This is a genomic window from Actinomadura alba (genome assembly GCF_014323705.1).
Taxonomy (GTDB): Bacteria; Actinomycetota; Actinomycetes; order Streptosporangiales; family Streptosporangiaceae; genus Actinomadura_C; species Actinomadura_C alba.
Genome location: NZ_JABVEC010000002.1, coordinates 1 through 55,060 on the forward strand (window position 1 = coordinate 1; position 55,060 = coordinate 55,060).

At 68.9% G+C, this 55,060-nt stretch carries 62 protein-coding genes and 4 tRNA genes (1 of these 66 cut by a window edge); 55 read left to right on the top strand and 11 right to left on the bottom strand.

Annotated elements, in window-relative coordinates; translation table 11 throughout:
• Positions 1-357 precede the first annotated feature (357 nt).
• Both HKK74_RS02975 and HKK74_RS02980 read left to right on the top strand, forming a co-directional pair.
• The gene (locus HKK74_RS02975) at positions 358-726 is read left to right on the top strand and encodes a nuclear transport factor 2 family protein (RefSeq protein ID WP_187241450.1); all 369 of its coding nucleotides are present in this window, start codon (positions 358-360) and stop codon (positions 724-726) included.
• A 74-nt stretch (positions 727-800) separates the two neighbouring features.
• Positions 801-1,130 carry a DUF1330 domain-containing protein gene (locus HKK74_RS02980; RefSeq protein ID WP_312881206.1) on the top strand — a complete coding sequence of 110 codons (330 nt, stop codon included), beginning with the start codon at positions 801-803 and terminating at the stop codon, positions 1,128-1,130.
• 418 nt (positions 1,131-1,548) lie between these two features.
• On the opposite strand, the gene HKK74_RS02985 is transcribed toward HKK74_RS02980, so the two are convergent.
• Entirely contained in the window at positions 1,549-2,592 is a 1,044-nt protein-coding gene (locus HKK74_RS02985) for a saccharopine dehydrogenase family protein (RefSeq protein WP_187241452.1), read from the bottom strand.
• Between the two features lie 101 nt (positions 2,593-2,693).
• On the opposite strand from HKK74_RS02985, the gene HKK74_RS02990 reads away from it, so the two are divergent.
• From HKK74_RS02990 to HKK74_RS03015, 6 genes are all read left to right on the top strand, one after another.
• On the top strand, positions 2,694-3,641 hold the full coding sequence (locus HKK74_RS02990) for a helix-turn-helix domain-containing protein (RefSeq protein WP_187241454.1): 948 nt from the start codon (positions 2,694-2,696) through the stop codon (positions 3,639-3,641).
• On the top strand, positions 3,638-3,796 hold the full coding sequence (locus tag HKK74_RS02995; protein ID WP_187241456.1) for a hypothetical protein: 159 nt from the start codon (positions 3,638-3,640) through the stop codon (positions 3,794-3,796). The genes HKK74_RS02990 and HKK74_RS02995 overlap by 4 nt, the downstream gene beginning before the upstream one ends.
• 555 nt (positions 3,797-4,351) lie before the next feature.
• Positions 4,352-4,978 carry a VOC family protein gene (locus tag HKK74_RS03000; RefSeq protein ID WP_187241457.1) on the top strand — a complete coding sequence of 209 codons (627 nt, stop codon included), beginning with the start codon at positions 4,352-4,354 and terminating at the stop codon, positions 4,976-4,978.
• A 168-nt stretch (positions 4,979-5,146) separates the two neighbouring features.
• Positions 5,147-5,611, top strand: a complete 465-nt coding sequence (locus HKK74_RS03005; RefSeq protein ID WP_187241460.1) for a helix-turn-helix transcriptional regulator — start codon at positions 5,147-5,149, stop codon at positions 5,609-5,611.
• 5 nt (positions 5,612-5,616) lie between these two features.
• Complete coding sequence (locus HKK74_RS03010; protein WP_187241462.1) at positions 5,617-6,027, top strand: VOC family protein; 411 nt, start codon at positions 5,617-5,619, stop codon at positions 6,025-6,027.
• A gap of 135 nt (positions 6,028-6,162) precedes the next feature.
• Positions 6,163-6,513: a DUF6247 family protein gene (locus HKK74_RS03015; protein ID WP_187241463.1), complete on the top strand. Its 351-nt coding sequence runs from the start codon at positions 6,163-6,165 to the stop codon at positions 6,511-6,513.
• Between the two features lie 336 nt (positions 6,514-6,849).
• Here the strand turns inward: HKK74_RS03015 and HKK74_RS03020 are convergent, their stop codons facing one another.
• Positions 6,850-7,746 (bottom strand): alpha/beta fold hydrolase, encoded by an 897-nt coding sequence (locus HKK74_RS03020; RefSeq protein WP_187241465.1) that lies wholly within the window; start codon positions 7,744-7,746, stop codon positions 6,850-6,852.
• Positions 7,747-7,897: 151 nt separating this feature from the next.
• On the opposite strand from HKK74_RS03020, the gene HKK74_RS03025 reads away from it, so the two are divergent.
• Positions 7,898-8,233 carry a winged helix-turn-helix transcriptional regulator gene (locus HKK74_RS03025; RefSeq protein ID WP_187241467.1) on the top strand — a complete coding sequence of 112 codons (336 nt, stop codon included), beginning with the start codon at positions 7,898-7,900 and terminating at the stop codon, positions 8,231-8,233.
• Positions 8,234-8,406: 173 nt separating this feature from the next.
• Here the strand turns inward: HKK74_RS03025 and HKK74_RS41250 are convergent, their stop codons facing one another.
• Positions 8,407-8,883, bottom strand: coding sequence for an ankyrin repeat domain-containing protein (locus tag HKK74_RS41250; RefSeq protein ID WP_187241468.1), 477 nt, complete (start codon positions 8,881-8,883; stop codon positions 8,407-8,409).
• 146 nt (positions 8,884-9,029) lie between these two features.
• Here HKK74_RS41250 and HKK74_RS03035 point away from each other — a divergent pair, with 146 nt between their 5' ends.
• Positions 9,030-9,281: an NUDIX hydrolase gene (locus tag HKK74_RS03035; RefSeq protein WP_187241470.1), complete on the top strand. Its 252-nt coding sequence runs from the start codon at positions 9,030-9,032 to the stop codon at positions 9,279-9,281.
• Between the two features lie 67 nt (positions 9,282-9,348).
• On the opposite strand, the gene HKK74_RS03040 is transcribed toward HKK74_RS03035, so the two are convergent.
• Both HKK74_RS03040 and HKK74_RS03045 read right to left on the bottom strand, forming a co-directional pair.
• On the bottom strand, positions 9,349-9,903 hold the full coding sequence (locus tag HKK74_RS03040) for a DUF4189 domain-containing protein (protein WP_187241471.1): 555 nt from the start codon (positions 9,901-9,903) through the stop codon (positions 9,349-9,351).
• Between the two features lie 202 nt (positions 9,904-10,105).
• On the bottom strand, positions 10,106-10,255 hold the full coding sequence (locus HKK74_RS03045; RefSeq protein ID WP_187241473.1) for a hypothetical protein: 150 nt from the start codon (positions 10,253-10,255) through the stop codon (positions 10,106-10,108).
• Between the two features lie 219 nt (positions 10,256-10,474).
• On the opposite strand from HKK74_RS03045, the gene HKK74_RS03050 reads away from it, so the two are divergent.
• The 4 genes from HKK74_RS03050 to HKK74_RS03065 all read left to right on the top strand — a co-directional run bounded on the left by HKK74_RS03050 (position 10,475) and on the right by HKK74_RS03065 (position 16,564).
• Positions 10,475-11,434: an ABC transporter ATP-binding protein gene (locus tag HKK74_RS03050; protein ID WP_187241475.1), complete on the top strand. Its 960-nt coding sequence runs from the start codon at positions 10,475-10,477 to the stop codon at positions 11,432-11,434.
• Positions 11,434-12,786: an ABC-2 transporter permease family protein gene (locus HKK74_RS03055; protein WP_187241476.1), complete on the top strand. Its 1,353-nt coding sequence runs from the start codon at positions 11,434-11,436 to the stop codon at positions 12,784-12,786. Before HKK74_RS03050 ends, HKK74_RS03055 begins: the two co-directional genes overlap by 1 nt.
• Positions 12,787-12,789: 3 nt before the next feature.
• A complete protein-coding gene (locus HKK74_RS03060) occupies positions 12,790-15,564 on the top strand; it encodes an alkaline phosphatase family protein (RefSeq protein ID WP_187241928.1) in 2,775 nt (924 codons plus the stop codon).
• A 397-nt stretch (positions 15,565-15,961) separates the two neighbouring features.
• Positions 15,962-16,564, top strand: a complete 603-nt coding sequence (locus HKK74_RS03065) for a hypothetical protein (RefSeq protein ID WP_187241478.1) — start codon at positions 15,962-15,964, stop codon at positions 16,562-16,564.
• 31 nt (positions 16,565-16,595) lie between these two features.
• Here HKK74_RS03065 and HKK74_RS03070 read toward each other — a convergent pair whose 3' ends face one another.
• Entirely contained in the window at positions 16,596-17,567 is a 972-nt protein-coding gene (locus HKK74_RS03070) for a hypothetical protein (RefSeq protein WP_187241480.1), read from the bottom strand.
• Positions 17,568-17,620: 53 nt separating this feature from the next.
• Between HKK74_RS03070 and HKK74_RS03075 the strand changes: the two genes are divergently transcribed.
• The 10 genes from HKK74_RS03075 to HKK74_RS03120 all read left to right on the top strand — a co-directional run bounded on the left by HKK74_RS03075 (position 17,621) and on the right by HKK74_RS03120 (position 25,637).
• Entirely contained in the window at positions 17,621-18,403 is a 783-nt protein-coding gene (locus HKK74_RS03075; protein ID WP_187241482.1) for an endonuclease/exonuclease/phosphatase family protein, read from the top strand.
• A gap of 222 nt (positions 18,404-18,625) precedes the next feature.
• Positions 18,626-19,465: an NAD(P)H-binding protein gene (locus HKK74_RS03080; RefSeq protein WP_187241484.1), complete on the top strand. Its 840-nt coding sequence runs from the start codon at positions 18,626-18,628 to the stop codon at positions 19,463-19,465.
• Positions 19,466-19,639: 174 nt separating this feature from the next.
• Positions 19,640-20,197, top strand: coding sequence for an RNA polymerase sigma factor (locus HKK74_RS03085; RefSeq protein WP_187241486.1), 558 nt, complete (start codon positions 19,640-19,642; stop codon positions 20,195-20,197).
• The gene (locus tag HKK74_RS03090) at positions 20,190-21,368 is read left to right on the top strand and encodes a CU044_5270 family protein (RefSeq protein WP_187241487.1); all 1,179 of its coding nucleotides are present in this window, start codon (positions 20,190-20,192) and stop codon (positions 21,366-21,368) included. The genes HKK74_RS03085 and HKK74_RS03090 overlap by 8 nt, the downstream gene beginning before the upstream one ends.
• Positions 21,369-21,676: 308 nt before the next feature.
• Positions 21,677-22,135, top strand: coding sequence for an SgcJ/EcaC family oxidoreductase (locus HKK74_RS03095; RefSeq protein WP_187241488.1), 459 nt, complete (start codon positions 21,677-21,679; stop codon positions 22,133-22,135).
• A 101-nt stretch (positions 22,136-22,236) separates the two neighbouring features.
• Positions 22,237-22,881 (top strand): CatB-related O-acetyltransferase, encoded by a 645-nt coding sequence (locus tag HKK74_RS03100; protein WP_187241490.1) that lies wholly within the window; start codon positions 22,237-22,239, stop codon positions 22,879-22,881.
• A gap of 136 nt (positions 22,882-23,017) precedes the next feature.
• A tRNA-Met gene (locus tag HKK74_RS03105) sits at positions 23,018-23,092 on the top strand.
• Between the two features lie 587 nt (positions 23,093-23,679).
• Positions 23,680-24,096: a hypothetical protein gene (locus tag HKK74_RS03110; protein ID WP_187241492.1), complete on the top strand. Its 417-nt coding sequence runs from the start codon at positions 23,680-23,682 to the stop codon at positions 24,094-24,096.
• 715 nt (positions 24,097-24,811) lie between these two features.
• On the top strand, positions 24,812-25,198 hold the full coding sequence (locus HKK74_RS03115) for a VOC family protein (protein WP_187241493.1): 387 nt from the start codon (positions 24,812-24,814) through the stop codon (positions 25,196-25,198).
• 43 nt (positions 25,199-25,241) lie between these two features.
• Positions 25,242-25,637 carry a YciI family protein gene (locus tag HKK74_RS03120; protein ID WP_187241495.1) on the top strand — a complete coding sequence of 132 codons (396 nt, stop codon included), beginning with the start codon at positions 25,242-25,244 and terminating at the stop codon, positions 25,635-25,637.
• Between the two features lie 81 nt (positions 25,638-25,718).
• Here the strand turns inward: HKK74_RS03120 and HKK74_RS03125 are convergent, their stop codons facing one another.
• The 3 genes from HKK74_RS03125 to HKK74_RS41255 form a co-directional block, all read right to left on the bottom strand.
• Positions 25,719-26,375, bottom strand: a complete 657-nt coding sequence (locus HKK74_RS03125; protein WP_187241497.1) for a LysE family transporter — start codon at positions 26,373-26,375, stop codon at positions 25,719-25,721.
• A gap of 151 nt (positions 26,376-26,526) precedes the next feature.
• Positions 26,527-27,135, bottom strand: coding sequence for a hypothetical protein (locus tag HKK74_RS03130; protein ID WP_187241499.1), 609 nt, complete (start codon positions 27,133-27,135; stop codon positions 26,527-26,529).
• A 240-nt stretch (positions 27,136-27,375) separates the two neighbouring features.
• Positions 27,376-28,068, bottom strand: coding sequence for a DedA family protein (locus HKK74_RS41255; RefSeq protein WP_187241501.1), 693 nt, complete (start codon positions 28,066-28,068; stop codon positions 27,376-27,378).
• A 226-nt stretch (positions 28,069-28,294) separates the two neighbouring features.
• Between HKK74_RS41255 and HKK74_RS41260 the strand changes: the two genes are divergently transcribed.
• The 10 genes from HKK74_RS41260 (at position 28,295) to HKK74_RS03185 (ending at position 33,637) form a co-directional block, all read left to right on the top strand.
• Positions 28,295-28,597, top strand: a complete 303-nt coding sequence (locus HKK74_RS41260; protein ID WP_187241502.1) for a hypothetical protein — start codon at positions 28,295-28,297, stop codon at positions 28,595-28,597.
• Positions 28,594-28,956, top strand: a complete 363-nt coding sequence (locus tag HKK74_RS03145) for a GntR family transcriptional regulator (RefSeq protein WP_187241504.1) — start codon at positions 28,594-28,596, stop codon at positions 28,954-28,956. Before HKK74_RS41260 ends, HKK74_RS03145 begins: the two co-directional genes overlap by 4 nt.
• 47 nt (positions 28,957-29,003) lie before the next feature.
• On the top strand, positions 29,004-29,792 hold the full coding sequence (locus HKK74_RS03150; RefSeq protein WP_187241506.1) for a protein phosphatase 2C domain-containing protein: 789 nt from the start codon (positions 29,004-29,006) through the stop codon (positions 29,790-29,792).
• A gap of 80 nt (positions 29,793-29,872) precedes the next feature.
• A tRNA-Thr gene (locus HKK74_RS03155) sits at positions 29,873-29,945 on the top strand.
• Positions 29,946-30,491: 546 nt separating this feature from the next.
• Positions 30,492-30,568, top strand: a tRNA-Met gene (locus HKK74_RS03160).
• 68 nt (positions 30,569-30,636) lie between these two features.
• Entirely contained in the window at positions 30,637-30,801 is a 165-nt protein-coding gene (gene rpmG / locus HKK74_RS03165; protein WP_101786011.1) for a 50S ribosomal protein L33, read from the top strand.
• Between the two features lie 108 nt (positions 30,802-30,909).
• Positions 30,910-31,347 (top strand): MaoC family dehydratase N-terminal domain-containing protein, encoded by a 438-nt coding sequence (locus tag HKK74_RS03170; RefSeq protein ID WP_187241507.1) that lies wholly within the window; start codon positions 30,910-30,912, stop codon positions 31,345-31,347.
• 12 nt (positions 31,348-31,359) lie between these two features.
• Positions 31,360-31,785: a MaoC family dehydratase gene (locus tag HKK74_RS03175; RefSeq protein WP_187241508.1), complete on the top strand. Its 426-nt coding sequence runs from the start codon at positions 31,360-31,362 to the stop codon at positions 31,783-31,785.
• A 24-nt stretch (positions 31,786-31,809) separates the two neighbouring features.
• Positions 31,810-32,859 (top strand): UDP-N-acetylmuramate dehydrogenase, encoded by a 1,050-nt coding sequence (locus HKK74_RS03180; protein WP_187241509.1) that lies wholly within the window; start codon positions 31,810-31,812, stop codon positions 32,857-32,859.
• Positions 32,860-33,046: 187 nt separating this feature from the next.
• Positions 33,047-33,637, top strand: coding sequence for a TMEM165/GDT1 family protein (locus HKK74_RS03185; RefSeq protein ID WP_187241510.1), 591 nt, complete (start codon positions 33,047-33,049; stop codon positions 33,635-33,637).
• Here HKK74_RS03185 and HKK74_RS03190 read toward each other — a convergent pair.
• A complete protein-coding gene (locus HKK74_RS03190; protein WP_187241511.1) occupies positions 33,618-34,697 on the bottom strand; it encodes an adenosine deaminase in 1,080 nt (359 codons plus the stop codon). The two genes, HKK74_RS03185 and HKK74_RS03190, sit on opposite strands and share 20 nt — an antisense overlap.
• A 141-nt stretch (positions 34,698-34,838) precedes the next feature.
• Between HKK74_RS03190 and HKK74_RS03195 the strand changes: the two genes are divergently transcribed.
• The 3 genes from HKK74_RS03195 (at position 34,839) to HKK74_RS03205 (ending at position 37,166) form a co-directional block, all read left to right on the top strand.
• Positions 34,839-35,807, top strand: a complete 969-nt coding sequence (locus HKK74_RS03195; protein WP_187241512.1) for a hypothetical protein — start codon at positions 34,839-34,841, stop codon at positions 35,805-35,807.
• Positions 35,808-35,894: 87 nt separating this feature from the next.
• A complete protein-coding gene (locus HKK74_RS03200) occupies positions 35,895-36,404 on the top strand; it encodes a SigE family RNA polymerase sigma factor (protein WP_187241513.1) in 510 nt (169 codons plus the stop codon).
• A gap of 3 nt (positions 36,405-36,407) precedes the next feature.
• Positions 36,408-37,166, top strand: coding sequence for a hypothetical protein (locus HKK74_RS03205; protein ID WP_187241514.1), 759 nt, complete (start codon positions 36,408-36,410; stop codon positions 37,164-37,166).
• Between the two features lie 115 nt (positions 37,167-37,281).
• Here the strand turns inward: HKK74_RS03205 and HKK74_RS03210 are convergent, their stop codons facing one another.
• Positions 37,282-38,481 (bottom strand): pyridoxal phosphate-dependent aminotransferase, encoded by a 1,200-nt coding sequence (locus HKK74_RS03210; RefSeq protein WP_187241515.1) that lies wholly within the window; start codon positions 38,479-38,481, stop codon positions 37,282-37,284.
• Between the two features lie 202 nt (positions 38,482-38,683).
• Here HKK74_RS03210 and HKK74_RS03215 point away from each other — a divergent pair.
• From HKK74_RS03215 to HKK74_RS03300, 18 genes are all read left to right on the top strand, one after another.
• A tRNA-Trp gene (locus tag HKK74_RS03215) sits at positions 38,684-38,757 on the top strand.
• Between the two features lie 95 nt (positions 38,758-38,852).
• On the top strand, positions 38,853-39,098 hold the full coding sequence (gene secE / locus HKK74_RS03220) for a preprotein translocase subunit SecE (protein WP_187241516.1): 246 nt from the start codon (positions 38,853-38,855) through the stop codon (positions 39,096-39,098).
• A gap of 53 nt (positions 39,099-39,151) precedes the next feature.
• Positions 39,152-39,919 (top strand): transcription termination/antitermination protein NusG, encoded by a 768-nt coding sequence (nusG, locus tag HKK74_RS03225; protein WP_187241517.1) that lies wholly within the window; start codon positions 39,152-39,154, stop codon positions 39,917-39,919.
• A 134-nt stretch (positions 39,920-40,053) separates the two neighbouring features.
• Entirely contained in the window at positions 40,054-40,485 is a 432-nt protein-coding gene (gene rplK / locus HKK74_RS03230) for a 50S ribosomal protein L11 (RefSeq protein ID WP_187241518.1), read from the top strand.
• Positions 40,486-40,671: 186 nt separating this feature from the next.
• Positions 40,672-41,397: a 50S ribosomal protein L1 gene (gene rplA / locus HKK74_RS03235; protein WP_187241519.1), complete on the top strand. Its 726-nt coding sequence runs from the start codon at positions 40,672-40,674 to the stop codon at positions 41,395-41,397.
• Between the two features lie 208 nt (positions 41,398-41,605).
• Positions 41,606-42,469 (top strand): SCO4651 family lipoprotein, encoded by an 864-nt coding sequence (locus tag HKK74_RS03240; RefSeq protein ID WP_187241520.1) that lies wholly within the window; start codon positions 41,606-41,608, stop codon positions 42,467-42,469.
• A 160-nt stretch (positions 42,470-42,629) separates the two neighbouring features.
• Positions 42,630-43,496, top strand: a complete 867-nt coding sequence (locus HKK74_RS03245; protein ID WP_187241521.1) for an SCO4651 family lipoprotein — start codon at positions 42,630-42,632, stop codon at positions 43,494-43,496.
• 356 nt (positions 43,497-43,852) lie between these two features.
• Complete coding sequence (gene rplJ, locus HKK74_RS03250) at positions 43,853-44,455, top strand: 50S ribosomal protein L10 (protein ID WP_187241522.1); 603 nt, start codon at positions 43,853-43,855, stop codon at positions 44,453-44,455.
• 52 nt (positions 44,456-44,507) lie between these two features.
• Positions 44,508-44,894 (top strand): 50S ribosomal protein L7/L12, encoded by a 387-nt coding sequence (rplL, locus tag HKK74_RS03255; protein ID WP_187241523.1) that lies wholly within the window; start codon positions 44,508-44,510, stop codon positions 44,892-44,894.
• A gap of 370 nt (positions 44,895-45,264) precedes the next feature.
• A complete protein-coding gene (locus HKK74_RS03260) occupies positions 45,265-46,296 on the top strand; it encodes an ABC transporter ATP-binding protein (protein ID WP_187241524.1) in 1,032 nt (343 codons plus the stop codon).
• A complete protein-coding gene (locus HKK74_RS03265) occupies positions 46,293-47,141 on the top strand; it encodes an MlaE family ABC transporter permease (protein ID WP_187241525.1) in 849 nt (282 codons plus the stop codon). The genes HKK74_RS03260 and HKK74_RS03265 overlap by 4 nt, the downstream gene beginning before the upstream one ends.
• Positions 47,142-47,990: an MlaE family ABC transporter permease gene (locus HKK74_RS03270; RefSeq protein ID WP_187241526.1), complete on the top strand. Its 849-nt coding sequence runs from the start codon at positions 47,142-47,144 to the stop codon at positions 47,988-47,990.
• Between the two features lie 7 nt (positions 47,991-47,997).
• Positions 47,998-49,332, top strand: a complete 1,335-nt coding sequence (locus HKK74_RS03275) for an MCE family protein (protein WP_187241527.1) — start codon at positions 47,998-48,000, stop codon at positions 49,330-49,332.
• Entirely contained in the window at positions 49,329-50,360 is a 1,032-nt protein-coding gene (locus tag HKK74_RS03280) for an MCE family protein (protein ID WP_187241528.1), read from the top strand. The genes HKK74_RS03275 and HKK74_RS03280 overlap by 4 nt, the downstream gene beginning before the upstream one ends.
• 1 nt (position 50,361) lies before the next feature.
• Positions 50,362-51,414: an MCE family protein gene (locus HKK74_RS03285; protein ID WP_187241529.1), complete on the top strand. Its 1,053-nt coding sequence runs from the start codon at positions 50,362-50,364 to the stop codon at positions 51,412-51,414.
• Positions 51,415-51,437: 23 nt separating this feature from the next.
• The gene (locus HKK74_RS03290; RefSeq protein ID WP_312881208.1) at positions 51,438-52,697 is read left to right on the top strand and encodes an MCE family protein; all 1,260 of its coding nucleotides are present in this window, start codon (positions 51,438-51,440) and stop codon (positions 52,695-52,697) included.
• A complete protein-coding gene (locus tag HKK74_RS03295; protein WP_312881209.1) occupies positions 52,694-53,932 on the top strand; it encodes an MCE family protein in 1,239 nt (412 codons plus the stop codon). Before HKK74_RS03290 ends, HKK74_RS03295 begins: the two co-directional genes overlap by 4 nt.
• Positions 53,929-55,060, top strand: the 5' portion of a protein-coding gene (locus tag HKK74_RS03300; RefSeq protein WP_187241530.1) for an MCE family protein. 293 nt of this gene lie beyond the right edge of the window; only the first 1,132 of its 1,425 coding nucleotides appear in the window; the start codon lies at positions 53,929-53,931; the stop codon falls past the right edge of the window. The genes HKK74_RS03295 and HKK74_RS03300 overlap by 4 nt, the downstream gene beginning before the upstream one ends.

The following is a 55,060-nucleotide window of genomic DNA, read 5'->3' on the forward strand; positions in this document are numbered from 1 at the left end:
GACGCCACCCGGAGCCGCCGTTTGTCGGTGGTCGCGGGATATTCGCGGGATGGAATCGCGGACGTTTCCGCAGGTCGCCCCCTGAAACGGCGACGGGCCCGGGACGGAACCCGGAGCCCTCGTACCGTACCCGTGCGTGCCAACTCGTCGAGCGCCTCGTCGATGCGCCGGTTCACCGTGGTGTCCTGGCCGTTGACGCACTTGGCGTAGACCCGCAGGAGGACAGCGATGCTGTGGCCGGCGAGCCGACCGCGTACTGAAGGCGTGGGCGGAAGTACTTAAGCACGACAGATTCCCCGTCGTTCCCGCCTCCGTAATTTGGTGGTCACAAGAGAGCACGACCACTGAGGAAGAGACATGAGTGACATGAACGAGTTGGTCCAGCGCTACCTCGGCGCGTGGAGCGAGACCGACGCCACCGTGCGGCAGGCCGTTCTGGCGGAGGTCTTCGCCGAGGACGCGGTGTACATCGACCCACTGGTCTCCGTTCAGGGCAGGGACGGGCTCGACGCCACCATCGCGGCGGTTCAGGGGCAGTTCGGCGGGCTGGTCTTCAGCCTCGGCGGCGGCGTGGACGCCCACCATGACATCGCGCGGTTCACCTGGCACCTGGGGCCTGAGGGCGGCGAGCCGGTCGTCATCGGCTTCGACGTCGCGGTGATCGGTGACGACGGCCGGATCAGCCAGGTGCTCGGCTTTCTCGACAAGGTGCCGGCCGGAGTCTGAACACCTCGGGCCGGACCGCTGGGCCGGTCCGCCCCGGTCGTCCATGAAACCAAGGAGGAACCATAACCGCCTATGTGATCGCGCATCTTCGTGACCCGGAGGAGCTCCACCCGGAGGTGCTGGAGTACATGGAGAGGATCCAGGCGACGCTGGACCCGTTCTCCGGCCGCTTCATCGTCCACGGGGGAGCGGTGGATGTCCGCGAGGGCCGGTGGCCCGGGAGCGTCGTCATGCTCGAGTTCCCGTCGGGGGAGAACGCGCGGGGCTGGTACGAGTCGGCCGCCTACCAGGCGATCCTGCCGCTGCGAGCGGACCATCTGGAGGGCGAGGTGATCCTCGTCGAAGGTGTCGGATCCGACCATGATTCGGCCGCGATGGCCGCCGAGCTCAGGAAGGGGCTCTGATGTTCTTCACCGCCCAGGACGGAATGCGTCTCGACTCCGAGGATTACCGTAAGGGCGCGCCCATCAGAAAGTAGGACTCACCCAGCAGCCGACCAGGTCGACCGCGAAACGGCGAAGGGCCCCAGGTCGGAAGCCGGGGCCCTCGTACCGTACCCGTGTCTACTCGTCGAGCGCCTCATGCCGGCTCGACGCTGACGGCTACCGACCCCTGCGCATGGCCCCGGCGGCGGACACCGGCCCGGGCGGGCCGGTCGCCCTACCCAGAACCGAGGCATTGCCCCGCCGCAGCACCGCAGCACGCCCGCCACGTCCGGAAGGTCGACCACCGTGCTCGGCCCGGACGGCCGCCCCGCACGGGGTGACCGGCCTGCTCATCGGCCGCACTGACCACGGTCTGGATCCCGGTACGGGTCGCCGGTCAGCCGCGTGTGTCGAGCGGGACGTGCAGCGAGAGGTGCGAGGACAGGGCGCGGAGGAAGTCCGGGGCGTCGAAGACCGCGCCCGCGGAGGCGACGCCGGTGGTCCTGGTCCGGCCGGTGAGGATGCGGTCGACGGCCTCCACCGCGAGTGGCGCGCTGATGGCGTAGATGTCCTGACCGGCGGCGACCACGCGGCGTTCCGTGCCGCCGGAGCGGACGAGGACGTCGACGACGAAGGTCTGCGCGGAGCGGCCGCGCTCGTCGACGGCGGTCGGTGCCGAGGCGTCAGGAGCGGACAGGTCCGCGGCCGCCTTGGCGGTCATGTAGGTGCGCACCTCCGGGACGGCCAGGTGGCTGGGAACAGTGACGACGTCGGCCATGCTGAACTCTCCGATGACGCTCTGGGGGCCGAGCGGAGGCGGGAAAGGCCACTCCAGGGTCGGCAGAGCGTCGTCGTGGTACTCCAGCCGTCCGCCGGTGTAGCGGACACGGCGGCCACCCCGTCGCTGCCCCGAGACCGCGCCCGCAGCGAGCGTTCCGGCGGTGGGGTGCCAACTGCTCAGGCCGTAGGCGATGTGCGCCTCGTCCGCCGCCGTCCAGTCGCCCATCGCGGTGGTGACCAACAGGTCGCCGAGGCCGCCGTAGAAGGCCATCGCCGGGACCACCACGGTGCCCGCGGCGCGGGCGCGCTCCGCGAAGTGCGCGAACGTGTCAAGGTTCGCCTCGATCTCGGCCGCCACGTCGACGTACGGGATGCCGGCGCGCAGCGCCGCCTCGACCAGCGGAGCGGCGGTCGTGGCGAAGGGCCCGGCGCAGTTGATCACGGCGGCCGCGCCGTTCAGCGCGCGGTCGAGCGAGGCTGGATCGTCGACCGACGCCTGCCGCGCCTCGAGCCCCGGTTGGGCCTGCGCCAGCGCCAGCAGCTTGTCCTGATCGCGGCCGAGGAGCAGCGGGACGTATCCGCGCTCGCGCAACTCCGCGACCACGAACCGCCCGGTGTGCCCGTAGGCGCCGAATACCGCCACGTTCCGACCCGATCCCATGCCTGCTCCCCCGTGCTCGAAGTGATCCACTGCGGAAATCCTGTCCTCGTTGGCCCGTCGGTGCCAGTGTCCGGAACGACACGACCCGTACAATTCCCGACATGAGCTCCTTCCCGCGCTCCGTCGCGGTCGCCGCTACCGACGGGATGCTGCACTTCGAGTTGGCTCTGGCCTACGAGGTCTTCGGCTCCGCCCCGGCCGTCCTGCCAGTCCCCTGGTACGACGTCAGGGTGTGCGGCACGCACGCGGTCCGGGTCGGCCGGTTCCTGCTGGAGCCCGACTGCGGGCTCGACCGGCTGGCGCACGCCGAAACCGTGATCGTCCCCGCCTTGGCGGACGTCGACGAGGCCCCGCCGGCCGACCTGGTCGAGGCGGTGCGCGCGGCCCACGAGTCAGGCGCGCGGGTGGTCTCCCTGTGCACGGGCGTGTTCGTGCTCGCCGCCGCCGGCCTGCTGGACGGGCTGCGCGCGACCACGCACTGGGCCCACACCGAGCAACTGGCCGCGCGCCATCCCCGGGTGAAGGTCGACCCGGACGTGCTCTACGTCGACAACGGCAGCGTGCTCACGTCTGCGGGCAAGGCCGCAGCGATGGACCTGTGCCTGCATCTGGTCCGCCGCGACCACGGCTCGGCGATCGCCAACGTGGTCGCCCGCCGCCTGGTCGTGCCGCCCCACCGGGCCGGTGGCCAGGCCCAGTTCGTCACCACACCGGTGCCCGCCCAGGACGGCCATCCCCTGGCTGAGCTGCTCCCCTGGGTGATGCGGCGGCTGGACCAGCCGCTCACCGTGGAGGACCTGGCCCGCCAGGCGGACATGAGCTCGCGCCACCTGTCCCGCCACTTCCGCTCGGTAACCGGCACCACCCCGCTGCAGTGGCTGCTGACGCAGCGGATCCGCCGCGCGCAGGAGCTGCTGGAGACCACGAACGACAGCGTCGACACCATCGCCTCGGCCGCGGGCATGGGCACGGCGACGACACTGCGCCGCCACTTCCACCGCACGATCGGCGTACCGCCGGACGCCTACCGCCGGACGTTCCGGGCGTGAGCAAGGGCGACCCGGAACTGGCCCGCGTTGAGGTCGCGCCGTTCCTCAAGGCCGCCGAGAACGCCTTCCCTCGCTGGGTGCGAGCCCAGACCTACATCCGCAACACGGTGGTCTTCGCCGGCTCCGCCATCGCCCTGGTCGCAGTCTCCTTCTGACAACCCCTCCTGATGACCAGGGCCTTCGCAGCGATGCCGTCGCCGCGAAGGCCCTGGTCACGTGGCGGTCTCGATCCGATCGTTCCTGGCATCATCGCCGCGCTGCGCCCGTGATATGCGCGGTCCTCGTCGTAGCCGGATCCCCGGTGAACGAGCCGGGCGACGACGTGGCGTTGCACGGCATTGAACGGAGCCCTGCGCAGGTCAGCGGAGGAGCAAGCCGGGAGTCCGTGGCGCACTGTAAATCCGCCGGCTCAGCGCCAGCCTGCCCGGCTCGGGCTTGGCGCACCCACAACCGCAGCGTCTCCCGGTTGACGCCCAGTCACATCGTCGTCCAGGGGAGTGTCAGTACTGCGAGAACCCCGACTGCCCCAAGACGACGTTCGTCAAGCAAGGTCGCGGGGCTGACGGTCCGCTACCAGCGGCGCACTTCCGCGCCTACGGACGCCAGGCGACGGGCGCTGCAGCGGAATGCCGTCGTGTGGCGAAACAGGTGACCAGACCGGTCAGGAATCGAGAAGCGCACGTCACGGAGCCGCGCATAGCCTCATCGCCATGATTTCCATCAAATCCGTCACCCTTGAGGCGGCCGACCCCACGGCCGCCAACCGCTTTTACACGACCGCTTTCGGGTTGGGCACTCAGGTGCGCCTGCGGGCCTCGGAGGCACCGACGACCGGCTTCCGCGGGTTCACGATGTCGCTCACGGTGTCCCAGCCCGCCACCGTCAAGGGCCTCATCGACGCCGCCCTCGACGCCGGCGCCTCGCTCCTGAAGCCGGTCGCGAAGTCGTTCTGGGGCTACGGCGGGGTCGTACGAGCCCCGGACGGGACGATCTGGAAGGTCGCGACCTCGGCGAAGAAGGACACCGGCCCGGCCACCCGGCAGATCGACGAGATCGTGCTCCTGCTGGGAGTCGCGGACGTGGCCGCGAGCAAGCGGTTCTACGTTGACCGCGGCCTCGCCGTGGCGAAGAGCTTCGGCCGTAAGTATGTCGAGTTCGCCACTCCGTCGAGTCCCGTCAAGCTGGCGCTCTACGGGCGCCGGGCCCTTGCCAAGGACGCCGGCGTCTCTCCCGACGGCACCGGATCGCACCGGCTCATGATTGGCAGCGATGTCGGGCCCTTCACCGACCCGGACGGGTTCGCGTGGGAGACCGCATCGGAGACCGCATCGCTTTGAGCCGGGTGGCGCGGCACAACCACACCACAGCCTGACGCGCTCGCACCGGCTTCAGCCGACTGCGGGCCCGGCCACGACACCGGGCTCGGCACCGCAGCGGCTACCTCGGCAGGTAACCCGGCTGCTCGCGGACATCGATAAGCGGACATCGATAAAAGGAGTTCTCTCATGTGTCACCCCTCGTGGGGCCGTGCACTCACCGCGGCGCAGCGCCAGAGCGACCTCGCACGGCTGCGCCGCGTCCGCGACCGGATCGACCGGGAGTACGCGCGGCCGCTGGATGTCGAGGCGCTCGCTCGCGGAGTGCACATGTCGGCCGGGCACCTCAGCCGCCAGTTCCGGCTTGCCTACGGCGAGTCGCCGTACGCCTATCTGATGACACGGCGCATTGAACGTGCGATGGCGCTGCTGCGTCGTGGCGACCTCAGTGTCACCGAGGTGTGTTTCGCGGTCGGCTGCTCGTCGCTGGGTACCTTCAGCACGCGCTTCACCGAGCTGGTCGGTGTGCCGCCCAGCGCCTACCGGCGCCAGACCACGGGCGCTGCGGCGGGGATTCCATCGTGTGTGGCGAAACAGGTGACCAGGCCGATCAGGGGTCGAGAAGCGCGAGTCGCGGAGCCGCAACTAGCCTGATTGTCATGGGCATCACCATCCACACGAGCGTCCTCCCGCACGACGACCCGGACGCCTCCCTGGCCTTCTACCGCGACATTCTCGGCTTCGAGGTCCGGGGCGACGTCGGAAGCGGCAAGATGCGCTGGATCACGGTCGGCCCCGCCGACCAGCCCGGCACGTCCATCCTCTTGGCGCCGCCGGCCGCCGACCCTGGGATCACCGACGACGAGCGCCGCACCATCGCCGAGATGATGGCCAAGGGCACCTACGGCTGGATTCTGCTGGCCACCGCCGACCTCAACGGCACCTTCGACAAGGTGCAGGCCGGCGGAGCCGAGGTCGTCCAGGAGCCGACCGAGCAGCCTTACGGGGTTCGCGACTGCGCCTTCCGCGACCCTGCGGGCAACATGATCCGCATCCAGGAGCTGCGCTGAGCCGTCCGGTAATCGCAGACTCGACTCACAGCTGGGACGCGCGGTTCCCGCTGATGGTCGAGGCCTTCGAAGGGAACAAGGCCGAGACGACCACCGTAGAAGCCGGAACCAACCCCAGGAGGGAGGAGGGTTGCGATGACCGCACAACCGCTGGAATACCGGACGGGCAGCGTGCCCATGCCGGACAAGAGTCTGCGTGCCATCCGGGCCGCCCTCGTTGTGCCGCAGGACCGTGAGGCGTTCGATGCCGGGCTTAAGGCCGTGCTGGACGAGGTCCGGGTGAGTTTGGATCTCGGCGTGCTGAACGATTTCGTGCACCGCTGGTGGATCACGGCCTGTGACTCGGTGAAAGATCCCGAGGGGCGCCGTCAGATGCATGCCCTCGCCGAACAGATCCGCTCTGGGGAGACGGTCCCCCGGGGACGGTCATGGCGGGATATCCTCGCCGAGCGCGAGGTCTACCTGATCCGCGTGGCGTGGCTCTGATCCATCATCCGGGACCCTGAGAACAGGCGCGGTCGGTCACGATGCCGCCTCGCGGTCCGATGAACAGGCGGCCATTGGGGCCGGCGGCGCTGGAACGCTGGGCACCGACTCCGAGATCCGGCGCGTGTGCGCGGCCGTGTTACGAGGCTGGGAGCTGCTGGTCTACGTACGACAAGCTGCTGCACTCGGGCCTGCACGCCGAAGACGCCCGAGACTTGGTGACCACTTCGGCGCCCTGGAAGGTGCCGAAATGGTCGCCCAGGTCCACCGCCGCGAAGAGCCTCTGTGGGCGGCGGTCGGTAGCTGGCGCTCGTACGAAACGACTCCGTCCGTGGCCTAGCTGGAGATGTCCTTTCCGAGGAACTGGAGAACGCGCGCGTTGTACTCGGCGGGCTTCTCGGCCGGTACGAGATGACCGGCGCCTTCGATGAAGGCCGCTTCAGAGCCCTTGGAAAGCGAGGCTCCGATCGCGGCAAGGTCGGCCTCATCCAAGACGACGCTCATGTCCTCGGTGCCATGGAGGTACAACGTCGGCTGGGTGGGAAGCTCGCCCCAGAGCGCGGCATGCTCGCTGTTCCATGCCGGCGTCCCCATGTGCTTCGGGCCGAAGTTCATCCGGTAGAGGTCGAGTGCCGCCCGTAGCCTGGCGGGTTCGCCGATGGCCTTCTTGGTCGCCTCAAAATCCTCGGTGACGTCGTAGGCGGGTGCGCTCCACTTCTCCTGCAGAACCTGACGCAGGTAGGCCATGTCGTCGGCGGCCACGATCTGCTCGGCCATGTCCATCTGGAAGAACCAGAAGTGGTTCAACCTTTCGATTCCCTTATAGGTGCTGGCGTAGCCGCCGAAGAACTCCAGTGGCGGAACGTCGCTGACCACCACCTTCGACCATCGTTGTGGTGCCACGTTCGCCGCGGCCCAGGTGGTGGCGGCGCCCCAGTCGTGACCGATGATGACCGCGTCGCCGTCGCCGCCCAGTACCTCGTGCAGGCTGTTGGCGTCGGCGACGAGATCGGCGAGGAGCATGCTGCCGTCCGCGGGGAGTGCGGACGGCGCGAACCCTCGAATGTTCGGAGCAACAGCCCGGTATCCGGCTGCGGCGAGCGCCGGCATCAGATGCCGGTAGGTCGCCTCGCCGGACTCAGGGAAGCCGTGCAGCAGCAGCGCCAGCGGCCCATCGCCCTCCTCGACGTAGGCGAGGTCTATGCCGTTGGCAACAACGTGCCCGTGTTTCATTGTGCGATCTCCTTGCAGGTCAGGCCGTTTGAGGTGGGCCCATGGATTCAGGCCCCGGCCGAAGCACCTCCGATGCTGCCCCCTTGCTTAATACTCCACAAGTACCTACTATTTTCTCAGGTACTGACCTATTGGTAAGTATGGGGGATCGATGAAGAAGCTGGGCTACACGTGCGGGCTCGACGCCGCCATCGACGTCGTGGGAGGCAAATGGAAAGCGCTGATCCTGTGGGAGCTCCACGACGAACCCCGGCGATTCGGAGAGCTGCGGCGATCGGTGGTGGGCATCAGCGAGAAGATGCTGATCCAGCAGCTCCGGGAGATGGAGCACTGCGGCCTGGTGCACCGTGAGGTCTACTACGAGGTTCCACCCAAGGTGGAGTACTCACTTACCGAGTTCGGCCAGTCGCTCAACACGGCCCTCCTCCCTCTCGGCGACTGGGGCGAGAAGCACATGAGGACCATCGAGGCCATCCCCCGTCCCTAAATGATCGATTCCAAGGGATTGCCTGCGCGTATGGGACGAGGGAGTCCAACGCCGGTGTGTGATGACAGGAGGACACCAGCAGCTCGGCCGTGACGGCCGTGCGTCACAGCGGCCCCGTCACCTTCAACTTGTCGCGCCGGCTGACCGGAATCCGGCCCGTCTGGCGCAGAGGGTTAGCGGCAGCGCCAGGCGACGTCGTGGTGGCCGTTGCCCATGGCCATATCAGCTGGCGTAAGCCCGTTCAATGTTCGGGCCGCTGGATCCGCACCCGCGTCCAGCAGCAAACGGGCTGAGCGCATGTCGCCGTACGCTGCCGCGAAATGCAAAGCGGTCCAGCCATGGGAGTTCAACGGTTGCCGCACATCGGCGCCCAACTCCACCAAGACAGGCAACATTGTGCGAAGATCGCCGCCAGCGACCAGGCAGTACAGCAACGGCCTACGGCCGCCGGTCGTCCCGTCAAGGCGCCCCCCGTACTCGACCAAAACCCGTAGAGCACCGCTGCTACAGCGGGACACTGCAGTCTCCATGAACGGGATGTCATCATCGTCGACCCCGTTCGGATCAGCACCACCGGCAAGGAGCCTGCGCACGGTGTCGGCATCGTCGTCGTACACCGCCCACCCCAGTACTTCAGCGACCTCATCCACAACAGGAGTGTCTACACCCGCAGCCGCGACCCGTGGGTCACGCGCCCTCCGACAGATGGAATCGAGCCTGGCCACGCAGGCGGCAGCGCCCGGCAGAGCGGCATACCGTTGGCGTAGCCCTTGTTGCATCAGCCCGTGAGGTGCGGATGAGCCTGGAATCACCCCGATCCCGGTACCAGCAGGTCGCAGACGACCTGCGGGATGGGATCAAGCGCGGCGACTACCCGCCCGACCTCCCTCGCCATTCCGTCAGCGTCGGCGGCGCGGTGATCCGAGAGGACGGACGTGTACTGGCGATCAAGCGCCGTGACAACGGGGCGTGGGTCCAACCGGGCGGTGTCGTCGAGCTCGATGAGGATCCTCGCGACGCCGTCCGGCACGAGCTCCAGGGGGGGTGACCTTGCGATGGGATGTCTCGCGTGAACCCGGTTTCCCGCACCCATGGGAAGCAGGCTCTCAACTCCTCTACCGTGTGGTGCACACCCAGGTGATCCAGCGGCCGCCGCCTGCGTTGGATATGGCGTTCTTCTGAGCTGCGGTCCGTGTGGCACCACGACCGCCCCAGTACTTGTTGGTGCGGGAGTTGTATGCGATGGCGCCGCAGCTGTTGACGAATACCGTGAGAACCTTGCAGCTGGAGCGGGCGCACTCATTCAATGCTCGCCGTCTGGCTGCGGCCGCAGTGCTGTAGTCCCAGGCTTTGCCGAGCCTGCCATCGCGTGCCACGGCAATGGCTCCGTAGTGTTGCGGTGGCGGTGAGTACGTGTCGGGCGGAGAATACGGCGTGTAGCTGGGTGCCGGCGGCGGGCTGTAGCTGGGCGGCGTTGGGATGTCCGACACCGTGGGCCCCGCGGCCGCCGACTTGCCCCCCGAGGCGCCGACGAACGCCCACCCTACGACGGCGCCGCCGCCGATCAGCAGCACGAAGACCACGACGATGATGACGATGATGACCGTCGCGTTGTTATTGTTCGGCCGCTGCGGGCCGGGCGGTCCCCATCCCGGCTGCCCGGGCGGCATCGGTGGTCCGGGTGGGCCGGGCGGAGGCCCGTACGCGGGCGGCTGGCCGCCGTACGGCGGTTGCGGGGGTTGCACAGTTGACCCACCTCCCCCAGATACGTCAATGTCCGGAAGATCGTAGCGGTTGCACCATCACTAAGAAGCAGAACTAGGACGTCATTTCCGGTAGATCGGTTCCGGGCCTGTGGGCCCGAAACCTCAGTCAGATCCAGGTCACATCGGTCACTGTGATGATCTCAGCGGCGTCGTCGAAGGCATAGGTGACGAGGTCGCTGCCGCCGAACACGGCTCGCCGGACTTGTGGGCCACTGGTCGGGAAGGTGCGAAGGGGATCTTCCGGCTGCTCTGACACGCTGCTCATCGTGGCCACGAGCGCGTCCAACGCCTCGCCCCGGCACCGGGTGAGATCCAGGGCGCGAGCGCGTTGACCAGTGCGACCGTGCGATCGCCGGGTTGAGCGGCATATCGCCGGGTTGAGGGGCATTTGCCCAATGTTCGACTGCGCGCCCTTCCAAGGCAAACCGCGATCTCTAGGTTCCTTTTGCTGTTAGCAAAGCTAAGGGAGACCGACATGGACAGGAGCCCCGCAGTCCGGGGTCGCGGGATCAAAAAATCCTTCGGTGATGTGGTCGCACTCGACGGCGTCGACCTCGACGTGGCGAGCGGGCAGGTCCACGGCCTGATCGGCCCGAACGGCGCGGGCAAGACGACGCTCCTCGGCCTGCTGTTGGGCCTGGCGGTCGCGGACAGCGGCCGTCTCGAGATCCTGGGTACGACGGTCGGGCGGACGCTCGCCGTCCCCGACGGCGTCGCGGGCTTCGTGGACGGGCCCGGGCTCTATCCGTCGCTCACCGCGCGGCAGAACCTCTCGGCCCTGGCATCACTGCGCGGGTACGACACCGGTCGCACCGCGAGTGTCGACGACGCACTGGAGCAGGTCGGGCTCACTGACGTCGCCGACGACCGCATCCGGGGATTCTCGCTCGGCATGCGCCAGCGGCTTGGGCTGGCCGCCGCGCTGCTCACCACACCGCGACTGCTCGTGCTCGATGAGCCGTCCAACGGTCTGGACCCTGCCGGCAAGCGCCACGTGCACCGCGTCATCACCAGGCTCGCCGCGGACGGGACCGCGGTGGTCCTCTCCAGCCACCGGATGGACGACCTCGCCGCGCTGTGCTCCGAGGTCACCGTCCTCGCCACCGGGCGGGTCGTCTTCTCCGGACCGGTGAGCAAGCTCGCCGCCGAGAGCGGCGAGCTCGACTACCGGCTGCGTACCTCTGACCCGGCAGCCGCCCACCAGGTGGCGCTGGACACGCCAGGGCTCCGCGTCACGCCCGGTCGCGACCGCGTCGAGCAGCCGGACACCGACGCACTTGTGGTCCGCGGGCCGGTGCCGGCCCTCGACGAGCTGGTGGTTCGGCTGGTGCGGGCCGACGTGGCGGTGCGAGAGCTGGCGCCTGTGGTGGCGCCGCTCGAGGCCGCGTTCCTGGCCCTGACCGGGGCCGGGCAGACCGACGAGGAGGATCTGTGATGACCGCGACCGTCGCACCACCCCAGGCCGGGGTCCGGCCGGCGCCGGTGCTGCGTGGCTACCGGTTCGAGCTGGTCAAACAGCTCTCCCAGTGGCGGATCCGCCTGCTGCTGCTCGCCTGTTGGATCGCTCCAGCGGCCGCCGTGGCCGTGGTGAGCCTGCAGAGTACGCTGCCCACCGACACGGTCTTCGGCCGCTCGATGCACGCGACCGGCTGGGCGGGGTCGCTGGTCGTGCTGGGCTTCTCCTGCAGCTGGGTGCTCCCGCTGCTGACGGCGCTGGTCGCCGGCGACGTCTTCGCGGCCGAGGACCGGCTGGGCACCTGGCGCCATCTCCTCGTGGCGGTCCGCTCGCCGAGGCGGATCTTCGTGGCGAAGGGCCTCGCCAGCCTCACCGTGCTCCTGCTGCTGGTGGCCGGGCTGGCCGGATCGAGCATCGCCGGCGGCCTGGCCGCGGTCGGCAACCGACCGCTCGTCGGCCTGGACGGCCATCTCCTCGCCCCGGCGGACGCGGGCGGCGCCGTCCTGCTCGCGTGGGCCTGCGTGCTGGCGGCGACGCTCGCGTTCGCCGCGGTCGGCCTCCTCGGCTCGGTGGCCCTGGGCCGCTCCCCGATGGGGCTGCTGATGCCCGCGGTCCTCGCCTTCGTGCTGCAGCTCGCGCAGCTGCTCCCGCTGCCGGTGGCCGTGCGGCTGGCCCTGCCGAGCCACGCCTTCCTCGCCTGGCGCGGGCTCTTCACCAGCCCGGCGCAGGCGGGCCCCCTCCTCATCGGCCTCGCGGTGAGCCTGGTGTGGGCGGTCATCGCCACCGCGTTGGCCTATCGCCTGTTCCTGCGCCGCGACTTCACCGACCTGACATACGACGGGTCTGGTCGGCGTGTCCTCGTGGCGGGGGCGCTACCGCTGGCCGGTCTGGTCGCCCTCACCGCGGTGGTGGTCACCGGCGCGACCTCGGCTGAGGGCTCCGGGATCGAGCGGGCCAAGCTGCAGGACTCGCTCGCCACGTCGTTCGCCCACCTCTACCGGCTGCAGACGTGGGAGCTCCATCGCCCCGACGTCACCGAGGCCCAGCTACAGGCCACCGCGTCCTGCGACAAGGGCGGCTCCCGGGTCCTCGACCAGGGACCGGGCAACGACTGGCGGTGTGTCGTGTCCTGGCACCTCCCCGGCACGACCGCCGTGGGCAACGCCATCTACCAGCTCGACGTCACCGCAGACGGGCGGTACGTCGCCGACGGAGACGGACCGAAGGAGGTGAACGGCTACTTCCAGGTGCGCACCCCGACTGGGGACGCGCCCAACCCCCTGTGGCAGTTCGACGGGAACGTCGACCTGCTCGCAAGCACGAAGGATTGAATGATGCAAGTCACGCGCCAGCGCGTCGCGAAGGTCCATCTCGGGCTCTTCGGTCGACTCACCGGCCGCCGGGTCCGCATGGTGGCGGCCGGCACCGCAGCTCTCGCCATCGCCAGCGGGGGCATCGCCTACGCCTCCACCGAGGTGTTCGGCACCAACCAGGTCGGCTCCACCTACGAGGACGGTCTGCAGCTCGCCAGCGACCAGATCATCAAGCCGATCGGTGACCGCCTGCTCGTCGACAACGGCAAACTGCTCGCCTCGACGGTCAGCCCGGACGGCCGCTTCCTCGCAGCGCTCACCAACGACCGGTCGATCGCTTTGACCATCGTCGACCTGAAGAACTACAAGGTGCTGCAGCAGGCCGGGACCGCCTCGACCGCCGGTGTGTTGCGCATCTCCAACAACAACGTCGGGCAGGAGGGGCCGGCCTACTCTCCGGACGGCAAGACCCTGTGGATGCCGCAGATCGACGGCTTCAACCGCTTCCCGGTGAACGCCGACGGCACCCTCAGCGCACCGACCTTCATCACCATCGCCGCGCAGGGCTCGAAGAGGGCGCTGCCGGCCCAGGCGGTCTTCTCCGCTGACGGCAAGACCGTGTACGCCGCCGTCAACGGCCAGAACCGCGTCGTGGCGATGGACGCCGCGACCGGCGCGATCCAGCAGAACTGGACCGTGGGCACCGCGCCGCGTGGTCTGGCGCTGGTCGGCAACAAGCTCTACGTCAGCAACGAGGGCGGCCGCCCGGCCAAGCCCGGCGAGACGACGATGAACTCCTACGGCACCCAGGTGCCGGCCAACCCGGTCACGGGTGCGACGACCACTGGCACCGTGAGCGTGATCAACATTGCCGACCCGGCCGCTTCGGTCGCCTCTATCGATGTCGGTCTGCACCCGACCGCGATGCACGCCGCCCGTGGCGCGCTCTTCGTCACCGACACCTTCGACGACCAGGTCTCGGTCATCGACACTTCCAAGGACAAGGTCGTTCAGACGATCGCCACCCGGCCGTGGCCGCAGGCCACGGTCGGCTACGCCCCGAACGGTGTGACCCTGACCGAGGACGGCCACCTGCTGGTCACCCTCGGCCGGGCGAACGCGGTCGCCGTCTACCGCTACACCAAGCCGCAGGAGCCGGTCAGCTACGTCGGCCTGCTCCCGATGGACTACTACCCGGAGGAGGTGACCACCGTCGGCGACGACGTGGTCGTCACCAACCTCCGCGGCATCGGCGAGCGCGGCCCGACACGCACGATCGACAAGGGGACCGGCACCACGCCGGCCACGGGCCACAACACCCACGACTCGACCGGCTCGCTGCTTCGGTTCAAGCTGCCGGCCGACAAGGTGATCGCCAAGTCCACGGCCACGGTCTTCGCGCAGAACGGCTGGGGCAACAACGACGTCAAGCAGGCCGAGGGCAACTCCGCGCACGCCGTGCCGGTCCCGAAGCGCCTCGGTGACCCGTCGACCATCAAGCACGTCTTCCTGCTGGTCAAGGAGAACCGCACCTACGACCAGCTGTTCGGCGACGACCCGCGCGGCAACGGCGACCCGTCGCTGGCGCAGTTCGGTGAGAGGGTCACCCCGAACCAGCACGCTCTCGCGCGTCAGTTCGGTCTCTACGACAACACCTACTCCACCGGCACCAACTCCGCCGAGGGCCACAACTGGCTGATGCAGGCCGACAACCCGGAGTACACCGAGTCCAGCGCGGGCTTGTACCAGCGCAGCTATGACACCGAGGACGACGCGCTGGGCCACCAGCGCTCCGGCTTCCTGTGGACCGGTGCCCAGGCCGCCGGCAAGACCGCTCGCAACTTCGGTGAGTTCACCCAGTTCTTGACCAAGCCGGCCGGCTCGTCGTGGCAGAAGTTCTACTGCGACACCCGGAACATGGAGGCGACCGGTCAGGACACCACCATGAAGACGGACACCCAGTCGCCGATCCCGTCGCTCAACGACATCACGGTGCACGAATACCCGAAGTACGACGTCAACATCCCGGACATCTACCGGCACGAGATCTGGAAGCGTGACTTCAAGGCCAACGGGCCGGCCAACCTCAACATGTTCTGGCTCTCCAGCGACCACACCGGTGGGGCGCCGAACTCGATCGCCCAGGTCGCCGACAACGACCTGGCCGTCGGCAAGATCGTCGACACCATCTCGCACAGCAAGTACTGGAAGGACTCCGCGATCTTCGTGATCGAGGACGACACCCAGAACGGCGTCGACCACGTCGACGGCGCGCGCGGCCCGGTGCAGATCATCAGCCCCTGGGCCCAGCGCGGCACCGTGGACAGCAACTACTACACGCAGATCACCATGATCCGCACCATCGAGCAGATCCTCGGGATCCAGCCGATGAACCAGAAGGACAGCGCGGCCACCCCGATGAGCCGGGCCTTCACCAACAAGCCCGACTACACGCCGTTCAAGGCGGTGCCCAACAAGGTCCCGCTCACCGACGGCCTGGCCACCCCGCCCGCCTGCGGCAACGACACCCCGGCCGGCGCCTCGGCGGCGCAGACCGCGGCGTCGAAGGTGCCCGCTGACAAGCAGGACATCGCCAATGCCTGGGCCGCCTGGCAGAAGAACCAGCGCATGAGCGGGCCGAACGCGGTCGCGGACTACGCCCCACCCGTGCTCATGGACCACTTCACCTGGTACCAGGCGCACAACTGGAACACGCCCTACCCGGGTGAGAGCAAGATCTTCACCCCGGCCGAGGTGCCCGGTGGCTACCTGCCGGCGCGGGAGACCGACGGCTGACCTCCGCACAACTCACACGACGGCTCGCCGGGGATCCCGGCGGGCCGTCCGCCGATCAGCGACTTGTTCCACTGCTCGCCGCCGACCACCTGCGGATCACACCCCCCGGAGCGTCTGCCTCACTCTCGGCCCGCTCACGCTCAACGCGCCCGAAGGCCGCTGGGTGTGGGACGACGGAGGTTACCTGCATTTTCTGATCGATGAGGACGCACTGCGGGCCGGTGACGTCTTCCAGGCACGGGTCGAGCTGTCCACCGAACACCACTGAGCCATCACGTCGTTCATCAAAGCGAACGTGCTGTCACAGCGTCTGACCTGGGCTTTTGTGGTTGTGGCTCGCGATGTCCTCCCCCTCAGGGGGGAGGGCTCGGTCGCAAGATTCGTGTTGGCTGGTGACATGGTTTCCACCGCTTCCGCTGCTTCCGCAACCGATCGTCCCCAAGCTCCTGCGCGGCCCGGCATCGGCGTCACCGTGATAGGACGTCTGGCGGCCCTGTCCTGCATCGGGTTCGCGGTCGTCAACGTCGTCTTCGAGATGACCGACCGCTTCGCCGACGGCCCCTACGCCGAGTACGCCTCTGGGATCGCCGTGATGAACTGGCTTGTCGTCGGGCTGAAGGCGATGGGGGCGGCCGTGGCACTGTTGTCGGTCGCCGAGCGCCCGAGGTTCGTTCCGCCGGCGCGTCTGGGCGTGTTGTTGTGGGGAGCGTTTGCGATGCTCGGCGTGTACGCCCTGGGCAGCGTGGTGCAAGCGGTCGGCATGGCCGCGGGCCTGACGGGAACGGCCGACCAGATCGACGTGGCCGGAGTCGGTTACGTGCTCTTTTTCCTGTTGCTTGCAGCCGGTTACGGTGTCCTGGCGATCTCTTACTCGCGGCGCTTCGGGCTCCGGAAAGGCGTCGCCCTCCTCGGCGTGCTCGGCGCACCCGTGGTCCTAGGCCTGATCCTGCTGGCCGTACCGACGCTGCTGGCCGCCCTCGGCCTCATGCCTGCGCTCTGACTCTCCGTCGCCGACCAGGGACCGGAGAGCGTCACCTCAGGCGCTTAAGGTCCACGTGCTCCAGCTCGGTGATGATGCGGTCGGCGCGGCTGTGCAGCCGCTGGGCCTCGCGCGGCTCGATGTGGGCCAGGAGCTGGAGCGCCATCACGCGGAAGCGAAGCAGGCCGGCATCGCCGGCCTGCTCGGCGGCGGCACGGGCGTGGTGGATCGCGCGGTCGCGGTCGCCGAGCTTCCAGTGGCAGTACGCCAGCCCGTGATCGCGCCGGAACAGCGCAAAGGCAACGGGGCTGCGGACGTTGATGGATCGATACAGCCGTGCCGCCGGCAACAGGCGCGGCTGCGGCCCGGCGTGGATCAGGTGATACGCGCGCTGATCGGCCCAGCGCGCGTGATAGCAGTCCCGCTCGCCGCCGGGTGGCAGCCGCGCGATCTGCGCCTGCGCCCGCGCGAGTGCCTCGTCGGCGTGGACCGCCTGACCGGCGTCCGTCTCCAGCCGGGCCTCAAGCAGTGCGGACTCGACCTGCGCGGCCACGGCCACGTGCGTCGTGTCGGCGGCATGCACCAACCGCAGCCGGGCATCTTGGGGGTTGCGTCGGCGCAGCGCGACCGAGGCCAGGCCGAGGTGGATCCAGCATGCGGTGGGCGACTCGGCGATCGGCGGCCGGTCCCACAGCCACAGCTGTGCCTCGCGCAGCGACAGCGGCAGGTCCGCGAAGCGGCCGTGGTACTGCCCCATCCAGCGCGCGGTGTCTTCGAGCGGTTGCGGCACGCCGAAGTAGCGCAGCAGCCAGCGCCCGTACTGCCCGCCGGACGCGTTGCCCCGGCTCTTGAGGCGGCGCAGCCCGCGTTCGATCGTTCCCGGATCAACCGGCAGCCCCACCCACGGCCCGGCGCGCCGCATGAGCGTGTGGGTCAGCGCGGTCCACCCGCCGTGCTCGCCGGTCAGGTGTTCGAGGTAGCGCTGCCAGGTGCAGCCCATCGGGGAGGTGTCGCTCACTGCCATGTCCGCAATCGTGTCCTACCGTGCTCCCGGTCCCGATCCCTACCGTGCGCTGCATGACGACCTTCACCGCCGTGACCTACAACGTTCTAGCCCAGTCCTTCGCCCACCCCGATCGCTACCCCCTCTGCCCTCCCGAGGCCCTCAGCCCGGCCCGCCGCCACGCCCTGCTGCTCACCCGCGTCGAGGAACTCGACGCCGACCTGCTGTGCCTGCAGGAGCTTGAGCCCGCGATGTACGACGGCCTGCGCGCTCGCCTGGAAACCACCCACGGTGCGGCTTACGTGCAGCGCGGCCGGCGCCCCGACGGCGTGGCCGTCTTCGCCCGGCGTTCCCTCTTCGGCGGGCTCGAACACCATGAACTGCACTACGAGGCACAGCGTCGCGGTGACGACGACCTGGCGCTGATCGTCCGGCTCACCCTCGATGACCGGCCACTCCATGTCGCTTGCACCCACCTGGCGTGGCAACCCGAGTCGACGCCGCGCGCCGAGCACGTCGGCCACCGTCAGATGCTCGAACTCCTCGCGCACCGCGATGCCACGGCCCCGGACGCCACCTGGATCTTCGCCGGCGACTTCAACGCCATATCTCAGAGCATCGTGGTCGCGGCTGCGCTGGAGCGGGGGATGGACGAGAGCTGCCGCAGCCAGCGGCCGTGGGACACCTGTGCCATCAACGGCCGACCGCGCAAGCTCGACTACCTGCTGTTCTCCACGGGACGACTCGAGCCGCGCCCCGGTACTCTGCCCAAGCTCTTCCGCGACACCGCGCTGCCGTCCCCGACCGAACCCTCGGACCACCTGCCGCTGCGCGTCGACTTCTCACCGATCCCGTAACCGGCTGGTCCTGTCGGCGCAGCCACTTGCAGGCCACCCGACATCGAGCGCCCGCCTCATGGTGGTGGCACTTGCGGAGGACCGCGCCGAGCAGATCCATCTGCGCGTCGATCGCGCGCCTCGGCTCCGGCCGGCCCATGGCGCCACTCTGTCGCGGCTTCCGGGTCTTTCTCGCGGGGGCGTGGCCTTGATGTGGAGGTGATGGCGCGGTATGGCTGGGACATGACTGTGGTGATCACCGGGGCGACCGGGAACGTGGGCGGCAATGTGGTAGCCGGGCTGCTGGAGCGCGGGGTGCCGGTGCGGGTGACCAGCCGGGATCCGGGTGGAGCGGTGTTCCCGGCGGGTGTGGAGGTGGCGCCGGCGGATCTGACCGAGCCGGAGAGCCTTCGGGCGGCGCTGGTGGGAGCGGATCGGGTGTTCCTGTACCCGCGCATGCAGGACCCGGACGCGCTGGTCGCGGTGCTGTCGGAGGCGGGGGTCGAGCACGTGGTGCTGCTGTCGTCGTCCGCGGCGGCGGCCGAGGGCGTGGAGGACGACTTCAACGGAGGCAACCTCCTCAGGAGGATCGAGAGGCCTCTCGCCGCGTCCGGGCTGACGTACACGTTCCTGCGCCCGGACACGTTCGCCGGCAACGCCTCGGCCTGGCGGCACACCATCAGGGCCAGCGGCACCGTCCCGCTGCCCTACCCGGACTCGGTGCAGGTGCCGATCCACGAGAAGGACATCGCCGATGTCGCCGTGGTGGCGCTGACCACCGACCGGCTGAACAACGCCGCGCCGGTGCTCACCGGGCCGGAGCGGATCACCCTGCGCGAGCAGGTGGCGGCCATCGGCGCCGCGATCGAGCGCGAGTTGACCGTGGTGGAGCAGACCGAGGCGGAGGCCCGGGAGTTCTTCGGGCGGTTCATGGCGCCGCGGTTCTTCGACGCCATCCTCGGTGCCTGGCGGGCGTCGGTCGGCGCGACGCCCGAGATCTCGCCGGAGGTGGAGAAGATCACCGGCCATCCCGGCCGCACGTTCGCCCGGTGGGCCGTCGACCACGCCGACCGGTACCGGTAGCCGGCGGGGCGGGGCGGTCAGCGTGATCTCGGGTGGGCTGCTTTCCGCATAGGAGTTCCGCAGGGCGCCGGCTCAGGGAGGAGGCCGCCCGGACCACGCCTCGGGGCGGGAAAGTAGAAGCCGGTTGCGGTTGATACCTATGTGACCGCCATCCGCGCCATGGAAAGGCACCACATGACAGGGGACCCCCCGCCCCGCCCGGCCGAGCGTTTCGACGAGGTCTTCGACGTCTACTTCGCCGAGATCCACCGGTACGCGGCCAAGCGGCTCGGCCCGGACGCCGCCGCCGACGTCGCGGCGCAGACGTTTCTGGAGGCGTTCCGGCAACGCCGGCGCTACGACCCGGAACGTGCGCACGTGCGCACCTGGCTGTACGGCATCGCGACCAAGGTGGTCGGCAGGCACAAGCGGGCCGAGACGCGCGCGCTGCGGACACGCGCCCGCCTCGGCCCGGGCCGCAGCAGCGAGGAGCACACCGAACGGGTCGATTCGCGGGTCAGCGCCGAGGGCCTGCGAGGCGAGCTCGCCGGGGCGATCGCGGCGCTGCCGCGCGGGCAACGCGACGTGCTGCTGCTCGTGGCCCTGGCCGACCTCAGCCACGACGAGGTCGCGGCGGCGCTGGGGATCTCCTATGGCACGGTCGGCTCCCGGCTGAACCGCGCCCGAACCACGCTGCGCAAGGCGCTGGGCGGGACCAATCCGATGCTCACTTTGGAGGAACAACATGGATGAGGTGCGGATGGTCCGGGACCGCTACCCCGAGCCCGCCCCGCCCACCGCCCAGGAGATCGCCCGGGCGAAGGCACTGCTGAACGAGGCGCCGCGCCGTTCACTGCCCCGGCTGCGGTGGGGCCTGGGCGGCGTGGTCGCGGCGGGCGCGGCCGCGACCCTGGCGTTCACACTCGTCGGGGGGAATACGTCCGGCGGGGGGAACCCCGCGCCGCTCCGCACGGTGAACCTGGACGCCAAGGGGGCGATCCTCGCGGCGGCGGAGAAGGCGGAACAACAGCCGATCGGCAAGTACTGGTACGTCGACCACCTCGACGGCCAGTCCTACATCATGCGTCCGAAGACCGGTACCTACGCGATCACCGGTGCGACCAGCGAGTCGTTCAGTTGGTACGGCGCGAAGCCCGGCATGGGCGAGGCGTACTACGGCCGCGACCTCCCGGCCCACCCGCTGACCGCGCGGGATGCCGCACTGTGGCGCAAGGCCGGCTCCCCGTCGAGCTTCCGCGTCTGGTCGGGCGACAAGTACCTCACCTTCACCACCAAGGCGACGAAGTGGAGCGCGAACGGCCCGGAGCGCGGCACCGACCCCCGCGGCGGCGGGGACTTCATGGGGAAGTCGGCCAAGGAGCTGCAGAACCTGCCGACCTCCCCGGACGAGCTCGCCAAGATGTTCTTGAGCGAGACGGAGATGAAGAGGGCGATGGGCCACCTGCCGAATCCGCGGGCCGAACTGGAACAACGCTTCCGGCAGGCGGAGCCCTACTCCGACATCATGAGGGTGGCGTCGCTCCTGGGGCGTGCTCCGGTCCCGCCGAAGGTGCGGGCGGGCCTGATGCGGGCGCTGGCCTCCCAGCCGGGCATCCACGCGATCGGCCGCGGCACCGACCCGCTGGACCGCCAGGGCGTCGCGCTGGCCTCCGACGACCGCGCCACGACGGTCACCGGCGAGTTCGGTGGGCCAAAGGTCGATCAAGGGACCTACCGCTCCCGCGCAGTAGTCATCTTCGATGAGCGCACCGGCGCGCTGCTGTCCCGCCAGGAGGAGCTGACCAAGCCCGGCGGCCGGTACGCGGAGATGAAGCCGGGCTTCATCATCGAATACCAGGCCGTCCGCTCGACGAACTGGACCGACACCAAGCCGACCCCCCCGGCCGAACTGCCGTTCGACTGACCCTTCGCCCGGTCCATCAGCCGGGTCTCGATACCGTCCAGGACGGCCTGCGGACCGAAGGTGAAACGGTCGTCCAGCGCCTCGTCGCCCTCGTTCGCCCAAACCTCGCGGGCGTGGGCGGCGAGGTGCGGCCGTTCAGGGGCCAGGCGCTCCAGGTAGGACTCCCTCGGCCGCGGTCACAGGGTGGTTGCGGGTCGCGCGGCGTGATCGCGAATAAGTGAGCCCCTGGTAGATCGAGATCTGCTTCGCGCGGGACCCGCCCGCAACCCCTTGACCTCGAGTGCGCTTGATGTTCCAGAGTGATTTTCATGAGCACAACGGACACCAATGCGCAAACACGCGAGGCCGAGATCGACGCGATCAAGCAGCTGGTCGCCACGGTCGAACACGCCCAGAACAACGAGCTCCCCGACGAGTTCCTCCGCCTGTTCCGGACCGACGCGATCTGGACGACGGGCGGCGGCAAACGCCTCTTCGGCCTCGACGAGATCTCGACATTCACCCACCAGGTGCTCCCCGGTGGGATGCAGGGCCTGACGATCACGTTCGAGCTGGAACACGTGCTGTTCATCCGCCCCGACGTCGCTGCCGTCAAGCTGCGCCAGGTGTACCAAACACCCGACGGGCCGGACGTGGGCTCTCCGCTGTGGGTCATGGCGAAGGAAGACGGGCAGTGGCTCCTGACCGCCTGCCAGAACATCGGCGTGCCCGACGACGAGCTGGGGGCGAGCGTGGAAAGCAGGCCCATCTTCGGCTCCGGAAGGTGAAGCCGGTACTCACCCGTCGACAACTGATGGCGTCAGCCATATCTGCGAGGCCTGGCTGATGGGATGATCTGCTGACCGCTCACGAGCTGAAAGCCACTGCCATGCCCCACGTCCCCGCTGACCCAACGGTCCTTCACCCGTTTCCCGACCAGCCGCGGGTGGTGTTGTTGAAGCCGCTGGTGACCTCCGAACTCATCGAGGTCGGGGAGTACTCCTACTACGACGACCCTGACGAGCCGACCGCTTTCGAGACCCGGAACGTGCTCTACCACTACGGGCCGGAGAAGCTGATAATCGGGAAGTTCTGCGCGTTGGGCACTGGGGTCAGGTTCATCATGAACGGCGCCAACCACCGCATGGACGGCCCGTCCACCTTCCCCTTCCCCATCATGGGCGGATCCTGGGCCGAACACTTCGACCTGATCACCGGCCTACCCGGCCGAGGCGACACCATCGTCGGCAACGACGTCTGGTTCGGCTACAACACCATGGTGATGCCCGGCGTACACATAGGACACGGCGCGATCATCGCCTCGGGCGCCGTGGTCGTCGACGACGTCCCCGACTACGGCATCGTCGGCGGCAACCCGGCCGAACTCATCCGCACCCGCTACAACGACGACGAGATCGCCCGCCTCCTGGCGCTGGCATGGTGGGACTGGCCCGCCGAGCACATCACCGAACATCTGCGGGTCATCATGTCCGGCACCATCGACGACCTCGAAAAGCTCATGCCCCGAGCCTGACCCACCTCAGTCGTCACCGACCGCCAGCGTGCTGGTCCGTACGGGCTCCGGATCGACCGGCGCCTGAAGCGGCGAGCCCGCGGCCGCGCCGGATAAATATGTGGCGCTCACGCGACCGCTCTCATACGCTCTTTTCAGCGCGATGGAGCAGCTCGGTCAGCTCGCAGGGCTCATAATCCTGAGGTCGCAGGTTCAAATCCTGCTCGCGCCACGAATGCACCTCCCGGTGCGACGCCAGGGTTAGGTCGTTCCAGGAATACGACGCCATTGGGCTTGTGCCCGTGGGAGGCCTCACGGCTGTGTGTGCTGACGCCGACTATGAGCAGAGTGCCGGTCGGTAGAGCGCTCTCGGGCTTCCTGCCCGACCATGAGGGTCGACCACGCGGCAAACGGCGACCGACTCAGGGCGGATCGTGAGTAGGAGGCGGTACGTCGCCAGAGGAGTACCAGGGGGCTACCGAATCTGGGACAACAGGGGGCGTCGCTGGTGGGGCGACCACTACGAGGTCTGCCCTGATGATCTTCTCGGCGAACTGAACGGTGCGAAGGACCACGAGAAGATCACCGCCTTGCTCAAGCGTTACCGGGCACAAAAGCGATAGCCATCCGACCTCGGCCGCACCCAGCATGGGTCGTACGGCCGGCGGGCAGGGATCAAGCAACCTGCATCGGAATCATCGGCAGTGCTCAGGTGGCAGCCCACGCGCCACCGGAGGTGGTCGAGACGGTGCGCCGCCACGTTCAGTTCGTTGACGGCCGGGTCGCCATCTTTGATGACCACCTGCGGTACGGCGCGCGTTGCAACCGGGACGAGGCATCGCGGCGCTCGCCGTGATCGTGGCCGGAGTGGGGCTCCTCGCGTTCGGTGGCCAGAAGCAGCACGTGGAGGACGCGCATTGGGAGCGTTCAGCGGTTCAGACGGCCACCGTGGTCGGTCACAACGAGGCCGACTACCGCATCCGGGTGCTGATGGCGGGCGGTGCCGAGCGTGAGTTCGATGTCCCGTTCCCCTCGGAGTACCGGATCGAGGAGTCCGTGGACGTGAGGGTCGACGGCAGTTGGGCACGCCTCGCCTGGTACCCCTACGACGCGCTGTGGTGGTACGCGGGCGGGCTGCTGGTCACCATGCTCGGAGTCACCGTTGCCGTATGCCACCTGTGGTGGCGGCGGGAGTTGCGGAATTGGAAAGGGATCCAGTGCCCTCATTCGCGGTGACGGTGATGTTCGTCGGGGCCGCGGCCCATGTCTTCCCACTCGGCAAAGGGCCGGGCCGTCGGCTGCTGAGGTTCTCAGCGATCAGACTCTGGTCTCCGCCTGAGCACGGGTCCGCCGATCTCCTTTCGCCGGACGGGCCGCCAAAGGGGTACCCGGACGACGAGGACCTGGGTCCCCAGGTGGTGGACGGGATCCTTTACGGTCGGCCGTGCGAAGGCGCGGCCATCACGTTGCGGATCGGCGACGTCTGGCTCATCTCCGATTTCGGGGTCGGGAGCCCGACCGGCGCCGGCTCGAGTCGCCTTCCATTGGTCGTCTGAGCCCGAACCACCAGGCTCGGGCGGCCCGCCGGGTGTCGCAAATCGCTCGCGCGATGGGATGGGCGGCGGGGACCCTGAGTTCCAGCCGAACCGCTGCGGGCCGCCCTCGCCGCGACGGACCGGCGTACCCGCCGTGCCGCCCACCTGACGGGGCTCGCGGCCGGCCGTCTCGACATGGCTCAGATGCTGCACGCCGCCCGGCACGATGGCGAACTGCCGACCCGCGTACGGTGCGCTGAGGCGGCGGTGAAGACCGCGATGGAGAGATCTCGCCGTGGGAGCGGATGTCGCCGGGTGATGTCGAGACCGGGCCTTCTGCTCCGACCTCTGATGCAGGGCGCCCGCACAGGGCACCTCTACATGGGGCCGAGCCGTCGGCGCGGAGAGGATGAGTCATGGGACAGCCAGTGGTGCACTTCGAGATCATCGGGACCGATCCGGCGAAACTTCGCGGCTACTACGGCGACCTGTTCGGGTGGGAGTTCGCCACGGGCGACGCGGCCACCGAAGCGGTGTCCGAGCCGGGCGACTACGGGTTCGTGCACGGAGGCACGGACGGCGACGTGACCGGGATCCCCGGCGGCGTCGGCGGTGGCGAGGGGTACGAGCGCCGCGTCCTGTTCTATGTGGGCGTTCCCGACGTCGAGGCCGCGCTCCGGAAGGCCGAGAGCCTCGGCGGAACCCGCCGGATGGGCCCCGAGCGGGCTCCCGGGGACGATCTCGTGGTCGGGCACTTCACCGACCCGGAGGGCAACCTGATCGGCGTCGCCGGTACCGCGTAGCCAACGGTGTCGTAGCCCGGGACGTGAACCATAGGAGGCGGAGATGAAGTACCTGTTCTTGATCTACAGCAACCCGGAGAGCTGGGAGCACCCGATATTCCAGCGGGATCCGCGGTTCCTCGCCCTGTCGCAGGATGAGCGTGACGAGCTGCTCAGGGATGACGAGGCTCTGTACAAAGAGTTCACCGAATCCGGAGAGCTGGTCGGCGGCGTTGCCCTGGGCGACCCGATGGACAGCAAGACCGTACGGGTGCGCGACGGTGTTCCGGCGACCACGGACGGGCCCTACATCGAGACCAAGGAACAGCTGGCGGGTTACTTCGTGTTCGACTGCGACAGCCCGGAACGGGCGGCCGAGATCGCGGCGCGATTCCCCGATGCCCGGTTCGGAGCCGTGGAAGTGCGCCCGATCATGGACATGTCCGGTCAGGAGATGTGAGCGCCGGCGGCGACCGACGCCTCCGCTCGCCGGGCGGAGGCCGGCCGGTATCCGCTCGCCGACTTCGGCTGATCATGCGGCTTAGAGCGCCGTTAGGAGCAGGTGTACGGCCAGAGCGGTGATCACCGTGCTGGAGGCCATGGCGGTGACGAGCCGCCCGCGGCTGCCGGTCAAGGCCCGGCCGAGCAACGCGCCACCGCCGGCCAGCAGCAGTTGCCAGCTGGCGGACGCCGCGAAGGCGGCGAGGACGAACACAGCCTGTTCCAGGTGGTCCGGAGCCGCCGTGGCCTGGCTGCCGAGCACGAGCGCGGCGAAGTAGATCACGGTGGTGGGGTTCATCATCGTGATCCCCAGCAACCCCAGGTACGCCCGTGCGGGACTGACCGGTGTCTCGTCGGTACGAGTGGACGTCTGGTGCCCGCGGTGCTGCCTGATCGCCACGATCGCCCCCCGGACGGCCAGCGCGATGAGGACCAGGGCTGAGCACCAGCGCAACGGGAGCATGATCGGCTGGATCACGGGAGTGAGCGCGGAGCCCCCCAACGCGGCGATCAGCGCGTACAGCCCGTCGGCGGTGGCGACGCCGAGCGCGGCGAAGGCACCGATCTTCAGAGACGTTCGAGCTGTGAGTGCCACCAGGTACGTCGCGACCGCTCCGACCGGCATGGCGATGCCATATCCGGCGAGGAGTCCCGCGACCAGGGCGGCGATCACGACCTGGAGAGAGTCGGCCTCCATGGTCGGCCGGGCTGCTGCTGGACCCGCACCGGTCGAACGGCGTCGGCCAGCGGCAGGAAGGCGATGGTCGTGGTCATGGGCAGAGCCTGTGTGCCGCGAGGTCGTCTGGGCAACTCATTTTCGAGCTCGCGCGAACGACTAAATCGCGGTACTAAAGGGCATTGCGGTGCCGGCGCCTCCAGTACGCGATGGTGAGCGTTCCCAGCAGCGGCCCCCACAGCAGCAGCGGCGCGTAGGCCACGACGGCCAGCACGCCCTGCCAGTCGTCGAAGTTGAGCGGGAAGTTCGCGGCGAGAGGTTCGCCTTGGATGGTGTGCCCGAGTGCGGCGTTGACCGCTGCGAGGGTGCACATCAACGTCAGTACGGCGGCGCCGGCGGCGGCCGGGACGACGGCCGCGAGCACCGGTACCCTCCGCCCGCGCAGCCCCGGGATCCAGCGTGGGAACACCTCTCCCCACGTGGCGATCAGTCCCACGGCAGCGAACGCCAGCAGTTCGGAGCCGACCGACAGCAGCACCACGTACAGCTCCATCGGCAGCCATGCCGGAAGCCGTCCGGCTCCCGGCTCACCGTGGACCACGATCGGCGCGTGGAAGGTGACCACCGCGACCCGCCAGATGCCGGCCGGCAGCACGGTGAACGGGATGGCGAAGGCGGCGATCCGCGCCCACCGGGGAACCTCGGCGGCGGGGGCGTGCGCGGCCGTCCAGGCGGCGCGTACCCGCCCGCTCGTGGCTGGTGCTTCGGTGAGGGTTGACATGCGCGATCCTCCGGTCCGGCGACGGCGGGCATCGCTTGCCCGCCCCGTTGCGAAGATCGCAGCCGCCCGGGGTCGTCCTCATCGCCCGCCGGACGGAACCGCGTCCCCCGCACGGGGGGCTTCGCGGCGTCTGGACACCGAGAGTCGGTCTCAGGCCTTCCTACCGCCGTGGTTCCGCCGGAGGTTCGATCTGGTCGGCCACGCACACCAGGGCACGTGGCTTCGGTGACCTGTCAGTGGTCATCGTCGGCTGTGGGAGCCGTTCTCCTTCTGCCGGCTGTTCGCGGCATGCTTGCCGCGTGAGCCGGAGCCACCGCTCTTGCGGGCTCGCAGCATTTCGAAGGCGATGGGCAGCACGGAGATGAGGACGATGGCGATCAGGATCATCTCGATGTGACCCTTGACGAACTCGATCTGACCGAGGAAGTAACCGAGCAGGGTCACCCCGGCGCCCCACAGGGTGCCGCCGATGACGTTGTAGATGACGAAGGTCTTGTAGTGCATGTGGCTCACCCCGGCGATGATCGGGGTGAACGTGCGAACGATCGGAACGAAGCGCGCCAGCACGATCGAACGGGGCCCGTACTTCTCGAAGAACTCATGGGCCTTCTCGACGTTCTCCTGCTTGAAGAACCTCGAGTTGGGACGGCGGAACAGGGCGGGGCCGACCTTGCGGCCGAACATGTACCCGACCTGGTCGCCAGCGATCGCGGCGATGACGATCAGCACGCACACCAGCCACAACGGCTGGGTGAGGTACTCCCCGCCCGCGACCAGCAGCCCGGTGGTGAACAGGAGCGAGTCGCCGGGCAGGAAGAATCCGATGAGCAGCCCCGACTCGGCGAAGACGATCACCAGAATGCCGATCAGGCCGAAGGTGGAGATCAGGTAGTTCGGGTCGAGCCACTGAGGGCCGAGGGCGAGGGTCGTCACTGGCAGGTGCTCCTGGGTCGGGGGCGAGACTGCGGCAGGCCGGTCGACGGCCGCTACGCGATGGCTCCGGCGTCTGAGGACCAGTATCCCGTAGACGTGCCAAGGGCGGACACGCCGTGAATAAAAGATCAGAACTCGTGCGGCCGCAGGGGCCGTCGGCCCCGTTCCCAACGGTCTCCGCCGATGCGCGTGGCTGCGGCGACATGCCCTGCGGTGAGGCGATGAAGTGACCGTCGCCGTCCTGGCGCTGACCACCGCGGCGATCACCCGTGCGGTCGTGGCCCGGCCCGTGATCGCGACGGACGACGACTCGCTGGCCGCCGATGACGCGCTGCGTGCGGACGAAGCCCATAAGCTGCTCCTGCCGCTGCCCATCGCACCTGCGATGATCTTCATGGTGGGCTCCACGGCCAGTCCGGCACTGACCTGGGTCTTCCTTGGATACTCGGTGGCATTCGCGATCGCCTATGGCGTCGTCGGCAGTGCCCGGACGCAGACCCGGACGGGCTCGGAGGAACCGGCAGGATGAGCAGCATCGTCGTCGTCGACACCACATCTCCCGTTCCGCCCTACGAGCAGGTCCGCTCGCAGCTCGCGGAACAGATCAACGACGGCAGGCTGCCCGTCGGCACCAAGCTGCCCACGGTGCGGAAGTTCGCCGCCGACCTCGGGATAGCGCCGAACACCGTCGCGCGGGCCTACCGGGAGCTCGAGGCCGCGAAGCTCCTCGAGACCCGCGGCCGCGGGGGCACGTTCGTCGGGGCCCAGGGCGACCGCAGCCGGACCCGAGCGGCGGAGGCGGCGGCCGAGTACGTCCGCGCCGTCGACGGCCTCGGCATCGCCCGGAAGGAAGCACTCGACATCGTCCGTGCGGCACTGGAAGGTTGACCGCCACGCCGCCGAGGGGGCGGCCGGTCGCCCGGCAGGATGGGCTCGTGGAGATCATCTACGCGACGCGGGCGGCGCCCGGGCTGGGGAACGAGGACTACGTCGTCGCGGGTCCGGACTGGGTGCTGGTGCTCGACGGCGCCACCGCCGCGCCCGGCGTGGACAGCGGCTGCGTGCACACGGTCGGCTGGCTCGTGCGCAATCTCGCGGGGGCCCTCGCTCAGGGGCTGACGACCGAGCCCGACGCCGATCTGCGGGAGCTGGCCGCTACCGCGATCAAGAAGACCTGCGAGGCCCATGGCGGCGGCTGCGACCTGGCGAACCCCGACAGCCCCTCGGCGACGCTCACGATCCTGCGGTGCGGTGCCGCCGAGGTCGACTGGCTGGTGCTCGCCGACTCACCGCTGGTGCTCGACGTGGACGGGCGGATCGAGGTCGTCGCCGACGACCGGGTCGCCCGCCTGCCGAGCTACACCCTTGAGGCCGTACGGGCGGCGCGCAATGACCCGAACGGCTTCTGGGTCGCCGGGAACAGCCCGGAGGCGGCGTACGAGGCGGTCACGGGCGCGCTGCCCGTGGCGAGGGTACGGCGCGCCGGTCTCTTCACCGACGGAGCGTCCCGCCTCGTCGAACTGTTCGGCCGGCTGGACTGGCGCGGCCTTCTCGATGAGCTGGAAGGCCTCGGCCCGGTCGAGCTGATCAGACGTACGCGAGCGGCCGAGCGGGCCGAGATCGAGGCGGGCCGGCGCTGGAAGCGCGGCAAGCCGCACGATGACGCGACTGCGGCCCTGGTGACCTTCGCGCACGGCCCTGCCGCCCCTCTCCACCTGTCGTGATCATGCAGTGCGGCCGGGCGCGAATTCGATTTCGCGCGTGGCCCGGCTCCGTGTATGGTTGCCTCGCGCGCACGTCGCAAGCCCCTTTAGCTCAGTCGGCAGAGCGTCTCCATGGTAAGGAGAAGGTCTACGGTTCGATTCCGTAAAGGGGCTCCGTTCATTCAGAGGCCGTACCCCCGCCGGGGTGACGGCCTCTTTCCGTTCGCGGCCCCGGCCGGCGATCCCAGACCGAGCCTGACCCGGCTCGGACAGAGCCGGACACAACATGAACCTTTCCCCGCCGCCGTGCGTACCTCCTGATGTCGCCCCCAAGGGCGACGCGGAGAGGTAACAGGTCCGGACGCCCGCGGGTCGGCCCCGCTGACACCGCCCGCGGGCTCCGGACCCTCACTGCTCGTCAAGATCAACGTCGACCTGGCGCCTCGGCCGGCGCAGCGGTTCGACGTCCAGGCCATCCCCACCCTCATGGTGATCCACCGCGGAAAGATGATCACTCCGGCCCCCGGGGCCGAGGCGTCGGCCGAGGACGTCTCCGGGTGCGGTATTCTTGCCTGTCGATGGCAATAGCCGTCGATCGCGTGACCGCCCCATGGCATGGGGTGGCTGCGTGGGGAGCCTTCTAGGCGCTGCCGAGGCTGTGAACCGCGAACTGGTCGGCACGAAGCCGGGAATTCCCGGTCGCGCCGGGAAGGATGCCAAGGCGGAGTAGCTCAGTCAGGCAGAGCAAGCGGCTCATAATCGCTGTGTCGCCGGTTCAAGTCCGGCCTCCGCTACCACCTCGTCGTTCCACCCCCGGTGGGCCGGCAAGGTTGTCCATGTCCCTAGCCCAGAAAGGCACTCCATCGTGGCTGCCACTGACGTCCGGCCGAAGATCACGCTGGCCTGCCAGGAGTGCAAGCACCGCAACTACATCACGCGGAAGAACCGGCGCAATGACCCGGACCGCTTGGAGCTCAAGAAGTACTGCCCGAACTGCCGTACTCACCGAGCCCACCGGGAAACCCGCTAAAGCTTGCTTTGACGCATCCAGCCCGTACTCGCGCACACCTGCGAGGACGGGCTGAACGTCGTTCTGTTACGGTCGCGCGCAGAAGCCTTTGGAGTAGGGACGGACTGCATGGCACTCAACCGTGATTTCATCGGGCGTACCTTCCCCCCGAGCGAGCCCTACGAGGTCAGCCGGGTCAAGATCCGGGAGTTCGCGAACGCCATCGGCGACTCGAACCCGGTCTACCGCGACCCCGAGGCCGCGAAGGCCGAGGGCCATCCCGACGTGATCGCCCCGCCGACCTTCCCCATCGTGATCTCTCTCGGCGGCTCGGCGCTGGCCGACCCCGAGCTCGGCCTGAACTACGCGATGGTGGTGCACGGCCAGCAGAGCTTCGCCTACACGCGTCCGGTGCACGCGGGGGACGTCCTCGTCTGCGAGGCGACCATCACCGACATCCGGTCGGCCGGCCGCAACGAGCGGATGGATGTCACGACGGAGATCAAGACCGTCGAGGGCGAGCTGGTCTGCACCGCGCACAACACGCTCGTCGAGCGCCCGGCCTAAGGAGATCCGTCGATGACCGCCAAGGTGAACTACGACGACGTCGAGGTCGGCACCGAGATCCCCGCGCAGACCTATCCGGTCTCCCGGCTCAACCTGGTGATGTACGCGGGCGCCTCCGGTGACTTCAACCCGATCCACTGGAACGAGCGGTTCGCGAAGTCGGTGGGCCTGCCCGACGTGATCGCGCACGGGATGTTCACGATGGCCGAGGCCGGCCGCTACGTCACGGACTGGCTCGGCGACCCCGGTGCCGTCATCGACTACGGCGTGCGGTTCTCCTCGCCGATCGTGGTGAGTGACGAGGAGGGTGCGACGCTCGTGGTCAGCGGCAAGGTCGAGGAGAAGCTCGACGACAACCGGGTCGTCGTGGCGCTCACCGCCCGTTCGGCCGGGCAGAAGGTGCTCACCCGCGCCAGGGCCACCGTCCGCCTCGCCTGATGTCGCTCGAGTCGGTGACCGCGCATGCTCGCTGAACAGGTGGACCTGGCCGGCTACACCACCCTGCGGCTGGGCGGGCCCGCGCGGCGGTTCGTCGAGGCGGCCACGCAGGAGGAGCTGATCGCGGCCGTCCGCGCGGCGGATCAGAGCGGTGAGCCGCTGCTGGTCTTCGGCGGCGGCAGCAACCTCGTGGTCGCCGACGACGGTTTCACCGGTACGGCGGTGCACGTCGCCACCCGCGGCGTCGAGGTCCTCCCGGAGGGCCGGGTGCGCGTCCAGGCGGGCGAGGAGTGGGAGCCCTTCGTCGCCCGCTGTGTCGAGGAGGGCCTGTCCGGCGTCGAGTGCCTGTCCGGCATCCCGGGCCGCGTCGGCGCCACCCCGATCCAGAACGTCGGGGCGTACGGCCAGGATGTCAGCGAGACCATCACCGAGGTACGCGTGTACGACCGCGCCACCGGTGAGACGGCCGTGTTCGACGCCGCCGCATGCGGGTTCGTCTACCGCGGCAGCGTGTTCAAGGGCTCCGACCGCCATGTCGTCCTGGACGTGACGTTCGCGCTCGAGCGGGCCAAGGAGTCCCGGCCGATCCGCTACGCCGAGCTGGCCGGGCGGCTCGGGGTGGCGGTCGGCAGCCGGGTGCCCCTGCGCGAGGCGCGCGACGCCGTACTGGAGCTGCGCCGCGGCAAGGGCATGGTGCTCGACCCGGCCGACCCCGACACCCGCAGCGCCGGATCGTTCTTCACCAACCCGATCCTCGACGCCACCGGGCTCGCGGACCTGGAACGGCGGGTCGCCGAGCGGCTCGGGCCGGGCGTCGCCTTCCCCCGCTATCCCGAGACGGGCGGCCGCACGAAGACCTCCGCCGCCTGGCTGATCGACCGTGCCGGGTTCGCCAAGGGCCACACCCGCGGGCCCGTGCGGATCTCCACCAAGCACACCCTGGCGCTCACCAACCCCGACGGCGGCCGCACCGAGGACCTCCTGGCCCTCGCCCGCGAGGTCCGTGACGGCGTCCGCGCGGCGTTCGGCGTGGAACTGGTCAATGAGCCCGTCCTCGTCGGCGTGACCCTCTAGCTGGTAGGTTGGCCCGCGTCGAAGGGGAGTAGTCCCAATCGCGTGGTCGACATACTGGCGGATCCCGTGTTCCGCCCGGCCCCGCGGGCCCGTGTCCAGGGCGGACGAGACCTTCGGCCCGGTAGTCATGCCGGGCCGAGGTCGCGATCCCAGCCCCTCCGCCCGGTGACGGAGCGGAAGGGACACAGTGTCGGCTTTCTTTCTCAGCCTTGTCGTGATCTTCGTGGCCGAGCTCGGCGACAAGAGCCAGCTCATGGCGATGACCTTCGCCACCCGGTTCCGCGCCTGGTCGGTGCTCATCGGCATCACCGTGGCCACGGCGATCGTCCATCTCGCCAGCGTCGTCCTCGGCGCGGTCCTCGGCGCGGCGATGCCCACCGGCCCGATCTCGATCCTCGCCGGTCTGGCGTTCTTCGGCTTCGCGGCCTGGACCCTGCACGGCGACGAGCTCACCGAGGGGGAGCGGAGCAAGGCCGCCAGGGCCACCGGATCGGCGATCCTCGCCGTCGGCGTGGCCTTCTTCCTCGCCGAGCTCGGCGACAAGACGATGCTCGCCACGGTGACCCTCGCAGCCGATCACAGTGGTCTGATCGGTCTCACCGGCGTCTGGGCGGGATCGACGGTCGGCATGGTCCTCGCGGACGCGCTCGCCATCGTCGTGGGCCGGGTGCTCGGGAAGCGGCTGCCCGAGCGGGTGATCCGGATCGGTGCGGCCGTGTCGTTCGCCGTGTTCGGCTTGCTGCTGGTCGCCGAGGGCATCAGGACGGTGTGGGGCTGAGCCCCTCGGGCCCCTCGGGCCGGTCGGTCGCGAGCCAGTCGTCGATCCCGTCCAGCAGCTCCTTGCGCACGTCGACCGGTGCGGCCGATCCCCGGACCGAGTGGCGGGCGAGTTCGGCCAGCTCGGCGTCGGAGAAGCCGTAGACCTCCCTGGCCAGTTCGTACTGCCGGGCCAGCCGGGAACCGAACAGCAGGGGGTCGTCGGCGCCCAGCGCGATCGGCGCGCCGGCCTCGAACAGCGCCCGCACCGGCACGTCGGCGGCGGTCGGCACCACGCCCAGCCCGACGTTCGACGACGGGCACACCTCCAGCGTCACACGACGATCGACGATCTTCTCCAGGAGCCGGGGGTCCTCGACGGCGCGCACCCCGTGCCCGATCCGGTCCGCGCGGAGCGTGTCGACGCACTCCCGCACGCTGGCGGGCCCGAGGAGCTCGCCGCCGTGCGGCGTCGACAGCAGCCCGGCGCGGCTCGCGATCCGGAAGGCGCCCTCGAAGTCGTACGCGCGCCCTCGCCGTTCGTCGTTGGACAGCCCGAAGCCGACCACACCGCCGCCGCCATGGCGCACGGCGAGCCGGGCCAGGGTCTTGGCGTCGAGCGGATGCTTCGTGCGGTTCGCCGCGATGATCACACCGATGCCGACGCCGGTGGCCCTCTCGGCCTCACGGGTGGCGTCGAGCACGAGCTCGACGGTGGGGGTGAGGCCGCCGAAGCGCGACGCGTAGCCGCTCGGATCGACCTGGATCTCCAGCCAGCGAGACCCCTCGGCGGCCTCGTCCTCCGCCGCCTCGAGCATCAGGCGGCGTACGTCCGCGGGCTCGCGCAGCACCGAGCGCGCGATGTCGTACAGCCGCTGGAACCGGAACCAGCCCCGTTCGTCGGTGGCCTTGAGCTCGGGTGGCCAGTCCTCCACGAGCGCGTCCGGCAGGTGCACGCCGCGCTCGGCGGCGAGCTCGACCAGTGTCGAGTGCCGCATCGATCCGGTGAAGTGCAGGTGAAGGTGCGCTTTGGGCAGGGCGATGAGCGATCTCGCCTGCGCCGGGACGGGAGGGGCTTTCATGACCTAATCCTGCCGCATCATCGCTGATGAGACGCGTGGGACCCGTGGGATCAAATTTTTTTGAAGTGACGTGCAACCGTTCGTGCGACTCGTGCGTATTTGTCGGGCGCAGAAGGGAATCCGCGAAGAGAGGCAACTCTGATGAAGATGCTTACGATCGTCTTGGCCGCGACCGCCACCGTGGGCACTGTGGCGGCCGGCGGTGCGGCGATCACGCTCGCCGGGAACGACCAGGAGGCCCCCACGGTCCCCGCCGCAGGCGCGGCCGTGCCGGCACCGAAGGTCTCCGCGCCGGCACTTCCCGTGGACGTCGACCCGGCGAAGTGCGTGCAGCTGCCCAAGGGGCAACTGCCCGACGAGCTCCAGACGCAGATCGACCTGCAGAAGCTGACGGGCGCCGACCTCAAGCAGCTGAAGGCCGCCGAACTCGAGAAGCTCAAGTCCCAGTTGCAGGTGGAGTGGCTGAAGGCCAAGCTGCCCGTCGACGCCGACCAGGCGGCGGCGCTGCCCGCGGGCGGTGCGCCGAACGCCGACCCCGCGGCCGTCAAGGCCGCCGTGGACAAGGCCGTGGCGCGGCTGACGGCTGGAGTGCCGAACTGCGGCGTGCCCGCGCTTCCCGCCAAGCCCGGTGACGTCAAGGATCTGCCGGCCGGCGTGCCCGCCACGCTGCCGACCGACGTCCCGCAGTTGCCGACGTTCTCCTGCGCCGATGTGGCGCCCGTGGTCAAGGTCGGCGGAGCCGTCGAGCAGTCGATCACCGCGCAGACCGGGCTGAAGTTCGTCTCCACGAAGACCCGCGAGATCAAGATCAAGGGCAAGAAGGTCTGCATGGTCACCCAGCGCTACACCGGCGGGCTGGGCCAGTGGATGCAGATCGAGCGGATCAAGGGTGAGGTCGGCGTCACGCAGGTGCGGCAGCAGCTGGGGCTGCCGAAGGCCGACGCCGTGACCCTGGGCCGGGACGTCTACTGGCGCTCCCCGCTGCCGGGCGTCGCCGGTTCCGGTCTCATGTGGACGGCCACGCCCGGCGTGGTCGACTACGTCAGCGGCGGCCTCGCGCTGCAGCCCCGTCTGCAGCAGATCGCCACGAAGCTTCACCAGGTGAATTAAGTTGACTCCGCGGGCGGCTTCGCGCGGTGGAGCCGCCCGCGGTCAGCACGGTCTCCAGGGGTGACGGCATCAAGGCGGGCGGTCAGTGTGAGGCGGCGAGACGATGGGTCGTTTTCCGAGTTCGTGGCGGCGCGCGGAAACGCCTTGATGCGCACCGCCGTGCTGATGTGCGGTTCCCGGCAGGACGCCGAGGACATATTGCAGACCGCACTGGAGAAGGCCTACCGGCACTGGGGGCGCCTCGATCCCGAGAGCGACCCTGAGCCGTACGTCCGGCGGATCCTGGTCAACCAGATCATCAGCCGGGCCCGCCGGTGGAAGGTGCTGCGGGAGATACACGTCGCCAAGACGCCCGAGGTGCCGACCTCGTCGGAGACGCACTCGCTCGAACTGCGCGGGACGCTCATGGAAGAGCTACGGCGGCTCGGACCACGGCAACGGGCGGTACTCGTCCTGCGCTATTGGGAGGATTTGTCGGAGATGGAGACGGCGCAGGTGCTCGGCTGCTCGGTCGGCACTGTAAAGAGCCAGGCGTCCAGGGGTCTCGCCAGACTCCGGGAACGTCTCGGCACGAACCTGGCCCTGCTGGGGAGGTGAGCGATGGATCTCGAGAATGAACTAAAGCAGGCCATGGCTGAGCACGTGGCCGAGGCGTCGGCTCCGACGTCACTTGTCGCCGACGTCCATCGTCGGCACCGGCGCAGGGCCAGGCGCGTCCGCACGACGATCGGCGTGGCCGCCGTCGCCGTCGTCACGGTCTCGGCACTGCCCGCCGCCCAGTTCTTCGACATCGGCACCGCCGAACCCGTGGGGGCGCCCACCACCACGACCGGCCCCCGGGCGAGCTCCATGCCACCCGGATCGCCGGTGCCGCTCGCCCCGGTCTCACCCGACCCGCGGACCGGCTCGGGCACCCCACGGGCGGGGGAGACGGCGAAACCGCCCGTCACCCGGCCGTCCCGTGGCGGGGGAGGGCCCGGCGTCGTCAGCCCGATAGTCGACTGGCTGACCTACCTGCCGTCGGGGCTCCGGCCGGCCGGGTCATGCGGCGACGAGCGCGACGGTTCTCGGCGGACGACGATCTGCCGGTGGACCGGAACGGCCGGCACGGTGGAGGTCCGGCTCGTGCGCGACTCCGGGCCGACCGAGATCGAGGATCTCTTCGCCGTCCCGTCGGTACCGCGGCCCGCCGAGGTGCGCGGCCGGCGGGCGCTCGTCGTGGAGCGGATGCTCACCGGCGGTGCCGGCAGCCTGGTCCTCTGGATGGAGCGACCCGGCGCCGGGGTGTCCGTGAGCGTCAGCCCCGGCCTGCGGACCCAGCTCATGCGGATCGCCGAAGGCGCCCGCATACCTTCCTGAGGGGCCACGTACCTTCCGGAGAGGGGAAATAGGGGGAACGGGGCCGCCCGCCCACGGGTGCACGTGAACGGGCGGCCTCGCTGCACATGCCCTCGCGGGCCGCTCTCGTCCGTCGTCAGCTCGCCTCGGACAGCAGCTTGGCCACCCGGCTGACCCCCTCGGCGAGATCCTCGTCACCGAGGGCGTACGACAGCCTGAAATAACCTGGCGTCCCGAACGCCTCACCGGGCACCAACGCCACCTCGGCCTCCTCGAGTACGAGTTCGGCCAGTTCGACGGAGGTCTGCGGCCGGCGTCCCCGGATCTGCCTGCCCAGCAGCTCCTTGACCGACGGATACACGTAGAACGCGCCCTGCGGCTCCGGGCAGAGCACTCCGGGGATCTCGTTGAGCATCCGGACGATGGTCTGGCGGCGCCGGTCGAACGCGGCGCGCATCTCCTCGACCGCCGACAGGTCGCCGCTCACCGCCGTCAGCGCCGCGGCCTGCGCGACGTTGCACACGTTCGAGGTGGCGTGCGACTGCAGGTTCTGCGCCGCCTTGACGACGTCCGACGGGCCGATCAGCCAGCCCACCCGCCAGCCGGTCATCGCGTAGGTCTTGGCCACCCCGTTCAGCACGACGGTACGGTCGGCCATCTCGGGCACCACGACCGGCAGGGAATGGAAGCTCGCGTCCCCGTACACCAGGTGCTCGTAGATCTCGTCGGTGACGACCCACAGACCGTGCTCGGCGGCCCAGCGGCCGATCGCCTCGACCTGGTCGCGGGTGTACACGCCGCCGGTCGGGTTGGACGGCGAGCACAGCAGCAGCACCTTCGTACGGCCGGTGCGGGCCGCCTCGAGCTGCTCGACCGAGACCAGGTAGCCACTGGTCTCGTCGGTCATCACCTCGACGGGCACTCCTCCGGCCAGCTTGATCGACTCGGGATAGGTGGTCCAGTACGGGGCGGGCAGCAGCACCTCGTCGCCCGGGTCGAGCAGCGCCGCGAACGCCTCGTACACGGCCTGCTTGCCGCCGTTGGTGACGAGGACCTGGGAGGACTCGACCCGGAACCCGGAGTCGCGCTCCGTCTTCTCCGCGATCGCCGTGCGCAGCTCGGGGAGCCCGCCCGCGGGTGTGTACTTGTGGAATCGGGGCACCCGGCAGGCGGTCACGGCCGCCTCGACGATGTAGTCGGGTGTCGGGAAGTCGGGCTCGCCCGCGCCGAACCCGATCACCGGTCGCCCGGCCGCCTTGAGCGCCTTGGCCTTGGCGTCCACGGCCAGCGTGGCGGACTCGGAAATGGCGGCGATGCGTTCGGAGATTCGACTCATGTCTCTATGCTCCCAGACGTTCTACCTCGGCTTCAGCCGGTTATCGAGGGCGGCGGGCCGGTGTCGGCGGTCGTCTGGTTCGACGCCGGGGCGGTTGGGCAACTACACTGCTCCATCTAGTGGTGGGTGGTCGGCATGCGACCGTGTCGCGCGCGGGTCCCCCCCCACGGCTCGGCCGAGGGGCACCGAGGCCGGGGAGCGAAGGGCAGTAGCTCAATTGGCCAGAGTCCCGGTCTCCAAAACCGGTGGTTGGGGGTTCGAGTCCCTCCTGCCCTGCGGAGTGCGAGCGCGCGCACGTGGTCACGCCTAGAGTGGGCATGTACACGACCACGAAGTGGTTGAGACGTCCAATGGAGTGAACGGCGGCACAGATGGCGACTGAGATCCGCGGCGAGTCCGCGACCGAGGACAAGGGCAAGCCCGCTCGCAACAAGCGGACCACGCCTGCCCTGTTCGTACGCCAGGTGGCCGCTGAGCTGCGGAAGGTCATATGGCCGACCCGCAAGGAGCTGATCACCTACACGGCGATCTCCCTGGTCTTCGTTCTGATCATGGTTGCGATCGTCTCGGCCCTGGACTGGGCGTTGCAGAAGGGGATCTTCTCGATCTTCAGCTGAACCACGGCCGGTCCGGCCGCACAACACCAATTCGTACGAGAGAAAGAGTCATTGTGTCCGAGTCCCCACAGCGCCACGACGAGGCCCTCGACGAGGCCCAGTCGGCGGAGGCGGCTGCGCTCGAGCCGGAGGAGACGTCCGCCGAGCTCGCCGCCGATGACGAGGCGGGGGCGGGCCCGGACGAGGGCGCCGACGAGGAGCAGGTCTCGGGCGATGCCGAGCCCGAGATCGAGATCGACCCGCTCATGGAGTTCAAGACCCAGCTCCGGCTCCAGCCGGGCGACTGGTACGTCGTGCACTCCTACGCGGGTTACGAGAACCGGGTGAAGACCAACATCGAGACCCGCACCCAGTCGCTCAACATGGAGGACTACATCTTCCAGGTCGAGGTGCCCCAGCACGAGGTCACCGAGATCAAGGGCGGCAAGCGGCAGAAGGTCAACGAGAAGGTCCTGCCGGGCTACATCCTCGTCCGCATGGAGCTCACCGACGAGTCCTGGGCCGCCGTGCGGAACACCCCCGGCGTCACCGGATTCGTGGGGCTGTCCAGCAAGCCGTCGGCGCTGAGCATCCAGGAGGTCGCGAACCTCCTGGCTCCGGAGCCCGAAGAGCAGACCAAGGCGAAAGAGGCCGCCAAGGTCGCCGCGACCGTCGACTTCGAGGTCGGCGAGTCGGTCACGGTCATGGACGGTCCCTTCGCCACGCTGCCCGCCACGGTCAACGAGATCAACGCCGACACCCAGAAGCTCAAGGTGCTCGTCTCGATCTTCGGCCGCGAGACCCCGGTCGAGCTTTCGTTCAACCAGGTCTCGAAGATCTAGCACATAGCCTTTACCGTCCCCGCGCAGGCGGGGTCAAAGGGTCCCAACATCCGGGCTCACGTTCCGGCCATGGGTGTTGCCCGCGCGTGCGGGAGTCGGGACCGAAACGCGAACAGGAACGAGGGGAAGGCGTCATGCCTCCGAAGAAGAAGAAGATCAATGCCGTCGTCAAGGTCCAGCTGCAGGCCGGCCAGGCGACGCCCGCGCCGCCCGTCGGTACCGCTCTCGGCCCGCACGGCGTCAACATCATGGACTTCTGCAAGCAGTACAACGCTGCCACGGAGGCCCAGCGAGGCAACGTCATCCCCGTAGAGATCACCATCTACGAGGACCGCTCGTTCGCCTTCGTCACCAAGACCCCGCCGGCCGCGCAGCTCATCCTCAAGGCCGCCGGTGTCGAGAAGGGCAGCGGCGAGCCGCACAAGACCAAGGTCGGCTCGGTCACCGCGGACCAGGTCCGCGAGATCGCCCAGACCAAGATGCCCGACCTCAACGCCACGACCCTCGCCGCCGCCGAGAAGATCGTCGCCGGCACCGCCCGCTCCATGGGCATCGAGGTCAAGTAACAGTCCCGCGAAGCGCGCCGCGCTGTCTGGACTGAGGAGCGAGCGAGTGCGAGGTACGAGCGCTCGGGAGCGACGAGGGAAGACAGCGCGTCATGCGCGCTGAGCCGCGCGAGCGAAGGCGAGCGCAATTCAACAGAGTGGGAGGGCCATGCGCGGCCCCCACCACGAACTCCCTGAGGAGCTGAGATGAAGCGCAGCAAGAACTACCGCAACGCGACCGACAGGATCGACCGGGACCGGCTCTACAGCCCTCTCGAGGCCGTGAAGCTGTCCAAGGAGAACTCGGCGACGAAGTTCAACTCGACGGTCGAGGTCGCCCTGCGGCTCGGCGTCGACCCTCGTAAGGCCGACCAGATGGTGCGCGGCACGGTCAACCTGCCGCACGGCACCGGTAAGACTGCCCGGGTGCTGGTCTTCGCCGGTGGCGCCAAGGCCGACGAGGCTCGCGAGGCCGGTGCCGACCTCGTGGGCGCCGACGACCTCATCGAGCGCATCCAGGGCGGTTTCCTGGACTTCGACGCGGTCGTCGCGACGCCGGACATGATGGGCAAGGTCGGCCGGCTCGGCCGGGTGCTCGGCCCGCGCGGTCTCATGCCGAACCCCAAGACCGGCACCGTGACGATGAACGTGAGCAAGGCCGTGGCCGACATCAAGGGCGGCAAGATTGAATTCCGGGTCGACCGGCACGGCAACCTGCACTTCATCATCGGGAAGACCTCGTTCGACGACCGTCAGCTGGTGGAGAACTACGCGGCGGCGATCGACGAGATCCATCGGCTGAAGCCGTCGGCGGCCAAGGGCCGTTACGTCAAGAAGGCCACGATGACGACCACGATGGGCCCGGGCATCCCGGTCGACCCCAACGCGGTCCGCAACCTCACCGCGGAGCTCGACGAGGCCGCAGCGGGCTGAGAACCCGCGTAGTTTCATCCCGAAAGGGCGTCCCTGACGATGGGGCGCCCTTTCGGCGTTGTGATTCATCCACCTTGAGGGGTATCGATTCGCGACGCATTGGTACCACCGGGGGATTTCCCTCAGCCCGGACCGAAGCAGACTGTTGTCAGCAAGGTCGGCCACGATGGAACGGCAGCCGGCATCGGCAAGAGGAAGGAACGGATACATGAGGCGTCGATTCGTGGCAGGGGCCGCGGCGAGCACCGCTCTCCTGCTCTCCCTCACCGGGTGCATGGGTGACGACGGCGAGCGGACGAACACCGGCGGTATGCAGCTCTCCGCCGCCCAGGCCGTGGCCGAGACCTCTCAGAAGACCGCACGGGCCGACTCTTTCAAGGCCGATCTCACCGTCAACGGCGGTTCCGCGCAGGGACAGACCGACATCAATCTCACCGGCCAGTTCAGGGTCCGGCCGGACCTCTCGTTCACCGCCCTCCTCAACAAGGCCGTCCTCTCCGGACGGTCCGTGCCGGGCGTCGTCGGCAGCCAGGGCGTCTTCGTCGACGACACGCTGTACGTCAGGTCCCAGCGGCTGTCGCAGCTGATGGGCGGAAAGCCCTGGCTCAAGATCGACGTGGCCACGGCCGGACGGCTCACCGGAACGGACGTCAACGGTCTCCTCGACGAGGTACGGAAGGTCGACCCGGCCGCGCAGGCCAAGATGCTCACCGCCTCGAAGGACGTCCGTACCGTCGGCGACGAGACCGTCGACGGGGTGAAGACGACGCACTACGCCGGCACGGTCACCGTCGGCGAGGCGCTGAAGCAACTCGACTCCGAGGCCCGCGCGAGGCTGCAGCGCGTCTATCCGCAGAACGCGGACGAGAAGGTCGCCTTCGACCTGTGGACGGACGGCGACCGGCTGCCGCGCAAGCTCGTCACCAAGTGGACCGGGTCCACTGGTGGTGAGAACGGCACGCTGACGATCCTCTACCGCGACTACGGCAAGGCCGCCAAGCCCACCGCGCCCCCGGCCGGTGACGTGCAGGAATTCGACCTCGGCCGGCTGCTCGGCGGTCAGCCGAACTAACGCAGAGCGATCCGACGACAACACGAAAGGCACCCTGATCAGGGTGCCTTTCATTGTTATTGGGCATCCGCGAGTGTTGCATCGAATGTCAGTACGAGTCAGATATGGTAGAAAATCTGCGCATTGCGAGAAAGCAGACAATGAGGAAGGAATCCTTCGTATGATTCGTCGATCCGTCGCCGGCACCGCCGTCAGTGTCGCGCTCGCCCTCTCCGTGACCGGGTGTCTCGGTGAGGACTCCGGCGGCAACGCGGGCGCGGGGAAGGCGGTCAGCCTGTCCGCCGCTCAGGCGCTCATCAAGACCTCTCAGAAGACCGGGGAGATCACCTCGTTCAAGGCCGACCTGGCCATGGAGTCGAGCGGCACCGGCGATGACAACATGAAGGCGACGGGCACGATGCAGTACCGCCTCAAGCCGACCCTCGCCTTCAACATGACCTTCGATCAGATGACCGTGGGCGGCGAGTCCATGGCGGGCATGCAGACGATGCTCCTCGGCGAGGCGATGTACATGAAGATCCCCATGCTCGCCGAGGTCGGTGGTGGCAAGCCCTGGATGAAGCTTCCGCTCGACGCGATCAGCAAGGCGTCCGGGATGAACGTCGATGAGCTTCTCCAGCAGTCCCAGCAGATGGACCCGGTGCAGGCCACGAAGCAGCTGACCGCCTCCAAGGACGTGCGCGAGGTGGGCAAGGAGACCGTCAACGGCGTCGAGACGACCCACTTCACCGGTTCCTACAAGGTCTCCGAGGCGACCGCCAAGCTGGACCCGCAGAAGCGGGCGGCCACCGAGAAGGCCGCTCGGGAGGCGGGCATGGACAGCATGCTGTTCGACCTGTGGGTCGATGGACAGCAGTTGCCGCAGAAGATGGTGATGAAGGCGGGCCCGGGCGCCAAGACCCCGGTCACCATCACCGTCGTCTACCGGGACTACGGGCAGCCGGTGACCATCACCGCGCCGCCCGCGTCCGAGGTCGGCGACTTCGGCGACCTCCTCAAGGGGATGCCGAGCCCCGGCACCGCCTGAGGCCCGTCCATTCGCCGGAACCGCGCCCCACGGTCACCACCGTGGGGCGCGGTTTTGCGGTCCGGGTGAATGGCACGTACTCTGTGCAGTGCCGAAGACCGCCGGTCGTCATCCGCAAGGATGATCGAAGGTCCCGCGACAGCGGGCGGCCCGCGCAGGTGAGACGAGAGCCGTTCCGCACGATGATGGCCGTGCGTACGCGCCCCGTGTGCACCTGCACCGGGGCGTTTTTGCGTACGGGGCCGCAGCCGGACCCTGGTCGACGGCGGGGTGCACGATCACGTACGGGTGGGGACGCTCGCCGCGAACCGCCTGTGATCGTACGGCTCTACTCATGTTTGTTGGGAAGGAGGCCCATGGCGAGGGCGGAAAAGGCGGCTGCGGTTGCCGAGCTCACGACCGAGTTCGAGAGCTCCAACGGCGCCGTGCTGACCGAGTACCGCGGGCTTACCGTGGCGCAGCTCAGCGAACTGCGCCGCAACCTCGGTGACAATGCGAAGTTCGCCGTGGTGAAGAACACGCTGACCAAGATCGCCGCGCGCGACGCCGGGGTGGAGGGCCAGCTCGCCGAGCTGCTCCAGGGCCCGTCGGCGATCGCGTTCGTCAAGGGCGACGTGGTCGAGGCCGCCAAGGGCCTGCGTGACTTCGCCAAGGCCAACCCGCTGCTGGTGATCAAGGGTGGTGTCGTCGATGGAAAGGCGATGTCCCCCGAGCAGATCACCAAGCTCGCCGATCTCGAGTCTCGTGAGGTGCTCCTCGCGAAGCTGGCCGGTGCGATGAAGGCGTCCATGGCCAACGCGGCCGCCACCTTCAACGCCCTGCCGACGCAGATGGCCCAGCTCGCCGAGGCGCTGCGGGCCAAGCGCGAAGAGGCCGGAGAGACGAGCGAGGCGCCGGCCGACGCAGCCCCCGTGGCTGCCGAGGCGCCCGCTGAGGCGGCAGAGTCCACCGAGGACTGAGACCCGCGGTCGTAAGACTTAGCAACCAAGCACCACCGGAGGAACACACACCATGGCGAAGCTCAGCACCGACGAGCTGCTCGACACGTTCAAGGAGATGACCCTCCTCGAGCTGTCCGAGTTCGTGAAGCAGTTCGAGGAAGTCTTCGACGTCAAGGCCGCCGCCCCCGTGGCGGTCGCCGGCCCGGCGGGCCCTGTGGGCCCCGCGGCCGAGGCCCCCGAGGAGAAGGACGAGTTCGACGTCATCCTCGAGGGTGCCGGCGACAAGAAGATCCAGGTCATCAAGGAGGTCCGCGCGCTCACCAGCCTCGGCCTCAAGGAGGCCAAGGACCTCGTCGACAGCGCGCCCAAGGCGCTGCTGGAGAAGGTCAACAAGGAAGCGGCCGACAAGGCCAAGGAGGCCCTGGAGAAGGCCGGCGCGACGGTCACCGTCAAGTAAGCCACTCCACGCACAGAGGCGGTCATCCCCACCGGGGGTGGCCGCCTTTTGCGTTCCGCGGGACTCGCCGCCGTTCCACGGGAGCCTTCGCGATCAAGGCCTTGTCCTCGCGGCTGTTGGATGACTAGTCTAATGCCCGACTTCAGTAACGATCCGCTCACGTTGGGTCGTATCGTACGGGATCCTGGGTCGAACCCCCTTCCATTTGCGGGAATCCTGGCTACGGTGGTCTGCACCAGGATCTGCTACTCGCCAGTAGCAGAAAGTAGTCACCAACGCGCGGCGACCCGGCGCCGGGTGGTCGGCTCCGGACAATCGAATGAGTTCGCCTATTGATCCGGAATCCCCCCGGCTGGACGAAAGGTGACGAGTGGGCGTCGAGATCAGGGTCGAAGGACTCACCAAGGCCTTCGGTCGTCAGACCATCTGGGCGGACGTGTCGCTGACGCTGCCGGCGGGAGAGATCTCCGTGCTCCTCGGGCCGTCGGGCACCGGCAAGTCGGTGTTCCTGAAGACGCTCGTCGGCCTGCTCAAACCCGAGAGCGGCCACATCTGGATCGGTGACCGCGACCTCCCGCGGCTGTCCGAGCACCTGCTGTACGAGACCCGCAAGCTCTTTGGGGTGCTGTTCCAGGACGGCGCGCTGTTCGGCTCCATGAACCTCTACGACAACATCGCCTTCCCGCTCCGCGAGCACACGAAGAAGAGCGAGAGCGAGGTCCGGCGCATCGTCATGGAGAAGATCGACATGGTCGGTCTGGTCGGCGCCGAGGGCAAGTTGCCCGGTGAGATCTCCGGTGGCATGCGCAAGCGCGCGGGACTCGCCCGGGCCCTCGTCCTCGACCCCGAGATCATCCTGTTCGACGAGCCCGACTCGGGCCTCGACCCCGTGCGCACCGCCTACCTGAACCAACTGATCGTGGACCTCAACGCCCAGATCGGCGCGACGTTCCTGATCGTCACGCACGACATCAACACCGCCCGCACGGTCCCCGACAACATCGGCCTGCTGTTCCGGCGCGAGCTGATCATGTTCGGGCCGCGCGAGATGCTGTTGTCGAGTGAGGAGCCGGTCGTCCGGCAGTTCCTCAACGCCCGCAGGCACGGCCCGATCGGCATGTCGGAGGAGAAGGACGTCTCCGAGCTCGAGGCCGAGGCCAAGCTGGGCCACGACCCCGGACAGCTTCCGCCGATCCCGCCGCAACTGATGCCGACGGACGGCGGGGTCCGGCGATCCCAGTCGCCACCCGGATCATGGCTCAAGGCGCACGGCGTACAGCCCCCGCCGGGCTCGTTCATCGACGACCTCGGCCGCGACTGGGTCCAGGAGTGGCCGCGCCACGTCGCTTCCAGAACACCCGTAGCGGGTGCGCAGCCGTCCATGGGAGGGCCTGGCCGATGACCCGCCGCCCACGGCGCGAGAGGCGGAAGGACCCCAGGGACGGCGGCGTCGCCACCGGGTTCGGTTCCGTCACCGACGGTGTCGCGAACCTCACGGTCAAGGAGCCCGGCCGGTTCTTCGCCCTCGTGCTCGACACGTTCCGGGCCACGTTCAAGTGGCCGTTCCAGTGGCGGGAGTTCATCCAGCAGGCGTGGTTCATCGTCAGTGTGACGGTCGTGCCCACGGCGCTGGTCGCCATCCCCTTCGGCGCGATCCTGTCACTGCAGATCGGCGGCCTGATCCGGCAGCTCGGAGCGCAGTCCTTCACCGGCGCCACGGCGGTCGTGGCGATCGTCCGCGAGGCCAGCCCCCTCGTCACCGCGCTGCTCATCGCCGGGGCGGCCGGCTCGGCCATGTGCGCCGACCTCGGGGCCCGCAAGATCCGTGAGGAGATCGACGCGATGGAGGTGCTCGGGATCAACCCGTTGCACCGCCTCGTCGTGCCGCGCATGTTCGCCTGCGCGTTCGTCGGGCTCTTCCTCAACGGCCTGGTCTCGGTCGTCGGCATCGGCGGCGGCTACGTCTTCAACGTCATGCTCCAGGGTGGCACGCCCGGGGCCTACCTCGCCTCCTTCAACGCCGCGGCGCAGCTGCCCGACCTGATCCAGGCGGAGATCAAGGCGTTCGTCTTCGGGATCACCGCCGCACTGGTGGCGGCCTATAAGGGCTTGGGCGCCAAGGGCGGACCCAAGGGCGTGGGCGACGCGGTGAACCAGACCGTGGTGATCACCTTCATGCTGCTGTTCCTGGAGAACTTCTTGATCAGCGCTCTCTACTTCCAGTTCGTCCCGCAGAAGGGGATGTGAATGACCACCCCTGGGAAAGTGGGGCGGGCCGCGTCCAGGGCCGTGGGCCGGCCGCTCGAGGAGCTTGAGGACCTCGGCCACCAGCTCTCGTTCTACGCGCGGGCGCTCGCGTGGAGCCTGCGCGCGATCCGCCGCTACCGCACCGAGATCCTGCGGCTCCTCGCCGAGGTGAGCCTGGGCACCGGCGGCCTCGCGGTCATCGGCGGCAGCGTGGCCATCGTCGGCTTCATGACCTTCTTCACCGGTACCGAGGTCGGCCTGCAGGGCTACAACGCCCTGAACCAGCTGGGAACGGCGGCCTTCACCGGCTTCGTCTCCTCGTACTTCAACACGCGCGAGCTCGCCCCGGTCGTGTCCGCGCTGGCGCTCTCGGCGACCGTCGGCTGCGGCTTCACCGCGCAGCTCGGCGCCATGCGGATCAGCGATGAGATCGACGCGCTCGAGGTGATGGCGGTGCCGTCGGTGCCGTTCCTGGTCACCACGCGGCTGATCGCCGGGATGCTGGCGGTCATCCCGCTGTACGTCATCGGGCTGCTCGCCTCCTACTTCGCCACCCGGCTGATGGTGACGATCTTCTTCGATCAGTCCAGTGGCACCTATGACCACTACTTCAACCTGTTCCTACCGCCGTACGACATCCTCTGGTCGTTCGGCAAAGTGATCATATTCGCCGTGCTGATCATGCTGATCCACTGCTACTACGGCTTCCACGCCAGCGGCGGCCCGGCGGGGGTCGGTCTCGCCGTCGGCCGCGCGGTGCGCACCAGCATCGTGGTCGTCAACATCGCCGACCTGATGCTGGGCATGGCGATCTGGGGGACCACCACGACCGTACGGATCGCGGGGTGACGCGGCGATGAGCAGAGCCGGCGCCCCAACCGAAGGGCCGCTGTCCCAGCCGGTCCGGTACCGCCTGTACGGCATCGCGTTCGTCCTCGTCGTGGTGCTGCTGCTGGCGTTGACCGGCGCGTTCTTCAACAAGGCGTTCACCCCGGTCGTCCGGGTGAAGGTGAGCAGCGACCGGGCCGGCCTGCAGCTGCTGCCCCGCTCCGACGTCAAGGTGCGCGGCCTGATCGTCGGCGAGGTGCGCGGTACCCGCGCGACCGCGAACGGTGCCCAGATCGATCTGGCCCTCGACCCGGACAAGGCGCCGCTCATCCCGGGCAACGTCACGGCCCGCATGCTGCCGAAGACCCTGTTCGGCGAGAAGTACGTCGATCTGGTGATGCCGGCGCAGCGCGACGCGGCCATCCGCGAGGGCACGGTGATCGCGCAGGACCGGACCACGGCGACGATCGAGGTCGGCCAGGTCCTCGATCACCTGCTGCCCCTGCTTCAGGCGGTCAAGCCGGAGAAGCTCAACGCGACCCTCAACGCCCTGGCCACGGCGCTGCAAGGCCGTGGCGACCAGCTCGGCCGCAATCTTGAACAGGCCGACTCGCTGCTCAGGAAGATCAATCCGAAGCTCGGGACGCTGGTGTACGACCTGCGCGCGCTGTCGGACGTCTCTGACGTCTACGACGCGGCCGCACCGGACCTGTTGCGGACGTTGCGCAACCTCAATGTCACGGGATCGACGATCGTGGAGAAGAAGGCGGCCATCGAGGCACTGATCCCCGCCGTGACCGACGTGTCCGCCAAGGGCACCCGGTTCGTCCAGGACAACGGCAACAAGATCGTGGGAGTGAACATCGCCAACCGGCAGGCGCTGGAGCTGGTGGCGAGGTATTCGCCGTCGTTCCCCTGCGTTCTCGCCGGGCTGATCAAGATCAAGCCTCGGGTCGAGGACGCGGTCGGCGGGAAGTCCCCGGTCATCAACCTCACCGTCGAGATCGTGAAGCCGCGGCCGGCGTTCAAGAATCCGCTCGACCTGCCGGAGTACCGCGACTATCGCAATCCACGCTGCTACGGCCTGCCCAATCCGAAGGTGCCCTTTCCGGACTACATCGGCCTGGACGGCACCGAGGACGACGTGTGGTGGAAGGCCGGGCCGAGCGGGCTGCCCGCGCAGGGACCTCTCGGCCGGGCGGCGTCGGGCGTGCTCGTCAGCCCCGGTGCCGAGATGACCGAGCGGGAGGCCGTCAAGAACGTCATCGCGCCGGTACTGAGGACCCCGGCCGGCGAGGTCTCCGACCTGGCCGCGCTGATGTTCGGGCCGCTCGCCGAGGGATCGGTGGTGACGGTCGGTTGAGAACCTCCACTGCTGCGATCAAGCTGCTGGTCTTCGTGGTCGTGACGTCGCTGGCCACGGCCGTCCTAGCGATCTTGATCTCCAACATGCGGTTCGTCGAGAACCGGAAGTACCAGGCGATCTTCACCGACGTGGCCGGACTGCTCAGGGGCGACGACGTGCGCGTCGCCGGTGTACGCGTCGGACAGGTCGAGAAGATCGAGCTGTACCAGGGCAGGCAGGCCCGGGTCACCTTCTCGGTGGCCAAGGGCGGCACCTTCGCGGCCGGGCTGCCGCGGTCGGTGCTGGTCCAGGTGCGCTATCGCAACCTGGTCGGGCAGCGGTACGTCGCCCTTTCCGAGGGCCCCGGGACCGTGGGCGACTATATGCCCGCCGGGGGCACGATCCCGGTGACGCAGACCCAGCCGGCCCTCGACCTCACCGTGCTGTTCAACGGCTTCCGGCCACTGTTCCGCGCACTCGAGCCCGAGGACGTCAACAAGCTCTCACTGCAGATCGTCCAGACGCTGCAGGGGGAGGGCGGAACGGTCAACAGCCTGCTGGCGCACGTGGCGTCGCTGACCAACACGCTCGCCGACCGCGACCAGGTCATCGGGCGTGTGATCGACAATCTCAACAAGGTGCTGGGCACGCTCGACCAGCGGTCCACGCAGCTGAACCAGCTCATCACCCAGCTGCAGAGCTTCGTCACCGGGGTGTCCGGCGACCGCAAGGCGATCTTCGACTCGCTCGGGTCGATCAACCAGCTCACCGGCGCGACGTCCGATCTGCTGAAGGACGCCCGGCCGTCGCTCAAGACCGACATCGCGGAGCTGAACGACCTCGTCGAGACGCTCGGTGACAACGGCAAGACCCTCGACACGGCCCTGCGCCGCACACCGGACCGGCTGAACCAGCTCAACCGCGCCTCCTCGTACGGCTCCTGGTTCAACTTCTACCTGTGCGGCTTCGACGCCCGGATCGTGCTCCCCGGCGGGCCGGCGGTGCAGACACCCGCGATGGTGAACGAGAACGCGAGGTGCAAGTGACGTGGTGAGGCCCTTCCGGGAACGGAACCCGGTCCCCATCGGTCTGGCCGGCCTCGGGCTCATCGCCGTGGGGCTGGTGCTCGCGCTGAACCTGCAGAACCTCCCCCTCGTCACGGGCGGCACCACATACAACGCGGCGTTCGCCGAGGCGGCCGGGCTGAAGAAGGACGAGGAGGTGCGGATCGCCGGGGTCAAGGTCGGCAAGGTCACCGACCTCCGGCTCGAAGACGGCCACGTGCGGGTCGACTTCCGGGTGGACGACGGCGTGCGTCTCGGCGAACTCACCCGCGCCGAGATCAAGATCAAGACGGTGCTCGGGGCGCACTACGTGGCGCTCGACCCGCGCGGCACCGGCCGGCAGAATCCGCGGCGGCAGATCCCGGTGTCCCGTACGGCGACGCCGTTCGAGATCGTGCCGGCGATCAGTGAGCTGAGCGACGTGGCCGGCGACATCGACACCGCGCAACTGGCCCGGTCGTTCGATGTGTTGTCGGACACCTTCAAGAACTCACCCGAAGAGATCAGGGGTTCGTTGCGCGGCCTCCAGCGGCTGTCGCGGACCATCTCCTCACGTGACGACCAGTTGCACGAGCTTGTGGGGCGGTCCAAGAACGTCACCAAGGTCCTCGCCGACCGCAACGCCGAGCTGGTCAAGCTGGTCGAGGACGGCGACCGGATCCTGCGGGCGGTGCAGGCCAGGCGCGCGGTGATCCATCAGCTGCTGGTGAACACCGTGACGCTCACGCAGCAGGTCAACGCGCTGATCTCGGAGAACGACGCCGAGATCGGCCCGATGCTGGCCAACCTCCAGCGGGTGAACAAGATCCTGCTGAAGAACCAGGACAACCTCGACCGGACCATCCGGCTGCTCGCGCCGTACGGCCGCCAGTTCACGGACGCCACGGGCAGCGGACGCTGGTTCGACAGCTACATCCAGAACCTGATGCCCGTACCGGCGTCGGTCGCGAACCCGCCCGCCGGCGGTTCCGGCAGGCAGCGGACGTCCGAGGGCCGGCCGCCGTCCACCGGCAACCCGTTGCCGTTCCTCCCTTGACCGCCGCGAGCAGGAAGGTGCACGTGAAGCCCGCAATCATTCTCCGCCTCGGCGCCCTGATCATCGCGGTGGCGCTGGTCGCCGGCGCCGTCGCGGCGCTGTGGCCGGGAACCGAGCAGCGGCGCCTGACGGCGTACTTCACCGGCACGGTCGGGCTCTATCCGGGGGCCGACGTACGGATCCTCGGCATTCAGGTCGGGCGGGTCACCAGCGTCACGCCGGTGGGCCGGTCGGTCCGGGTGGAACTGGTCTACGACGCCCGCCAGAGGGTCCCGGCGAACGCCGAGGCGGTCATCGTCAACCAGTCCCTGGTGGCCGACCGCTACGTTCAGCTCACCCCCGTCTACCGGAGCGGCCCGGTGCTCGCCGACCAGGCCTCGCTCCCGCTCACCCGCACCCGCGTGCCGGTCGAGGTCGACCAGATCTCCGGCAATCTGAGCGACCTGAGCAAGGCGCTCGGCCCGGACGGCGCCAACGCCAACGGCTCCCTGTCCCGGCTCCTCCAGGTCGGCGCGAACACGCTGGACGGCCAGGGCACCGACATCCGGCAGACGATCAGGGACACCTCCCGGATGCTCAGCACGCTCAGCGAGGACCGCGGCGACGTCGCCGAGACCATCGAGAACCTCCGCGTGCTCACCGGGGCGATGGCCCAGAACGACCAGCAGATCAAGCGGTTCACCCAGGACCTGTCCAGCGTGTCGGCGCAGTTGTCGGGGGAGCGCGAGGAACTGAGCGCGGCCCTGCGCGCCCTCGGCCCGACGCTGCGCAACGTGACGAGGTTCGTGAAGGGGAACCGGACCCAGCTCGCCGCCAACGTACGGCAACTGGCGCAGATCACCTCGGTGCTGGTGAAGGAGAAGGGCGCGCTCGCGGAGTTCCTCACCACCGCCCCCACGGGCCTGAGCAACCTCGCCAAGGCCTACGACCCGATCAGCGGCACGCTCGGTACCCGCGCGGACCTGCGGCAGTTCCACGACATCGCGCAGTGGATCTGTTCTCTGGCGTTCTCGCTCGGCACGCCCGCGAAACAGTGCGAGTCGCTGCTCGGCCCGCTCAATCCGGCGGGCAAGGCGCTGACGTCGCTGTCGCTCGACCTGTCCTGGATCACGGCGATCACCACTCACTACGATCCCGTTCCGCCGCCGCCCGACGCCTACGGCCCCGGCGACCGCCGGGGGGGCGGCGGTGGCCAAGGTGCCCGCACGACGACGGCGGATCGGCGAAGCGGGCCGCCCCCGTCCCAAGGGCTGTCCGCGCTGCTGCCCGGAGGTGGCCCGTGAGGCGCCTGATGGCGATGATCGCCGCGGCGGTGGCACTCGCGATACTGCCGGCCTGCTCGTTCCACGGGGCCGAGTCGCTGCCCCTGCCCGGCGGGCCCGACCTGGGCGAAGAGCCGTACGAGGTCGAGATCGATTTCGCGAATGTGCTCGATCTGGTGCCGCAGTCGGTGGTGAAGGTCAACGACGTGTCGGTCGGGAAGATCACCGACATCAGGCTCGACGGCTGGCACGCCAGGGTCACCTGCAAGATCCGCAAGGACGTCGTGCTGCCGGACAACGCGATCGCCTCCGTCGCCCAGACCAGCCTGCTGGGGGAGAAGTACGTCGAGCTGTCGCCCCCGTCCGGTGAGGCGGCGCAGGGACGCCTCGGCGCGGGCGATGTGATCCCGCTGGCCCGTACCTCGCGCGGCACCGAGATCGAAGAGGTCCTGTCCGCGCTGTCGCTGCTGCTCAACGGCGGCGGCCTCGAGCAGATCTCCACCATCACGAACGAGCTCAACGCCGCCATGCAGGGCCGTACGGACACCATCAAGGACGTGCTCCAGCGGGTCAACACCTTCGTCGGGACGCTGGATCGGCACCGCGGTGCCATCACCCAGGCACTCGACAGCCTCGACCGGCTCAGCGGCAAGCTCGCGGCGCAGAGGAGGACGATCGCCGACACCGTCGACCGCACCGGTCCGGCGATCAAGGTGCTGGACCAGAACCGCGCCGACCTCACCAAGATGCTCGTGAGCCTCGACAAGCTCAGCAAGGTCACGACCCGGGTGGTGAACCAGTCGAAGGCCGACCTGCTGGCGAACCTGCGGGCCCTCCAGCCGATCCTGCAGAACCTCAACAAGGCCGGCAACGACCTGCCGAACAGCCTGGAGATGATGTTGACGTTCCCGTTCCCGCCATCGGTCGCCAACGCCCTGCGCGGTGACTACGCGAACATCCACATCACGCTCGACCTGGACCTCAAGAGCCTCACCCACAACCTGCTCGGCGGCACAGCGCTCGAGGGCCTGACCGAGCAGGGCGACCAGGTGCGCTCGATGATCAGGCCGCCCAGCCTCACGCTGCCGCAGACGCCGCCCGGAGTTCTGGAGCCGAGCCCCGGCGCTCCGGGCGTCCCCGGCCTCCCGGGGGTTCCAGGCGTCCCCGCCCCCGGCGGGTCGAGCACGCCCACGCCGCGGCCGTCCTCCACGGCCGATCCGGGGCTCTTCGATCTGATCATGGGAGGGCTCAGTTGATCATCAAACGCGGCGTGAAGATCCAGTTGCTGGTCTTCGCGGTGATCACGGTTCTCGGGGTCGGCTACACCTGCGTGCGCTACATCGGGATCGGCGGCGGGGTCCTCAACCGGTCCTACGCGGCCTATGTCGACCTGACCGACTCGGGCGGCATCTTCACGGGCGCCGAGGTGACCTACCGTGGCGTGCCCGTGGGCCGGGTCGGGCCCATCGAGCTGACCGGCGACGGCATCCGGGTGAAGGTCACGCTCGAGCGCGGGCGGCGGATCCCGCGCGACAGCGACGCCGTGGTGGCCAACCGGTCGGCCGTCGGCGAGCAGTACATCGACTTCCAGCCGCGCAGCGACGGCGGACCCTACCTGGACACCGGCGACCCGTACACGATCCCGCGCGAGCGCACCAGGCTGCCGGTGTCGACCACCGCGCTCCTGAACGACGTCGACCGTCTGGTGACCTCCGTGAACCCGCGGGACCTCGGCCTCATCGTGGACGAGCTCGACAAGGCGTTCTCGGGCTCCGCGGCGGATCTGCAGGCGATCCTGGACTCCAGCGACCGGCTGCTCAAGACCGCCGAGGAGAATTACCCGGCCACCGCGGAGCTCCTGGACAACAGCAAGGTGGTCCTGGACACCCAGCGGTCGCAGGGCACGAACATCCGCAGCCTGGCCCGGAACCTGAGCGATCTCACAGACCAGATGCGCCGCGACGATCCGAGCCTGCGCTCGGCGATCGACAACACCGTGCCCGCCACGCGGCAGGCCGACGCCCTGATCGACGACCTGGCGCCCACCCTGCCGGTGCTGCTGGCGAACATGACCACGACCGGGCAGGTGCTCACCTCCCGGATCGACGGGCTCCGGCACCTGTTCATCCTCTACCCGATGGCCCTGGCCGGCTCGTTCACCGTGACCCCCGGAGACGGGACCGAGCACTTCGGCTTCGTCATGAACGTCGACTCCCCACCGCCCTGTACCAAGGGCTACGAGAAGACCCAGATCCGGTATCCGCGGAAGACCGAGCAGATCCCCGCCGAGACCAAGGTCGGCTGCACCCTGCCGAAGAATTCCCAGCAGGTCGTCAGAGGCGCCCGTAACGCCCCGGCGCCGCGCCCCTACCCGCAGGTGCCGC

Excerpts from the sequence above, each read along its gene's own strand:
- HKK74_RS02975 (WP_187241450.1), top strand. The coding sequence starts at position 358 with ATGAGTGACATGAACGAGTTGGTCCAGCGCTACCTCGGCGCGTGGAGC.
- HKK74_RS02985 (WP_187241452.1), bottom strand. The coding sequence starts at position 2,592 with ATGGGATCGGGTCGGAACGTGGCGGTATTCGGCGCCTACGGGCACACC.
- HKK74_RS02990 (WP_187241454.1), top strand. The coding sequence starts at position 2,694 with ATGAGCTCCTTCCCGCGCTCCGTCGCGGTCGCCGCTACCGACGGGATG.
- HKK74_RS03000 (WP_187241457.1), top strand. The coding sequence starts at position 4,352 with ATGATTTCCATCAAATCCGTCACCCTTGAGGCGGCCGACCCCACGGCC.
- HKK74_RS03005 (WP_187241460.1), top strand. The coding sequence starts at position 5,147 with ATGTGTCACCCCTCGTGGGGCCGTGCACTCACCGCGGCGCAGCGCCAG.
- HKK74_RS03010 (WP_187241462.1), top strand. The coding sequence starts at position 5,617 with ATGGGCATCACCATCCACACGAGCGTCCTCCCGCACGACGACCCGGAC.
- HKK74_RS03015 (WP_187241463.1), top strand. The coding sequence starts at position 6,163 with ATGACCGCACAACCGCTGGAATACCGGACGGGCAGCGTGCCCATGCCG.
- HKK74_RS03020 (WP_187241465.1), bottom strand. The coding sequence starts at position 7,746 with ATGAAACACGGGCACGTTGTTGCCAACGGCATAGACCTCGCCTACGTC.
- HKK74_RS03025 (WP_187241467.1), top strand. The coding sequence starts at position 7,898 with ATGAAGAAGCTGGGCTACACGTGCGGGCTCGACGCCGCCATCGACGTC.
- HKK74_RS03035 (WP_187241470.1), top strand. The coding sequence starts at position 9,030 with ATGAGCCTGGAATCACCCCGATCCCGGTACCAGCAGGTCGCAGACGAC.
- HKK74_RS03040 (WP_187241471.1), bottom strand. The coding sequence starts at position 9,903 with ATGCCGCCCGGGCAGCCGGGATGGGGACCGCCCGGCCCGCAGCGGCCG.
- HKK74_RS03050 (WP_187241475.1), top strand. The coding sequence starts at position 10,475 with ATGGACAGGAGCCCCGCAGTCCGGGGTCGCGGGATCAAAAAATCCTTC.
- HKK74_RS03055 (WP_187241476.1), top strand. The coding sequence starts at position 11,434 with ATGACCGCGACCGTCGCACCACCCCAGGCCGGGGTCCGGCCGGCGCCG.
- HKK74_RS03060 (WP_187241928.1), top strand. The coding sequence starts at position 12,790 with ATGCAAGTCACGCGCCAGCGCGTCGCGAAGGTCCATCTCGGGCTCTTC.
- HKK74_RS03065 (WP_187241478.1), top strand. The coding sequence starts at position 15,962 with ATGGTTTCCACCGCTTCCGCTGCTTCCGCAACCGATCGTCCCCAAGCT.
- HKK74_RS03070 (WP_187241480.1), bottom strand. The coding sequence starts at position 17,567 with ATGGCAGTGAGCGACACCTCCCCGATGGGCTGCACCTGGCAGCGCTAC.
- HKK74_RS03075 (WP_187241482.1), top strand. The coding sequence starts at position 17,621 with ATGACGACCTTCACCGCCGTGACCTACAACGTTCTAGCCCAGTCCTTC.
- HKK74_RS03080 (WP_187241484.1), top strand. The coding sequence starts at position 18,626 with ATGACTGTGGTGATCACCGGGGCGACCGGGAACGTGGGCGGCAATGTG.
- HKK74_RS03085 (WP_187241486.1), top strand. The coding sequence starts at position 19,640 with ATGACAGGGGACCCCCCGCCCCGCCCGGCCGAGCGTTTCGACGAGGTC.
- HKK74_RS03090 (WP_187241487.1), top strand. The coding sequence starts at position 20,190 with ATGGATGAGGTGCGGATGGTCCGGGACCGCTACCCCGAGCCCGCCCCG.
- HKK74_RS03095 (WP_187241488.1), top strand. The coding sequence starts at position 21,677 with ATGAGCACAACGGACACCAATGCGCAAACACGCGAGGCCGAGATCGAC.
- HKK74_RS03100 (WP_187241490.1), top strand. The coding sequence starts at position 22,237 with ATGCCCCACGTCCCCGCTGACCCAACGGTCCTTCACCCGTTTCCCGAC.
- HKK74_RS03115 (WP_187241493.1), top strand. The coding sequence starts at position 24,812 with ATGGGACAGCCAGTGGTGCACTTCGAGATCATCGGGACCGATCCGGCG.
- HKK74_RS03120 (WP_187241495.1), top strand. The coding sequence starts at position 25,242 with ATGAAGTACCTGTTCTTGATCTACAGCAACCCGGAGAGCTGGGAGCAC.
- HKK74_RS03125 (WP_187241497.1), bottom strand. The coding sequence starts at position 26,375 with ATGGAGGCCGACTCTCTCCAGGTCGTGATCGCCGCCCTGGTCGCGGGA.
- HKK74_RS03130 (WP_187241499.1), bottom strand. The coding sequence starts at position 27,135 with ATGTCAACCCTCACCGAAGCACCAGCCACGAGCGGGCGGGTACGCGCC.
- HKK74_RS03145 (WP_187241504.1), top strand. The coding sequence starts at position 28,594 with ATGAGCAGCATCGTCGTCGTCGACACCACATCTCCCGTTCCGCCCTAC.
- HKK74_RS03170 (WP_187241507.1), top strand. The coding sequence starts at position 30,910 with ATGGCACTCAACCGTGATTTCATCGGGCGTACCTTCCCCCCGAGCGAG.
- HKK74_RS03175 (WP_187241508.1), top strand. The coding sequence starts at position 31,360 with ATGACCGCCAAGGTGAACTACGACGACGTCGAGGTCGGCACCGAGATC.
- HKK74_RS03180 (WP_187241509.1), top strand. The coding sequence starts at position 31,810 with ATGCTCGCTGAACAGGTGGACCTGGCCGGCTACACCACCCTGCGGCTG.
- HKK74_RS03190 (WP_187241511.1), bottom strand. The coding sequence starts at position 34,697 with ATGAAAGCCCCTCCCGTCCCGGCGCAGGCGAGATCGCTCATCGCCCTG.
- HKK74_RS03195 (WP_187241512.1), top strand. The coding sequence starts at position 34,839 with ATGAAGATGCTTACGATCGTCTTGGCCGCGACCGCCACCGTGGGCACT.
- HKK74_RS03205 (WP_187241514.1), top strand. The coding sequence starts at position 36,408 with ATGGATCTCGAGAATGAACTAAAGCAGGCCATGGCTGAGCACGTGGCC.
- HKK74_RS03210 (WP_187241515.1), bottom strand. The coding sequence starts at position 38,481 with ATGAGTCGAATCTCCGAACGCATCGCCGCCATTTCCGAGTCCGCCACG.
- secE (WP_187241516.1), top strand. The coding sequence starts at position 38,853 with ATGGCGACTGAGATCCGCGGCGAGTCCGCGACCGAGGACAAGGGCAAG.
- rplK (WP_187241518.1), top strand. The coding sequence starts at position 40,054 with ATGCCTCCGAAGAAGAAGAAGATCAATGCCGTCGTCAAGGTCCAGCTG.
- rplA (WP_187241519.1), top strand. The coding sequence starts at position 40,672 with ATGAAGCGCAGCAAGAACTACCGCAACGCGACCGACAGGATCGACCGG.
- HKK74_RS03240 (WP_187241520.1), top strand. The coding sequence starts at position 41,606 with ATGAGGCGTCGATTCGTGGCAGGGGCCGCGGCGAGCACCGCTCTCCTG.
- HKK74_RS03245 (WP_187241521.1), top strand. The coding sequence starts at position 42,630 with ATGATTCGTCGATCCGTCGCCGGCACCGCCGTCAGTGTCGCGCTCGCC.
- rplJ (WP_187241522.1), top strand. The coding sequence starts at position 43,853 with ATGGCGAGGGCGGAAAAGGCGGCTGCGGTTGCCGAGCTCACGACCGAG.
- rplL (WP_187241523.1), top strand. The coding sequence starts at position 44,508 with ATGGCGAAGCTCAGCACCGACGAGCTGCTCGACACGTTCAAGGAGATG.
- HKK74_RS03265 (WP_187241525.1), top strand. The coding sequence starts at position 46,293 with ATGACCCGCCGCCCACGGCGCGAGAGGCGGAAGGACCCCAGGGACGGC.
- HKK74_RS03270 (WP_187241526.1), top strand. The coding sequence starts at position 47,142 with ATGACCACCCCTGGGAAAGTGGGGCGGGCCGCGTCCAGGGCCGTGGGC.
- HKK74_RS03275 (WP_187241527.1), top strand. The coding sequence starts at position 47,998 with ATGAGCAGAGCCGGCGCCCCAACCGAAGGGCCGCTGTCCCAGCCGGTC.